Genomic DNA, 57135 nt, shown 5'->3' on the forward strand with positions numbered 1-57135 from the left:
TCGGTCTGCGCGGCTCCGGCCCGCCGTCCCGCGGCGCTCGCGGAGGCGGCCAGCCGTACCAGAGGGTCGCCGGCGAGGCCCAGCCAGAGCACGCGCTTGGAGAACGCGCCCGCGCCGGTGAAGGCCAGGCGTTTGGCGGGGTGGCGGGCGGCGGCGCGGGCCAGCCGTTCCTCCAGGTCGGGAAGGACATGTTCGGGTACCTCGCCGTAGAAGGCGAGCGTGAGGTGCCAGGTGGCCCTGTCGGGCCAGCGGACGCCCTCCACCAGCCCCGTGACGGGCGTCAGCGCGGCGGCCACCTCGTCGAGGATGTCGGGCGGGGGGACGATCGCGGCGAACAGTCTCACACGACCGATTGTCCCGCCCGCGGTCGCGGACCGGCGGGCGGGGGCTCAGGTCATGCCGGGCGGGTACCGCGGGCGGCGATCACGCGGTGGCCAGCGCCGGGCGGGTACCGCGGGCGGCGATCACGCGGTGGCGAGCGCCGGGCGGGTACGGCGCGCGGCGATCACGCGGTGGCCAGCGCCGGGCGGGTACGGCGGGCGCCGATCGCGCGGGTGAGCATGATGGCCAGACCGGTTCCCGCGAGCGTGAGCACGCCGCCGATCATGACGCCGACCCGCGGTCCGCCCAGGTCGGCGATCCAGCCGATCAGGGGCGCGCCGATCGGGGCGCCGCCGGTGAAGACCAGCACGTAGATGCCCATGACCCGGCCGCGCATGTCGGGCGAGGTCGACATCTGGACCAGCGAGTTGGCCGCGGTGTTGACGGTGATCAGCGCGATGCCCGTGGGGGCCAGCAGCAGGAGGTAGACCGGGTAGAACGGGGCCAGGCCCACCACCACCTGGAACAGCCCGAACCCGATGGCGCCCGCGATGAGCAGCTTGCGCGTCGGTCGGGCACGGCGGGCCGCCAGCAGGGCGCCGCCGAGCGCGCCGATGGCGAAGGCGCTGGAGGCCACGCCGAACGACGAGGCTCCCTGGCCGAAGACCTGGCGGGCCATGAGCGCGATCGACATCGAGAACGACTGGGTGAACATCGCCATGAACGCGATCACCAGGATCGGCAGCAGCAGCTCCGAGCGCTCGACGACGTAGCGCAGGCCCTCGCGCAGCTGGCCCTTCGCCCTCGGGACGAGCTCGGCTGGGTTCAGCTCCGCCTTGCGCATGAGCAGCAGGCTCGAGATGACGCCGCCGAAGGTCAGCGCGTTCAGCAGGAAGATCGGGCCTGTGCCGATGGCGTACATGAGCACGCCCGCGACCGCGGGGCCGACCACGCGCGCCAGGTTGAAGATCGAGGCGTTCAGCGCGATCGCGTTGGGCAGGTCGTCACGGCCGACCATCTCGACCACGAACGCCTGCCGGGTCGGCACCTCCACGCAGGAGATCACGCCGAGCAGGAAGGCCATCGTGTAGACGTGCCAGACCTGGGCCGAGCCGGTGACGGTGAGGACGCCCATCGTCAGCGCCAGCGTCGCCATCAGTGACTGGGCGACCAGCAGGACGGGGCGCTTGGGGTAGCGGTCGGCGAGGACGCCGCCGAACAGGCCGAACATGAGCTGCGGGAGGAACTGCAGCGCGGTCGTGGTGCCGAGGGCCGCCGCGCTGCCGTGAGTGAGGTCGAGCACCAGCCAGTCCTGGGCGGTGCGCTGCATCCAGGTGCCGACGTTGGAGACGACACCACCGGCCGCGAACAGCCGGTAGTTGTGAACCCTGAGAGACCGGAACATTCCGGTCCTGGGTTCGTCAGGCTCTATATCTTGCTGAGCTTCTCCAGAATCGGTGCCGCTTGGCGGAGCACCGCCCGCTCCTCGGGTGTCAGCTCCTTCAAGCGCTGCGTCAGCCACGCTTCCTTCAGCCGGCGCTCCTCCTTCAGCAGCGCCTTGGCGGAGTCGGTCACCGCCACGGTCACCTGCCGCCGGTCGGTCGGGTGCGGTGAGCGCGCGACCAATCCGCGCTCCTCGAGCATGGCGATCACCCGTGTCATCGAGGGCGGTTGCACCTTCTCGAGCTCGGCCAATTCGCCGGGGGTTATCCCTGAATGCCGTTCCACGGCGGCGAGCGTCGCGAACTGCGTGGGTGTCAGGGTGTGTGCCGCCGCCTGTCGTCGAAGTCTTCTGGTCAGCCGCGCCAGCGACACGCGCAGGGCTGATGCCAGGCCCGCGTCGCTGCGCAGGTCCGTCTTGCGAGGGGGATTCGTTAGCACGTCTCATTACCTTTGCTAACTATATGGACTGCCACGCTATTCCCTCCAGCTGTTTCCGTCTCACCCATCGATACAGTGGGCCGTGCACTTCTTATTCTGGGTCGCGGCGGCCGTGGTTTCGGCATGGGAGCCGGCCGTCCACGCCCTCTCGGCGGAGTCGGTTCCACCTCTGCTGCCGACCCTCTTCCTCGTGGCGCTCGCGTTGCTCGCCGTCCGCGCCGACGGTACGCGACATCGGACACTGGCACTGGCGGGTATCGCGGGCACGCTGTCCGTTCCCGCATTGTCGGTCCTCGCCTACGAGTACGGCAGGCCGATGCTCTTCGAAGGCGCCTCAGGGCCCGTCGCGACGGCGGCATGCGTGGTGCTCGTGGCGGCGGCCGACCTGGTGAAGCGGCGGCGGCCGGCGCCGCCGTACCTGCTGCCAACAACCGCGGTGGCCGTTCCCTTCCTCGTCGCCGAGGCCGACCTGCGGTTCGGCGGCCTGGCCTGGTTCTCGCTGCCGGACTGGCTCGCGATCGAGCTGCTGTTCGGATCAGGTGTGCTCAGCGCCCTGGTCCTTCTGGCCGTCGCGACGCGGCGGCTCTGGGTGCGCGCGGTCACCGTCGGCGCGCTGGCCGTCGGCGCCGTCGCCGGCGTCTCAGCGGCCCTCCTCCCGCTCTCGTACGGCTACGAGGCCCGCCAGGCGGCGATTGCCGAGAAGCGCGTCGTCGTCAAGGAGTCGGGCGAGGGCGTCATCCCTTCCGGCGAGATCTGGCAGTACCCCGCGGAGGGCGGCGGGGTGGTGATCGCTGACGTCCGTACCGAGAGCGAGCTGCCACCCCTGGAGCACATCGAGGCGGAGGGCCGGATGTCGCCCTTCTGGTACACCGGCGCCTATCTCGCCGCCGCGGCGATCGTGATGCTCGGCCGAGCTCGGCCGGCCCCAGGGGTGGAGGCGGCCGAGCCGGTCACTGACGTCACACGCCCAGCAGGCTCCTGATCGGGCCGAGCGCGAAGTACACCACGAACAGCCCCGCGACCACCCACAGCAGCGGGTGGACGTCGCGGCCCTTGCCCTTGACCGCCTGGATCAGCACGTAGCTGACGAAGCCCGCGCCGATGCCGTTGGAGATCGAATAGGTGAACGGCATGAGCACGATCGTCAGGAACGCCGGGATCGCGATGTCGAAGTCGTGCCAGTCGATCTCCCTGACCGCGGTCATCATCATGAAGCCGACCACGACGAGCGCGGGCGCGGCGGCCTCGTACGGCACGACGACGACCAGCGGCGCGACCAGGATCGACAGCAGGAACAGCACGCCGGTGACCACGCCGGCCAGGCCGGTCCTCGCGCCTTCCGCCACGCCCGAGGCCGACTCGATGTAGGTGGTGTTCGACGAGACCGAGCCCGCGCCGCCCGCGGCCGCGCCGATGGAGTCGACCAGCAGGATCTCGCGGGTACGCGGCAGCTGCCCGTCCTCGCCGACCAGCCCCGCCTGGCGGCCGACGCCCACGATGGTGCCCATCGTGTCGAAGAAGTCGGTGACGAGCAGGGTGAAGACGAACAGGATCGCCAGGATCACCGACACCCGGCTGAACGCGCCGAACGGGTCGAACTCGGTGAACAGCGTGAGCGGGTTGTGGAATCCGAAGACGTCCTTGGGCATGGTCGGCACGTTGAGCTGCCAGCCCGAGGGGTTCTCCTTAGAGGCGGCGCCGGTCTTGGTCAGCGCCTCGACGATCATCGCGAGCACGGTGGTGCCGACGATGCCGATGAGGATGGCGCCCTTCACCTTGCGCGCCACGAGCACCGCCGTGGCCAGCAGGCCGAGGATGAAGACGAACAGCGGCCACGAGGTCAGCGCGCCCGAGATGCCCATCTCCAGCGGAGGTCCGGCGGCGACGCGGCGCACGAAACCGGCGTCCACGAAGCCGATCAGCGCGATGAACAGGCCGATGCCGACGCTGATCGCGGTCTTCAACGGGACGGGGATGGCGTTGAACACGGCCACGCGGAACCCGGTCAGCACGAGGATGCCGATGATGACACCTTCGAGGAAGACCAGTCCCATCGCCTCTTCCCACGACATCTGGGAGGCGATGCCGTACGTCACGAAGGCGTTGAGACCGAGGCCCGCCGCCATCGCGAACGGCACCCTGCCGACCACGCCCATGAGGATCGACAGCAGGCCCGCGACGAACGCGGTGCCCGAGGCGACCAGCGGCACGTTGGCGACCAGGCCGTCGCCGATGAACTGGCCGTCGGCGTCCTTGACGGTCGCGATGATGATCGGGTTGAGGACGACGATGTAGGCCATCGTGAAGAACGTGGCCAAGCCGCCGCGCACCTCGCGGGACAGGGTCGAGCCCCGTTCGGTGATGGAGAAGAATCGGTCAAGCCCGGACGATGGAGGGGTAATGGTGTCTTTCACGCGCGAAGAGTGGCAGGGCTTGCCACCTGCGAAAAGACCTTGCGACCTTATCGAGACGGATTTGCTGCCATATCGCGCGAAATGGCACGTCGACTAGGCTGGCTGGCGTGAAGCAGGCATGGCGTCCGGATCCTGAGCCGCTCGAGACCAACGACCGGGCCGCGGTGCTCGGCGGAACCGCGCTCTGGGCGGTCGGGTTGGTCGTGCTGCTGATCGCGCGACCCGGGCCCGACCACGCGTGGTGGATCTGGACCTGCGCGACGGGGATCGTGTTCGGCGGCTTCGGCTACTGGTTCGTCGGCCGGAGGAGCCGCAAACGGCTTCCGGCCGACGAGGCTCCCGTCGAACCCCCGATCTAGCGCGTCACCAGGCGTAGTCCTCGGGCGCGGTCTTGTGGCCGGGGAAGATCTCGTCGAGGCGGGCCAGCGCCTTCTCGTCGAGCGTGATCTCCAGCGTGCGCATGGCGCCTTCGAGCTGCTCCATCGTGCGCGGGCCGATGATCGGTGAGACCACCGCGGGCCTGGTCAGCAGCCAGGCGAGACCGACGTGCGCGGGGTCCTCGCCGAGCTCGTCGCAGAACGCCTCGTACTGCTCGATCTTGTCGCGGTGCTTGTCCAGCTGCTTGACCATGTTCTCGGAGGCCGAGCGGCCCTTGTCGATCTTGCGCAGCACGCCGCCGAGCAGGCCGCCCGCCAGCGGGCTCCACGGGATGACGCCGAGACCGTAGTCCTCGCACGCGGGCAGCACCTCCAGCTCGACCGCGCGGGTGAGCAGGTTGTAGTGGCTCTGCTCGCTGACCAGCCCGAACGTGTTGCGCTTCGCGGCCGTCTCCTGCGCCTTGGCGATGTGCCATCCGGCGTAGTTCGACGAGCCGGCGTAAATGATCTTCCCTTGCGCCCGGAGGACCTCGATCGCCTCCCAGAACTCGTCGAACGGGGTCTCCCTGCCGATGTGGTGCGCCTGGAAGATGTCGATGTAGTCGGTCTGGAGACGCTTGAGCGACGCGTCACAGGCCCTGCGGATGTGCAGGGCGGACTGCATGCCCTCGTTCGGCCACTCGCCCATCTTGCCGTGGAACTTCGTGGCGATGACCGTACGCTCCCTGCGCCCGCCGCCCTGGGCGAACCACCGGCCGACGATGTTCTCGGTGACGCCTTCGCCGGTCTTCCAGCCGTACACGTCGGCGGTGTCGAAGAAGTTGAGACCGAGTTCGTGGGCCCTGTCCATGATCGCGAAGGAGTCTTCCTCCGTCGTCAGCGGGCCGAAGTTCATCGTGCCGAGACAGAGCGGGCTGACCTTGAGGCCACTGCGTCCAAGGTTCACGTATTCCATGACATCCACCCTAAGAACCTGGAGTCCACTCCAGGCCAGCCCTCCACCCGGTTCTCCGCGTTTTCAGGCCGGCCTCGGCTGGGCGCTCTCCGCGGGCTCGGGCCCTTCGTCGCCCCGCACCGCGACGACCCCGCGGCCGCGATCCCCGTCCTGCGCGACGCCCGCTGGCTGGCCCTCCTCATCGGTACGGCAGGCGCGATCGTCGTGGCCACCGCTCCCGCCATCGCCGTCGTCTGGCCTTCCTCTGCTCGTCGCTCATCGGCGCCGCCGTGGCGAGCCACGCGCTGCGCGGGGCGCTCGGACGGCCGGTCGGCAGGGGACGGCCGGGTTCCTGATGCTGCCCGCGCTCGCGGTGGCCCAGGCGGCGGTGCCGGAGATCGCCCGCGCCTGCGGGGGGCCGGGCAGACGGCGTGTCGCCCGCGTGGCACTGGTCCTCGCCTCCTGCGGGGCGTCGGCCGGCGCGCTCCTGGTGCCGGCCTGCGACGGTCCGCTGATCACCTTGTTCACCGGCGACGAGGCGGTACGCGGTCAGGTGTCCGCCGTACTGGTGATCACGCTCGCGTCGACGCTGGTGGAGGCGGCGTCCGCGGTGATGGGCTTCGCGCTGACCGCGATGAAGAGGTCCGGCCTGAGCCTGGGCTCGCTCGCGGTCGGCTGGAGCCTGCTGGCCGTCGCGGCAGGGCCCGTCGTGGAAGCGTGGGGCCTGGCGGGACTGTGGACGGCCATGCTGGCCAACAACGTCCTCCTGGCGACCCTGCAGGGGTGCGGATTCCTGTCGGTCACGGGTGATGGGCCTGCCGTCGAGTGACGCTCGCGCTCACTCGCCGGGGCCGTTCCTCCCCTCCGCCGGGCATTCTCCCGGCACTGCGCTCACGTGGTGATGGTCATCGCTGGGGCATGATGGGCGGATGGGGGAAGTCCTGGTTCGCACGTTTGCTGGGCTCGTGGTGGCGATCGTGCTGCCGGTGGCTCCTACCTTCGCCATCTCGGCGCACGCCGCCTCGACGCGGGCCGGTTCGGCCTCGGAGGGCGCTGTTCCCGCGCGGGGTGGGCCCTCGGCGGACCCCGCGGAGGCCGAACGGGAGAAGATCGAGTTCAAGATCTCCGACCCGAGGATCACCGAGTCGAGCGGGCTGGCGCTGTCGCCGACCCGGGACGGCATCGTCTACACCCACAACGACAGCGACGCCGGGCCGATCTTCTACGCGCTCGGCGCCGACGGGAAGACCAGGGCGACCTTCACCCTGCGCGGAGCGCAGGCGCGGGACTGGGAGGCGATGGCGGCCGTCAAGGATCCCGCGACGGGACGGGGGGTGCTGTGGTTCGCCGACATCGGCGACAACTTCGACGGCGCGTGGCCGGACATCTCGATCTACAAGGTGGCGGAGCCCTCCACGCTGCGGGACGCGACGCTGCCCGCGGTGCGTTACCGCTTCAAGTACGAGGACGGCGGGCACAACGCCGAAGGCATCATGGTCAACCCCAAGACCGGCCGGCTGTTCGTGGTGACCAAGCAGTTCGCGGGGGCGATCTACGAGGCGCCCAGGCGGTTGCGCACGGACAGGACCAACATCCTGCGCAGGGTGGGCTCCGCGCCGATCATGGCGACGGACGCCGCCTACGCGCCTGACGGGTCAAGCTTCGTCATCCGCACCTACTTCTCCGCGACGGTGTTCAGCGGGTTCGACGAGCAGCTGGCGAAGGTGTCGATGCCCGCGCTCGACCAGGCGGAGTCGATCGCGTACACCAGGGACGGCAAGGCGCTGCTGACGGGGAGCGAGGGGGCCGACAGCCCGGTCTACCGGGTGCCGCTGCCCGCCAAGGCGCTGCCCTCGTCGTCGGCCCGCCCCGATGAGGCGTCGGCGTCGGAGGAGGCATCCGCGCCCGACGAGGCATCCGCGTCCAAGGGGACGACGTCGTCCGGGCAGTCCTCCTCGGACAGGGAGGTCGCGGCGGACGCGGAGAAGGCGGACGCCGCCGGAGGGATCAGCGGGCGGGACGTCCTGTTGTGGCTGGCGGTGGCGGTGGGGGCGACCGGGGTGATCACGGTCATCGCGAGAAGAACGCGCTGAGTCCGGATGCTCAGATCCGTCTGAGTAGCAGCGCGCAAGCGATCATCAAGTGGTTCCGGCATTGTTCTCGGCATGCACGTGAACTGTCCTGATTGTGGGCTTCTCATTGCCCAGCCCGTGGCCGCTTGTCCTCGGTGCGCGTTGCCGCTGGCAGGGCCGGTGGCGGTGGAGCTCTGGCAGGTCGACGGGGCGCTGGCGGGGCTGAGGGCGCGCGAGACCGAGCTGAGGGGCCGGCGGGAGCACCTGCTCTCGCTCCTGCGCGCCGACCGGGCCCGGTTCGCGGGGCAGGCGATGCGGGAGGGCGTGGCCTCGACCCCTCATGGCGGCGCGGACGGGCGAGAGGCTCCTGAAGGGCCTGCGGGCGGTACTCCCATGCCCTCGGAGGCGGGGACCGCCCGGCTGCCGGGATCCACCGCGTTCCCGGGTCCTGAGGGGTCCGCCCCGCTCCCGGGTCCGGCGGGGGCCGGAGCGCTGTCGGGACCGGCGGGGGCCGCAGGGCACCGGGGGTTTCCAGGGGCCGCAGGACACCCAGGGTTTCCGGGGGCCGCGGGGGTCGCGGGAGCCGACGGGGCGGGCGGCCGGATGGGCGGTGGCACAGCCGGCGGGGCGAGCGGGGCCGGGCGAGGCGAGGTGTCGAGGAGGACGGCGCAGAACGTGCTGCTCGTCCTCGGCGGCCTGATGCTGGCCGTGGCCGCGATCGTGTTCACGGTCGTGAGCTGGGGGCACCTCGGGATCGGCGGCAGGGCCGCGATCCTGGCGGGCCTGACGGGGGTGACGCTGGCCGTACCGGCGCTGCTGCTCCGGCGGGGGCTCAACGCGACCGCGGAGACCATCGGCGTGCTCGGGCTGGCGTTGATGCTGCTCGACGGGTACGCGGCGCGCAGGGTCGGCCTGGCCGGCGCCCTGGACGGATGGGACTACACGGCGGCCACGCTCGTGGTGGTGGCCGCGGCCGCCGCCATCTACGGCAGGGTGTCGCCGCTGAAGGTGCCGATGCCGCTGGCGGTCGTGCTCGTGCAGGCGCCGCTGCCTTTGCTGTCAGTCGGGGAGGGGCACGGCTGGCCGAGCGCCGCGCTGGCCGCCACGGCGGCGGTGGACGCTGCCATCTGGACCCTCGCTTCGCGCGCCAGGGGAGTGCGCGTGACGGCGACGGTGTGTCTGGCGGCCACCTGGACGATCGCGTTGCTGTGGGCGGGACTCGCCTCGTTCACCTTCGACGGGGCGTGGCACGCGGGTGCACTGGTCGCGCTGGCCGTGGTCGGCGGGTACGTCGCGTTCAGGTCGGCGGACGAGACGGGCAGGAACGTCGCGGCCGCCGGGTCGGCGACAGCGCTGGTCGCCGCGGCGGGCGCGTTCGTGTTCGGGCTGCTGCCCGAGGACTGGCGGGTGGTGCCGTACACGGTGGCCGCGCTGGCGGTCACGGCCCTGGCCGGCCGGCTTCCGGTACGGCTGCGCACGCCGTACGCCTACGCGGGGGCGGGTCTCGCGCTGGCCAGCGGCGTCGCCGTGGTGCCGCAGGCGCTGATCGCCATGCTGGACGCGCCCGTGCTGGCCGAGGAGTTCTGGACCGACGGGACGCTCGTCATGCTGCGCGCGGCTCCCGTCGTTCTGGCCCTGCTGGCGACCCTGCCGCTGATCATGGGCAGGGCGCGGTGGGCGGTCGCGGTGTTCGCGGTGGCGGCGGCGCTGGTGGCGCCGGTGGCCTACGGGCTGCCGTACACCGTGACGGTCGGCGTCCTGCTGGCCGTGGCGTTGGGGTGCACGTTGGCCGTGGTGCGGTTCGGGGCCGCGCCCTGGGCGTGGCCGGCGGGCGTCTCGGGCGGATTCGCGGTGCTGTGGGCGCTGGATCAGCGGCCGGTGGCGTACGCGGTGCTGGGCGCGTTGCTGGTGGCGTGGGGCGCGCTGTACCGGAGGCCGGCGGCGCTGGTGGGGGCGTCCCTCGCGGGGGCGGGACTGGTGTGGGTGGCGCTGGACGGGCTCGGCGTGTTCGCCAGGGACGCGGCGGCGACCGGGATCGCGGCGGGCGCGGCGCTGGCGCTGCTCGGCTGGTACGGCACGCGCGCCCCCGGGATGGCGGGGAGCGCCTCCGGGATGGCGGGGAGCGCCTCCGGGATGGCGGGGAGCGCCTCCGGGACGGCGGGGAGCGCCTCCGGGACGGCAGGGAACGTCGCGGGGATGGCGGGGAGCGCCTCCGGGGCAGCAGGGAGCGGCTCCGGGGTCGGGGGAAGCGGCTTCGGCGGCTCGTGGGCGGCGGCGGCCGGGCGGGTGACGGCGACCGTGATGGCGGTCGTGGCGCTGCTGGTCGAAGGGGACGTGCTGGTGGGGACGCTGAGGGCGTACCTGGGAGCGTTCATGACGTGGAGCGGCGCGCCGGCGTTCACGGGGAGCAGGCCGCTGGCGCTGGTGGTGCTGGGTGTGGCGGGGGCGGCGCTCGCGTTGGCGACCAGACCGGCCTTCGCGGTGGCGGCGGGCGCGGTCGTGGTGGCGGCGGTGCCGGTGGCGGTGCGGCTGCCGTACCCGGTGGTACTGGTGATGCTGGTCGTGGCGGCGGCGCTCGCGGCGGGGACAGCGGCCGCAGGGCGCGGGGGCGCGGTGACCCGGTGGGCGAGCACGGGGGCGGCGCTGTGGCTGGGGTCGTTGGCGCTCGGCTGGGCCCTGGCGGTGGAGACGGCGACGTTGGCGGTGCTGCCCGCGCTGGCGGCCGTCGCGGCGCTCACGGGCCTCCTCTGGGCGGCGCGACCGGAGCCCGCGATCGGCGGGTCTCCTGGAGCGGAGGCGGGCGCGCACGCTCCGGGAGAGGAGCGGCTCGGGGGCCCGGGCGTCGGGAGTGGCACGGGCGCGGCGCGGTTTGGGGGCCCGGGCGTCGGGAGTGGCACGGGCGCGGCGCGGTTTGGGGGCCCGGGCGTCGGGAGTGGCGCGGGTGCGGCGCGGGAGGCGCGGTTCCGGTGGATGGCGCTGGCGGGCGTGCTGGTGGCGTGCGAGGTGGTCGCGGTGGCGGCGTCGTACGGCGTGCGGGCCGTGGAGGCGTACACGCTGCCATTCGCGGTGCTGCTGCTGGCCGCCGGATGGTGGCGGGCGCGGGGGAAGGAGCTGTCGTCGTGGCCGGTGTACGCCCCTGGCCTGGCGTTGGCGTTCGGGCCGAGCCTGGTGCAGGAGGCCACGCCGCTCAGGGCGCTGCTCCTCGGGGCGGCCGCGCTGGTCGTGACGCTGGCGGGCGCCAGGTGGAGGCTGCAGGCGCCGACCGTCATGGGCGGCGTCACGGTGGCGATCGTGGCGGTGCGGGAGCTGGCGCCGTGGATCGCCGACCTGTTCGGCGTGGTGCCGAGGTGGGTGCCGATGGCGCTCGGCGGCCTGCTGCTCGTGGTGGTGGGCGCGACCTACGAGGCGCGCAAGCGCGACATGCGCAGGCTCAGGGACGCTGTCGCAAGGTTGCGGTGAAGCCGTCGCCGCGCAGGGCCCGCTCGACGACCTCGATGGAGCGGGCCAGACGGACCAGGCGCGGACCTTCCTGGCGGTAGACGTCGAGCACCGCCTCGACGGCGTGGGGCGGGAGGTGACTCTTGAGTTCGAGGGCCGCACCCCGGTATCCCGCTCTGGCGGCCTCGATGGCCGATCTGACGTGGTGGTGCGCCATCCTGGCCAAGGCTATGGGGTGGCGCCGCAATACGTCGTAGGCCCGGTAGTCGGGGGGGACGGCGTCGAGCAACCAGGCCACGGCCGAGGTCTCCCAGTCCGGAACGCTGGGTGGACGGACCTCGGGCGGCCACTCCGGCGGGAGATACATGCGTTAATCGTACTCAGGTTCGATTCGTGTTGCATGCACTGCTGTCCCGACAGGGTCGGTGACGGTCACCGTCACCTCGTCGGTCGCCTTCGCGTACACCACGGGAACGAACGCCGAGGGTCTGAACGACGGGTTCCAGGCTGACGACCGGACCGGCGGCGACGGGCCCCGTCCGATCGTGCGGATCGGACGGGATCTCGCCGCTTCGCGGACCTGGAGCAGCCACTCCGGCGGGAGGCCGGTGGCCGAGCTTGTCCAGGGGACGGGACCGGTCGCCGACCTCGGGTGCGGTCACGGCCACGTGACGGCACGCCTGCACGCGTTGGGGCTGAGCGTTCTCGGGGTCGACCTGTCGCCGCGGATGGTCGCGCTGGCGCGGCGGGCGCATCCGGGCCTGCGCTTCGACCAGGGCTCGATGACGGCGCTAAACCTGCCGGAGGCCGCCCTCGGCGGCATCGTGGCCCTGCACTCGATCATCCACATCCCGCAGGAGCGACTGCCGGAGGTGTTCGCCGAGTTCTCTCGGGTGCTGGCTCCGGGTGGTCACGTGCTGCTGTCGTTCCAGGTCGGTGATGAGCGGGTGCGCAGGACGGAGGCGTTCGGTCACGCCATCTCGCTCGACCACTACCTGCGGTCACCGGACCGGGTCGCCGAGTTCCTGGGCGGGGCGGGGTTCGTCGAAGTGGCCCGGCTGGTGCGCGAGCGCGACGAGAAGAACGAGCGGATCCAGCCGGCCTACCTCGTGGCTCGCAAACCGGCCCAGTGATGCGCGATCTTATCGTCACACGTTCGATGGAGCGGGGATACATCCGGGCGCTAGCTTCCAGGCCATGCGCGTGTTGGTGACGGGTGCGTCCGGCTTCATCGGTTCCCACGCGGTCGCCGCGTTGCGGGAGGCGGGCCACGAATGCCTCCTTCTGGTGAGAAATCCGGAAAAGGCGAAGAAGGTGTTCAAGGTCCCCGGTGTCCTCTACGAGGCGGACATCAGGGACGCGGAAGCCGTACGCAATGCTCTGGAGCAGTGTGACGCCGTCCTGCACGCGGCCGCGGACATGGGCCTGACGGGACACGACGTCGACCTGCACGGCGCGAACGTCCGCGGCCTGAAGAACGTGCTCGCGCAGGCCGTGGACCTGGGCCTGGACCCGGTCGTGCACGTTTCCACCGTCGCGGTGTTCGTGCCGCCGACCGAGCCGGTCATCACCGTGGACAGCCCGCTGGCCAAGCCGCGCAACGCGTACGGCATGAGCAAGCTGTACGGCGAGCGCTACGCCAGAGACCTCGAAGGCGTGACGATCGTCTACCCCGGTGGCGTCGTCGGCCCGGGCCAGCCCACGCTCGACGCGCTCAACGAGGGCTTCAGGGCGGGGCTGCGGCAGGGCTGGCCGATCGTGCCGGGCGGGGTGAGCGTGCTCGACGTGCGCGATCTGGCCGTCGCTCTCGCCCGGTGTTTCACCCCCGGCAAGGGCGCCCGCCGCTATCTTCTAGGCGGGCACTTCCTGACCTGGGAGCAGGTGGCGGCGGTCTGCGAGGACGTCACGGGACGCAGGGTGCGGCGCTTCAGGGTGCCCGGCGCCCTCTTCCGGTCGCTGGGCTCCGCGCTCGACGTGCTGAAACGTGTCGTCCCCTTCGACTACCCGCTGACCCGCGACGCCGCCGACTTCATGCTGACGCTGGTCCCCACCGACGACGTCCCGACGCTGCGCGACCTGGGGATCGCACTGAGACCTGTGGAGGAAACCATCGAGGACACCGTGAGGTGGCTCATCGCCGAAGGACACTTGACCTTATGACAGAGCGGATCGGCGTCATCGGAGCGGGCATCGTCGGCTTGGCCGTCGCCCGGGAGCTCGCGCGCACCCGGGGCGCCGAGGTGACCGTCCTCGAAGGGGAGACCAGGGTCGGCGCCCACCAGACGGGGCACAACAGCGGGGTCGTGCACGCGGGCATCTACTACCCGCCCGGCTCGCTCAAGGCGACCCTGTGCAGGGAGGGCGTGGCTCTGCTGCGCGAGTACTGCGCCGAGCACGGCCTGCCGTACGAGGAGGTGGGCAAGCTGGTGGTCGCCTCCACCGCGGCCGAGCGGCCCGCGCTGCGGGCGCTCGCCGAGCGGGCGAGGGCCAACGGGGTGCCGGGAATCGCCGAGCTCGACGCGCTCGGCCTGCGGGAGGTCGAGCCGCACGCCGTCGGCGTGGCCGCCGTCCACTCGCCGCACACCGCGATCGCCGACTTCCCCGCCGTGGCGCGCAGGCTGGCGCGCGACGTGGCCGAGCTGGGCGGCTCGGTACGGCTGGCCCACCCGGTCAAGGCGATCCGCGAGGGCGCGAGCAAGGTGGAGGTGCTGGCGGGACGCAGGAGGTTCGCCTTCGACAGCCTCGTGGCCTGCGCGGGCCTCGGCACGGACGCCGTCGCCAGGATGGCGGGCGAGCGGGGCGAGGTGCGGATCGTGCCGTTCAAGGGCGAGTACTACGCGCTGGCCGGATCGGCGAAGGACCTCGTGCGCGGCCTGATCTACCCGGTTCCCGACCCGCGCTATCCCTTCCTCGGCGTTCACCTGACCAGGCGGATCGACGGCGAGGTGCTGGTCGGGCCCAACGCGGTGCTCGGCGACGTGCGAGCCCTGCTGACTTGGGAGGGCACCAGGAGGCTCGCCCGCAGGCACTGGCGCACCGGCCTCAGGGAGCTGTACGGCTCGGCGGTCAAGGGCGCGTTCGTCAGGGCCGCCAGGCGCTATGTCCCCTCGATCGGCTCCGCGGACCTCGAACCCACCGAGGGTGGCGTGCGGGCCCAGGCGGTGGCCCGCGACGGCGGCATGGTCGACGACTTCGTGATCGACCTTCATGGCCGTATCGCGCTGGTGCGCAACGCGCCCTCGCCCGCCGCCACTTCCAGCCTCGCGATAGCTAGGCATATCGCGGGGATTGTCCCAGCACTCGCCCATTAAGGGCATTCTTAGATGTGATGGCCACTATGGATGCTGTGGAAGCACGCCTGCTGATCGTCGAGGACGAGCCGAACATCCTCGAGCTACTCGCCGCGAGCCTGAGGTTCGCGGGTTTCGAGGTGTCCACCGCGAAGAGCGGGCTCGACGCGGTCACCGCCGTGCTGCGTCACCGCCCCGACCTCGTCGTGCTCGACGTGATGCTGCCGGACCTGGACGGTTTCGAGGTCGTGCGGCGGCTGCGCAGCAGCGGGCAGGGCACGCCGGTGGTGTTCCTCACCGCTCGTGACGAGACCGAGGACAAGATCCGCGGGCTGACGATCGGCGGCGACGACTACGTCACCAAGCCGTTCAGCCTGGAGGAGGTGGTGGCCAGGATCCGCGCGGTGCTCCGCCGTACCTCGGGAGATCCGCAGGCGCCGCCGCCCCGGCTGACCTTCGCCGACATCGAGCTGGACGAGGAGAGCCACGAGGTGTGGAGAGGCGGCAGGCCCGTGTCGCTGTCGCCGACGGAGTTCAAGCTCCTGCGCTACCTCATGGCGAACTCGGGCAGGGTGCTGTCGAAGCCGCAGATCCTCGACCATGTCTGGGACTACGACTTCAGGGGCGAGGTGGGCATCGTCGAGTCGTACGTGTCCGTGCTCCGGCGCAAGATCGACAACAAGGAGCCGCGGCTCATCCACACGCTGCGCGGCGTGGGCTACGTCCTGCGCAGCCCTCCCGAGCAATGACCCTCCGGATCAAGCTCATCGCCGCGACTCTCCTGTTGCTGGCGTTCGGGCTCACGTTCATCGGCGTGCTCAGCGTCTCGGTCCTGCACAACTACCTCATCGACCGGGTGGACACGCAGATCTCCGTGGTGGCGGCCAGGGCGCTCATCCGGGTCCAGCACAAGGGCGCTCCAGGGCTGAGGAACCTCGTCCTGGAGCCTGACGCGATCGTCAAGGCGGGCGGTCCGTGGGTCAGCGGACTCGACGCCGACCACCGGCCGCCACCCGTCGTGCCCGTGCCCCCGCCCGTCGTGCCCAGGACCGTCCCCGCGGCCTCGGGCGACGGGGAGTGGCGCGTGCAGCAGGTGCGCGGGCCGCAGAACGCCACCGTACTGATCGCCATGGACCTGGAGGAGGTCACGCAGATCACCCGCAGGCTGGCCCTCATCGAGCTGCTCGGCGGCGGCGGCATCATGCTGATCCTGACCGTCGTGGGCATCACGACTGTGCGCAAGAGCATGCGCCCGCTGGCCCAGATCGAGCGTACGGCGGAGGCCATCGCGGGCGGCGAGCTCGGCAGGAGGGTGCCGGACGGCGACCCCCGCACCGAGGTGGGGCGGCTGGCCCGCGCGCTCAACGGCATGCTCGCCCAGATCGAGGCGGCGTTCGCGGCGCGGACCGCGTCGGAGAACGCGGCCAGCAGGTCGGAGGAGCGGATGCGGCGCTTCGTCGCCGACGCCGCGCACGAGCTGCGCACGCCGCTGACCACGATCCGCGGCTTCGCCGAGTACGCCAGGCAGAACCCGGAGGCCGACCCCGCCGAGATGCTCGGCCGCGTCGAGCGGGCGGCGGGCAGGATGAGCCTGCTGGTCGACGACCTGCTGCTGCTGGCCAGGGTGGACCAGCAGCGTCCGCTGCAGATGCGGCCCGTCGACATGCTCGCGCTGGCCGCCGACGCCGTCCACGACGCCCGCATCCTGGCTCCCGAGCGCGGCATCTCGCTGGAGGTCGTCGGCGGCGCCGCCCTCATCGTCTCCGGCGACGAGGTACGGCTGCGCCAGGTCGTCGGCAACCTCATGTCGAACGCGCTCACGCACACGCCCCCGGACACCCCCGTCACGATCAGGGTCGGCGCGACCGGCGACACGGTGTTCCTCGAAGTGGTCGACAAGGGTCCGGGGCTCACCCCCGAACAGGCCGAAAGGGTCTTCGAGCGGTTCTACCGCGCGGACTCCGCCCGCGCCCGCAGGTCGGAGGACGACAGGGGCAGCGGCCTCGGCCTGGCGATCGTCGAGGCGCTCATGGAGGCGCACGGCGGAAGCGTGGTCGTGCGCAGCGTGCCGGGTGACGGCGCGACGTTCCGGGTCGAACTCCCACTCGCTCCTGAGTAACCCTTCAGCTTTTCCTCAGGCTGCTGAGGCACGCTGGCGGATGTGAACACACCTGAGGCGTTGATCCTGGTGGTGGACGACGAGCCGAGCATTCGCGACCTGCTCTCCGCCAGCCTGCGCTTCTCCGGCTTCGAGGTGCTGACCGCAGCCGACGGTCTGGAGGCCGTGGAGATCGCCGAGCGGGCCAGACCTGATCTCGTGGTGCTCGACGTGATGCTGCCGGACCTCGACGGGTTCGAGGTGGCCAAGCGGCTGGACGCGCCCGTGCTGTTCCTGACCGCGCGGGACGCGGTCGACGACAAGCTGACCGGGCTCGGGCTCGGCTCCGACTACGTGACCAAGCCGTTCAGCCTGGAGGAGGTGCTGGCCAGGGTGCAGGCGGTGCTCCGCCGTACCAGGGGGGAAGTGGGCGGCGCCCGCCTGCAGGTGGCCGATCTGGTGCTGGACGAGACGGAGCGCGAGGTGTGGCGCGGCGGGCGGCAGGTGCACCTGTCGCCGACGGAGTACAAGCTGCTGCACTACTTCATGGCCAACGCGGGCAGGGTGCTGTCCAAGGCGCAGATCCTCGACCACGTGTGGAACTACGACTTCGGCGGCGACGCGGGCGTGGTCGAGTCGTACGTGTCGTACCTGCGGCGCAAGGTCGACGACGTGGAGCCGCGGCTGATCCACACGCTGCGGAGCGTCGGGTATGTGCTCAGAGAGCCACCGCCCGACTCGTGAGGAAGACGTGCCACAAATATCCGTCGTGGCGGTCCTACACGGACGATTCCAATGACTAGCGTGGTTCCATGGACCTCCTCGAGGCCTTGCGTTCGCTGCGGCGCCTGCTCTCCACCGACCTGTTCCCTCTGGCCATCGGCGAGGTGGAGGCCGACAGGCGGGCGCTGCGCGAGCTGAAGGGACAACTGGACGACTACCTGCTGCCCAGGCTGCTGGCGATCGACGCGCCGCTGCTGGCGGTGGTGGGCGGATCCACGGGCGCCGGCAAGTCGACGCTGGTCAACTCGCTGGTGGGGGCCGACGTCTCCGAGCCTGGCGTGCTGCGGCCCACCACGCTGGCGCCGACGCTGGTGGCGGGCACCGCCGACACCCCGTGGTTCATGTCCATGGAGGTCCTGCCAGGGCTGCCGCGCGTGACCGGATCCTCGGGCGATCCAGGCACGCTGCGCGTCGTGACCGTGCCCTCGCTCCCGCAGGGCCTCGCGCTGCTGGACGCGCCCGACATCGACTCGGTGGTGACCGCGAACAGGGAGCTGGCGGCGCAGCTGCTCGCGGCGGCCGATCTGTGGCTGTTCGTCACGACCGCGGCCCGGTACGCCGACGAGGTCCCGTGGAGCTTCCTTCGCTCGGCGCGCGAACGGAGCACCGCCCTCGCGATCATCCTCGACAGGGTCCCGCCCGACGCGGTCGAGCCCGTCTCCGCCGACCTGACCCGCCTGCTGGAGGCCAACGGCCTCGCGGGCACGCCGCTGTTCACCGTCCAGGAGGCGGTGCTGCTGACCGAGAAGGGGCGCCTGCACCCCGCCGCCGTGCGGCCGATCAGCGAGTGGCTCGGCGGGCTCGCCGCCTCCTCGGCCGCGCGGGCGCGAGTGGTGCGGCAGACGCTCGCGGGCGCGCTGGACAGCCTCGCGGACCGGGTGCCCGCGCTGGCCTCGGCCGTCGCCGTGCAGCGCAAGGGCACCGAACGGCTGGCCGAGATCGTCTGCGCCGCCTACTCGGGCGGGATGGCCGACTTCGACGAGGGCATGAGGGACGGCTCGCTGCTGCGCGGCGAGGTGATGGCGCGATGGCAGGACTTCATCGGCACCGGCGACCTCATGCGCTCGCTCGAATCCCGCGTCGGATGGCTGCGCGACCGGCTGGCGGCGCTGTTCACCGGTGGGCAGGCGCCGCAGGTCAGGCTGCGGGTGGCGCTGGAGAGCGGGGTCGCCTCGCTGATCAGGGGCGCGGCGGACGGCGCGGCCGAGCGCGCGCTCGACGGGTGGACGGCGGCGCCAGGCGGCATGGACCTGCTGAACAAGGCGGGGGCGGTCACGGCCGCCAGGCTGGGGCGTGCCTCGTCGGGCCTCGACTACGACGACGTGGTGCGCGGATGGCAGAGCTACGTCCTCGACCTGGTCAGGGAGGAGGGCGCGGCCAGGCGCACCACCGCGCGGGTGGCCTCCTTCGGCGTCAACGGGGCGGGGCTGCTGCTCATGCTCGCCGTCTTCGCCTCCACGGGAGGGCTGACGGGCGTGGAGATCGGCATCGCGGGCGGCACGTCGGTGCTGTCCCAGAAGGTTCTGGAGGCCATCTTCGGCGACCAGGCGGTGCGCACGCTGACGGCCAAGGCCAGGGAGGATCTGCGGGCGAGGGTGAAGGCGCTGCTGGACGCGGAGGCGGCGAGGTTCACGTCGCTGCTGGAGGAGGTCGCGGTGCCGGAGGGCCTGGCGGCCGACCTGCTGGAGGCGGCGGAGGCGGTCCGCGAGCACAAGACGGAGCTCCCCTCGGGCGAGAGCGCCGGGCGCGAACCACTGGACATGGGGGAGGGCGCGCGGAAACCGCTGGATCCGGGTGAGAACGCCGAGCGGAAACCGCCGGGCAGGGGGGAGGGGGAGGAGTGAAGCTCTTGCGGCGCAAGGAGGGCCCCTCGCTGGACGACCGGTTGACCAGCCTGCTGGAGGCGGCCGAGCTGGCGGAGGGCAGGCTCCCCGCCGAGCCGGTCGCGGCGGCCCTGGAGGTGGCCGGGCGGGCCGGCGTACGGCGCAGCCTCTCGGTCGACCACACGGTGGTCGCCCTCGCGGGCGCGACGGGCAGCGGCAAGTCGTCGCTGTTCAACGTGATGGCCGGGGGCGAGCTTGCCAGGGTGGGCGTCACCAGGCCGACCACCTCGACCGCCCAGGCCGCGCTGTGGGACGGCGCGGGCGCGGGCCCGCTGCTCGACTGGCTGGAGGTGCCGCGCCGCCACGCGGTGACCGGCGATCCGCAGGGACTCGTCCTGCTCGACCTGCCCGACCACGACTCCATCGAGCTGAGTCACCGGCTGGAGGTGGACAGGCTCGTCGAGCTGGTCGACCTGCTGGTGTGGGTGGTGGACCCGCAGAAGTACGCCGACGCCGCCCTCCACGAGCGCTATCTGCGCCCGCTGGCCGCGCACGGCGAGGTGATGGTGGTCGTGCTCAACCAGATCGACACGCTGCCGCCGGGCGCGGCCGAACGCTGCCTGGCCGACCTGCGCCGCCTGCTCGACGAGGACGGCCTGCACGGCGTGCCCGTGCTGGGCGTCTCGGCCAGGACCGGTGCGGGCATGGGCGAGCTGCGTGCGCTGCTGGACGAGCGTGTCGCCGAACGCGCGTCGTGGGCGGCGCGCCTGTCGGCCGATGTGTCCACCGCCGCCGCGCGGCTGGCCGCCTGCGGGCAGGCGGGCGCGGCCGGCTCCGCCGTACCCGATGAGGGGCGGCTCACTGCGGCGCTGGCCGAGGCGGCGGGCGTCCCGCTGGTGGTGGAGGCGGTCGCCAGGGCCCACACGCACCGGGCGGTGGCCGCGACCGGCTGGCCGATGACCAGGTGGATGCGCAGGTTCAGGCCCGACCCGCTGCGCAGGCTCGGTCTCGGCAGCGGCGCGAGGGGCGAGCTGATCGGCAGGTCCTCGCTGCCCGAGGCGTCGGCCGTGCAGCGGGCGCGCATGGAGACGGCGATCAGAGACGTGGGCGAGGCGTCCGCGCGGGACCTGCCCGCGCCGTGGGCCGCCGCCGTACGGCACGCCGCCAGGTCCCGCGAAGGCGACCTGGCGGCGGCGCTCGACAAGGTGGTGGCCACGGCCACGATCGGCGTGGCCCGCAGGCCGCGCTGGTGGGGGGCCGTCGGAGGGCTGCAGTGGATGGTGTTCGCGGCGGCGGTGCTCGGCGCGGTCTGGCTCGGCGCGCTGTTCGCGCTGACCTACCTGAGGTTGCCCGAGCCCAGGCTGCCGACGGTCGGCGAGCTGCCGTGGCCGACGGTCCTGCTGATCGGCGGGGCGCTGGCGGGTCTGCTGATCGCGCTGCTGTCCAGGCTGGCCGCGGTGCTGGGCGGCCGGCGCAGGGCCAGGCGCGTGGCCAGGGCGCTGCGGTCCGGTGTGGCGCGCGTGGGAGACGAACTGGTGCTGGAGCCGGTGAAGGAGGAGCTCGACCGGTACACCCGCTTCACCGAGGCGCTCGGGGCCGCCAGGTCCTGAGGCCACGGTCCCAGAGCTCCGGCGACCGCCCGCGGTTCACGAGGTCGCGAAGCGAACCGGCATGCGTTTGACGCCGTTGATGAAGTCCGAGCGCATCCGCTGGACGGGGGCGGTGTGCTCGGCCGAGGGGAAGCGGCGCAGGAGCTCGCGGATCATGCACATGATCTGGAGCCTGGCCAGGTTCGCGCCCAGGCAGAAGTGGGGTCCTCCGCCCCCGAACGTCAGGTGATCGTTGGGGGTTCTGCGGATGTCGAAGGTGTGCGGGTCGGCGAACACCTCCTCGTCGCGGTTGGCCGAGGCGTAGAACGTCACCACCTTCTCGCCCGCGGCGATGGGCACGCCGCGTAGCGAGGTGTCGCGCGTGGCCGTCCGGCGGAAGTTGTGGATCGAGGAGCCCCAGCGCAGGAACTCCTCGGTAGCGCCCCGCCACAGCGCCTCGTCGTCGAGGTTCGCCCGCAGCTCGCGGTAGGCGCCTGGGTGGGCGATGAGCGCGCTCATGGCGTGCGCGATGAGGTTGCGGGTGGTCTCGTTGCCGGCGACGCAGAGGATCACGAAGAAGGAGTCGATCTCCTCCCTTGTCAGCCGGTCGCCGTCCACCTCCGCCTGCACGAGCGCGGTGAGGATGTCGTCGCGCGGACGGGCGCGGCGCTCGTCCACCAGCGCGTCGCAGTAGGCGAAGATCTCCGCGGAGGCGATCTCGCCGTCCTCGGGAGTGGTGCGGAAGTCGGGGTCCTGGAAGCCGACCATCCGGTTGGACCAGTCGAAGATCAGGTGGTGGTCGCTCTCGGGGACGCCGATGAGCTCGCAGATCATCTCCAGAGGCAGGTGCTGCGCCACCTCCTCCACGAACTCCACCTCGCCGTCCCGCTCGACGACCCTGTCGGCGATGCGCTCGGCGCGCCTGCGTACGGTGCCCGCGAGCTGGGCGATCATCTTGGGGGTGAAACCCGCGCTGACCAGGCGCCGGTAGCGCGACTGCTTGGGCGGGTCCATGTTCAGCAGCGTCAGTGCCGCGATGGCGATGAACTCGGGCGTCTGCGTGCGGATGAACGTCGTGCCCAGTTCGGTGGACCAGGTCTGCGCGTCGCGGCTGACGGCCCGCACGTCCTGATGCCTGGTGACGGCCCAGAAGCCGGTGTCGCCGGGGACGTCGTGCCAGTGGACGGGGGCGTTCGCGCGCAGGTAGGCGAACTGGTCGTGCGGTACTTCCTTCTCCCAGGTGTCCTCGAGCAGGTCGATGCGCATGGGGGCTCCCTTGTCGGCGCGATGGGGAGATCGGTGTCAGGGGTCGGGCAGGCCCAGGAGGTCGCGCAGGCTCTCGACGACGGCCCGCCGTTCCACGGCGGGCGGGTCGAGCCGGTGCTGGACCGCGCAGCCGATCAGCACCCCGAGCACGGCCACCGCCGTCCTCTCGGGCGTACGGCGGAGCGGCACCCCCGCGAAGGCCGCCCAGTCGGACAGCCCCTCCGCGAGCCTGGCCCTGATGTCGGCGTATCGCCTGGCCAGCGGTTCGCCGATGGCGGGATCGCGCGCGCCGTGCAGCCACAGCTCCATCTCCAGCAGGAGCCATGACGCACCGCGATCCTCGTCCTGTCGGGTCAGCACGTCGAACAGCGCGGACAGCCGGTCGTCGAACTCGGTGATCTCCTCGAATCCGGCGAGCAGCTCGGCCGCGGTCTGGTCCTTCCACACCTCCAGGAGGGCCAGCAGCAGGCCTTCCTTGCCGCCGAAGTGGTTGTAGAGCGCGCCCGTCGTACGGCCGGCGGCATCGGCCACGGCCTCGGCGGACACGGCGTGGAACCCCTTCTTCGCGAACAGTTCGGCGGCGGCGTCGATCAGCCTGGACCTGGTCTCGGCCCTGCGCTGGTCCTGCGTCGCCATCGCCGCCCATCCTGAAATATCGGGGTTCCGATATATATCGGTCCTTCGATATTCATCCGGCGGCGCGCATCCGTCAAGGGCTGGGTCGCGGCGCACGGCCCGTCGAAGGAGAGACCTCGACCTTCAGAGGCGTGCAGGGCGGCCGGCTCGGCATGCGCGGGGCACCTCGGCATGCGCGGGGCACCTCGGCATGCGCGGCGCACAAGGACTCGGGGCGACGATCGATGAGGAGGACCGGCGGCGGGGGCCGCCGGTCCTCTCGGTGCTAGCCGGCCGACGCGGTGGCGTAGTGGGCGAGCGTGGCGTCACGGCTCAGCGCCCGCAACCCCGCCTTCTCCAGCACGCGCGCCGATCCGGGGTTCGACAGCTCCACGCTGGCGCGCACGGTGCGCACGCCCGGCGCGGTGAGGGCGAACTCCACCATGGCGCGGGTGGCCTCGGTCGCGTAGCCGCGCCCCCGCCTGGAGGGCACGACGCCGTAGCCGATCTCGATGGAGCCGTCGCCGGGCGGCCAGAACAGGCCGATGGCGCCGACCACGAGGCCGCTCTCCCGCTCGACGATCTGGCGCTGGCCGTACTCGCCGGTGGCTTCGGGATGCTCGGCGACGAACCCGGCGATGACCCTGTCGCCCTCGGCGGGGAAGTCCTCGGCCCAGTGCGCGGACCAGAGGCCGTCGAGAACGGCGCTGATCTCGGCGGGCGGCCAGGGCCGCAGGAGGAGACGGTCGGTGATCAGGTCGAGGCCGGACAGATGAAAGGTGGACACGCGAAGACTCCTGGTCTTGGGTGGGGTCCGGGCCGCGCGTTCATCGTGCGGCGGCCCGGACGAGGGCATGACGAAGAGGCTCGTGCGCAGCCATATTCATCGACCTCCCTCGTCTCGCGCGTGCCGCAGCAGGCTAGCAGCCGGGTGGCACCTTCCGCGGTCGGAGTCCCGATCAACGACTACCCCGCCGCCCTGGCCAGTAGCGAGCGCGCCCATGAGGACCCGTCAGCCCCCGCCTCCGCCTCCGCCTCCGTCACCACCGCCTCCCCCTCCGCCTCCGCCGTCGCCCCAGCCCCAGCCCCCGCCTCCGTCACCCGTGCCGCCGCCGGTGTCGTAGGTGTGGTGGTAGCCGCCCCCGTACCGCTTGCGGCCGGTCTTGCGGCGGGTGCGCCGAATGGGCTGGGGGTGCGGGCGGGGCTGGTGGCCGAGCGCGGCCCTGACCCGGCGGTCGGGCAGTTCCTGCAGGCCGTGCAGTGCCACGCCGCGCCCGACGGCCTCGGGCGAAGGCCGGGCGGGACGCTCGCCCTGGGGATGGGCGAGCCGCGCCTCCCGCAGCAGCCGGGAGACCCGTCCCGCGGTCCAGTGACCGGCCATGCTGCCGGCGGCGGCCAGGCCGAACACCCCGGCCGCGGCGAACGTCAGTGTCGCGGCGGGGACCACGCGCAGACCCAGGAGGACGAGCGTGCCGACCAGGCCGAGCGCGGCGGCGCCGGCCGTGACGCCCAGCAGGCGGCGGGCCCGCTCCGTCGCCCGCTCGGTCACCCAGCCCTTGCCGATGATCCGCTCGACGTCGTCGTCCGTGAGGACCTGGTGCGCCAGATGGACCTCCAGCCCGTCACCGGAGCCGCGGGAGGCCTCGACCAGGACGGTCTCGATCGGTCCGCGCGCGTCCGGATCAGAGGAAGAGACCTGGATGCGGCGGGTGGCGGAGATCGTGACCGTGCCCCTCGCGGACAGTTCGGCCAGCGCGGCGTTGATGACGCGGATGCGGCCGCCCGCCAGATAGGCGAGCCGGTCCCTGTCGACGTCCTCGTGGGCGGGGTAGCGGGCCGGGCGCACCCTCAGGGCGCCGGCCAGGGAGACCGCCATGACGCAGCAGGCCAGGAGTAGTAAGACGAGATCGATGATCGCCTCCTGATGTCGCGGTTCGAGCTTCTCCCCCCATCCTGCCGCGATGTTGGGAGCATCGTTGAGCGGTCCTGCACGATCTTTCGCCTGCGCAGCATTGATCGTCAGGGCGGTGCGGGAGAGGCTGGGAAGGTGATTATCGATGTCTGGGCTCAGCCCACCATGGGCGGACGGCCCGGCAGGCTGCCCATGCCGGAGATCCGGCGGCTGTTCGAGAAGTCGGGGAGCGCCGACCTGATCGACACGCCCGTCACCCCCGGCGAGCTCGTCACGCTGATGGACGCGGCCGGCGTCGACATGCTCCTGCTGTCGGCGTGGCACCGGCCCGGCGGGTGGGTGATCAGCAATGACGACGTCGCCACCTTCACCGCGGCCTACCCCGACCGGTTCGCGGGGCTCGCGGCGGTGAACCTGGCCCATCCCGTCGCGGCCGTCGCGGAGCTGCACCGCGCGGTGGAGGAGCTGGGTTTCGTCGGGCTGCGGATGGTGCCGTGGCTGTGGGAGCTGCCGCCCGACCACCGGCTCTACTACCCGCTGTACACGACCTGCGTCGAGCTCGGCGTCCCCTTCTGCACCCAGGTCGGGCACACGGGCCCGCTGAAGCCGTCCGAGACGGGCCGGCCGGTGCCCTACCTGGACAGGATCGCGCTGGACCTGCCCGAGCTGGTGATCGTCGGCGGGCACATCGGGCACCCGTGGACCGACGAGATGATCGGCGTCGCGTGGAAGCACGACAACGTCTTCATCGACACCTCGGCCTACCTGCCCCGCTACTATCCGCCGCAGCTGGTGCACTTCATGAACACCTACGGCAGGGGCAAGGTGATGTTCGGGACGAACTGGCCGCAGCTCTCCCACGACCGCGCTCTCGCCCAGGTCGACGAGCTGGGTCTGACCCCCGATGCGCGAGAGGACTTCCTCGGGGGCGCGGCTCGCCGTGTGTTCAAGCTGGGGGCCGAGGGCTGGGATCCGGAGAAGGAGGGCTGAGGCGTCAGGTCCGGATCAGGCGGGCGACGCCGCCGTCGACGCGCAGCCGCGGCGGGCCGTCGAGGAGGCTGATCTGGTCCTCGTCCTCGTCACCGATCCGCCAGTCCTGCACGGGAACCAGGCCGGGGCCGATGAGCTCGAAGCCGTCGAACAGCCGCGCGACCTGGGAGTGATCGCGGAACCTGCCCTGCGCGGGCGAGTTCGCCGTGGCCATCTTCAGTTGGGCGAGCGCCTCGGGCGCGCTCTCGGCCATCGTGTGGGATATCACCAGGTGGCTGCCCGGCGCCATGCGCTCCCTGAAGGCGGCCACGATCCCCGCGGGGTCCTCCTCGTCCATGACGAAGTGCAGCACGCCGACCATCAGCACCCCGACGGGCTGGTCGAAGTCGATGAGGCCGGTGACATGCGGATCGCCGAGGATGTCTTTGGGGCGGCGCAGGTCGGCCTGGATGCCGGCGACGCCCGGCACGTCGGCCAGCAGTACCTGGGTGTGCAGCCGCACCACCGGATCGTAGTCCACGTAGATCACCCGGCACGCGGGGTTCACCTCGCGGGCCACCTCGTGGACGCTGGGCGAGGTCGGGATGCCGGTGCCCAGGTCGATGAACTGGCGCACCCCCTGCTCGGCCAGGTGGCGTACCGCCCTGGCCAGGAAGATCCTGTTGGCGCGAGCCACCAGCCGCGTGTCCGGCGCTACCGCGAGGAGCGCCTCGGCCACGGCGCGGTCGATCGCGAGGTGGTCCTTACCGCCGAGCAGGTAGTCGTAGACGCGCGCTGAACTCGGCACCGTGGGGTCGACGCCGGGAGGAACCCGCTCTAACTCAGCCACCGCGTCTCCTTCGTCTCAAACCTCCGGAGCGCCATGCTACTCGGCCATCCGCGAAAGATCGTTGAGATTTCTCTTGACATTCAAGTAGCTTGAGAGCCAAGATAAAAACGTCTTGGGAATCAAGAGAAACGGAACGAGGTCGGTCATGGAGAACACCACCGTCGTGCGCGTCGAGGCCTTCGACACCGCCACCAAGAAGCTCGGCCGCTGGACCGAGGCCAACAGGTTCGAGGTCCGCGCCAGGCGCGGCTACGCCGTCCTTGACCTCAGGGCCCTGCCCGAGGGCGACGTCGAGGTTCGCGTCGATGCCGAGCGGTCCACGCTCAGGCTGCTGCTGCCGGACAACGCGGTGGTCGACCAGTGGGACCTGCGCGTCACCGGTCGCGGCGGCGTCAAGGATCGGGAGCGACCCGCCACCACCGGCGGTTTCACCGTCAAACTGGTCGGCGAGATCAGGCACGGCGAGATCAGGGTCACCCGAGGCGGCGTCGCCACGCTGACGACGATGTTCTCCCGCGAGTTCGTCGAGGACGTCCGCCGCGCGCACCGCGAAGGCGGCGTCCCGACCGTGCACGACCCCCGCCCGGTCGGCTGAGCAGGAGTGCGGACGCCGGTCCGGCGGTCTGGGTCAGGTGGGCGGGCGTGGGTCCGGCGGGCTGGGCAGGAGTGCGGGCGTCGGACCGCGGGCTGGGCGGGTGGGCGGGTGTCAGTCCAGCGGGCGGCCGGCGGTGAGAGTGGCGAGGAGCGGGCGCAGGAGCGGGTGGAGATCGGCGCCGCGGCGGACGGCCGCGAAGACGCGGCGCTCGGGGCCGGGGATCCGGCAGACGATCACGCTGGACAGGTCGAGATCGCGCAACGCCATGCGGGGCACGAGCGCGACACCCGCACCCGCCCCCACCAGCGCGACGACGGCGCGGAAGTCGTCAGAGGAGTGCGCGAACCCCGGCGTGAAACCCTCCCGCTCGCAGGCGAACGTGATCACGTCGTGGACCGGATTGCCGGGATAGGGGCCGATCCACGGCTCGCTGGCCACCTCCGACAACGAGGAGGCGGGGGCGTGGTCCACGGGGAGCAGCAGGTCGAAAGGCTCGGCGTAGAGGGGCAGACGGGTCAGCCGCTGGTCGTCGGGCGCGCCGCGATACTCCACCGCGATCGTCAGGTCCGCCTCGTCGTCGAGCAGCAGGGTGAGGCCGCGGTCGCCCTCGGCGTCCAGGACACGGATCTTCAACGCGGGAGCGGTCACGCGCAGGGCGCTGATGGCGGGGGCCAGCACGACGCTGATCGCGGTGGCGAACGAGGCGACCGTCACCTCGCCCGCCGAACCCGTCGTGTACGCGGCGACCTCGGCCTGCGCGCGTTCGAGCTGGGCGAGGACCTCGTCGGCGTGAGCGAGCATGATGCGGCCCACGGCGGTGAGCCTGATGCCGCGGCCGTCGCGGGCGAACAGGCGGTGGCCCACCTCGTGTTCGAGCGCGCCGAGCTGCTGGGAGACGGCCGAGGGCGTGACGTGCAGCGCGGCGGCCGCCGCGGTCACCGTGCCGTGGTCCGCCACCGCTCGCAACGTCCGCAACCGGCGAGTGTCAATCACGAACCCATTGTGACGCCGTACGGCAGGCGACCAGGCCACCCGGCGGGGCCACCCCGGCGAGGCCGGCGTGACAGTGGCCTCGCCGGAGTCCCGCTGGAGCGGCGTGATGGACGGGCGGTCAGCGGTGACCGCGGTGGCCGCTGACCCGCTTGCCGTACCGGAGGATCAGCTGTCGCGGGCGGCGACGAACGCGGCGACCGCGCGGTCGACGTCTTCGGGCGAGTGAGCGGCCGACAGCTGCACCCGGATGCGGGCCTGGCCGTGCGGGACCACGGGGTAGGAGAAGCCGATCACGTAGATGCCCTGGTCGAGCAGGCGCTCGGCCATCGCGGCGGCCTCGGCGGCGTCTCCGATCATCACGGGTGCGATCGGGTGGTCGCCCGGCAGCACGTCGAACCCTGCCTCGGTCATCTGCGTCCGGAAACGCAGCGTGTTGTCGCGCAGCCGCTCGCGCGCCTCGCTGGAGCTCTCCAGCAGGTCGAGGATGCGCAGCGACGCCGACGCGATGACCGGCGCGAGCGAGTTGGAGAACAGGTAGGGGCGCGAGCGCTGCCGCAGCAGCTCGCAGATCTCCTTGCGGGCCGACACGTAGCCGCCGCTCGCCCCGCCCAGTGCCTTGCCGAGAGTGCCGGTGATGATGTCGACCCTGTCGGTGACCCCGTGCAGCTCGGGGGTGCCGCGCCCGGTCGGGCCGACGAAGCCGACCGCGTGGGAGTCGTCCACCATGACCATCGCGCCGTACTGGTCGGCCAGGTCGCAGATCTCCCGCAGCGGCGCGAGGTAGCCGTCCATGGAGAAGACGCCGTCGGTCACGATCAGCTTGCGCCGCGCGTCGGACGCCTCCTTGAGCCTGGCCTCGAGCTCGGCCATGTCACGGTTGGCGTACCGGTAGCGGCGGGCCTTGGACAGCCTGATGCCGTCGATGATGCTGGCGTGGTTGAGCGCGTCGGAGATCACGGCGTCCTGCGCGTCGAGCAGCGTCTCGAACACGCCGCCGTTGGCGTCGAAGCAGGAGCTGTAGAGGACGGTGTCCTCCATGCCGAGGAAGTCGGAAAGGCGTGATTCGAGCTCCTTGTGGACCTCCTGCGTGCCGCAGATGAAGCGTACGGAGGCCATGCCGAAGCCCCACGTGTCGAGCGCCTCCTTGGCGGTCTCGATCACTTCGGCGTTGTCGGCGAGGCCGAGGTAGTTGTTGGCGCAGAAGTTCAGCACCTCGCGGCCCGCGACGCCGACCGTGGCGTTCTGCGGGGTGGTGATGACGCGTTCGGGCTTGAGCAGCCCCGCTGAGGCGATCTCGTCCAGTGTGGCCCGCAGGTCATCCCGCGTCTTTCCGAACATCACACGCTCCAATCCATCGTGATCTGGTGAGGGGGACGCCTTCGGGGGTCACGCGCGGGGTGAGGCGTCGCTCCAGTGGAGGATGACCTTGCCGGTCCTGCCGCTGGCCGCGGTGTCGAAGGCGGCGTCGAAGTCGCGGTAGGAGAACCTGTCGGTGATCACGGGGGAGAGGTCGAGCCCCTTCTCCAGCAGGACCGACATGTTGTACCAGGTCTCGTACATCTCGCGGCCGTAGATGCCCTTGATGGTGATCATCGAGGTGACGACCGTGGCCCAGTCGATCGCGAACTCCTCGGCGGGCAGGCCGAGCATGGCGATCCTGCCGCCGTGGGTCATGTTCGCGATCATGTCGCGCATCGCCTGCGGGTGGCCGGACATCTCCAGGCCCACGTCGAAGCCCTCGCGCATGCCGAGCCGCTTCACGCCGTCGGCGATGGAGTCCTGGGTGATGTTCAGCGCGAGGCTGACGCCCAGCTTCCCGGCCAGTTCGAGCCGTTCGGGGCTGACGTCGGTGATCACGACGTTGCGGGCGCCCACGTGGGTGGCGACGGCGGCGGCCATCAGCCCGATCGGGCCGGCGCCTGTCACCAGCACGTCCTCGCCGACCAGGGGGAAGGAGAGCGCGGTGTGGACGGCGTTGCCGAACGGGTCGAAGATCGCCGCGACGTCGGGGTCGACGGGGACGCGGTGGACCCAGACGTTGGACGCCGGCAGCGTCACGTACTCGGCGAACGCGCCGTCACGGTTGACGCCGAGCCCGATGGTGTTGATGCACAGGTGGCGGCGGCCTGCCATGCAGTTGCGGCACTTGCCGCACACGATGTGGCCCTCGCCGCTGACCAGGTCGCCGACCTTGATGTCCTCGATGCCCGGCGCGACCTCGACGACCTCGCCGGAGAACTCGTGCCCGACGACCAGGGGCAGCTTCAGCGTGCTCTTCGCCCAGTCGTCATATTTGCGGATGTGGAGGTCCGTGCCGCAGATCCCGGTGCGCAGCACCTTGATCTTGACCTCGCCGGGCCCGACGACGGGCTCTGGCACGTCCATCAGCCACAGGCCAGGCTCGGCCTTCTGCTTGACCAGTGCTTTCATGACGGTCGTTTCCCCCTCCTGACAACCTTACGCACTGTGCCGGTGATCACCCCCCGTGTCCATCGAGGTTTTCTTAACGGCTCTGTCAGCATCGCTACATGATTTATCGAAAGAACCTTGTCAAAGTAGAATGACCGTCATGAGACAGGTCAGCGGTGACGCGTCCCTCCTGCGGAAGCTCAACTCCGCCGCGATCCTGCGCGCCATGCGCGGGGCGGGAGACGCCACGCTGACCGAACTGGCCAGGGCGGCGAGGGTGTCGAGGCCGACGGCGGAGGTCATCGTCGAGGACCTGCTGGGCGAGGGCTGGGCCGAGGAGTGCGAGGAGGAGCAGGGCGACAGGCAGCGCGGCCGTCCCGCCCGCCGCTACAGGTTCCGCGCCTCCGCGGGCCACGTGGTCGGCGTGGGCATCGGCTCGTCCAGCGTTCGCACGATGGCCGCCGATCTCGGCGGCACCATCCTGGCCTCCTGCAGGGAACCGCTGCCGCGTGACACCTCGGCGGCCGAACGGCTGGCCATGGTGCGCGACCTGGTCACCAGGGCCGCCGCGGAGGCGGGGTGCGAGGTGTCCGAGTTGGTGGCGGTGGGCGTCGGAACCACCGGCGTGGTCGACGGCGAGGGCAGGGTCGTCAAGAGCGTCGTACTGCCCGGGTGGACGGGGGTGGAGCTGCGGGCCGAGCTGGAGAAGCGCGTCCCCTCGCCGATCCTCGTCGAGAACGACATGCGGCTGGCGGTGCTGGCCGAGCACTGGCGTGGCGCCGCCCAGGGCATGAGCGACGTGGTCTACCTGTTCACCGGCGACAGGCTCGGGCTGGGCTTCCTCATCGGCGGCGTGCCGTACAGGGGGGCGCACGCGGCCTCGGGCGAGATCGGCGTGCAGGCGGGTGACCACTGGTCGGCGTTCAGGCACGTGCTCGACTACGCCATGGCCGTGGAGCCGGGTGAGCTGAGGTCCACGCGGGAGAGCGCGGAGTTCGCCATCGCCAGGGCGCGGGCGGGCGACGCGCAGGCCGCGGAGGCGGTGTCGAGGTTCGCCCGCCACCTGGCGGGCGGTCTGGTCAGCATCGTCAACCCGCTCGACCCGGAGATGGTGGTGATCGGCGGCAGCCTGTCGACCGCCGGTGACCTGCTGGTCGAGCCGATCCAGAGCTACCTGGACGAGGTCTGCCTGTACCCGCCCAGGGTCGTGGCATCGGAGCTGAGCAGCGAGTCGATCACGCTCGGCGCGGTGCGGATGGCGCTCAACCACGCCGACACAGTGCTGTTTTCATAGACGCTCTGTATAAATCAGTCACGAAACTGTCACGAAGCGATAGATGCTGCGCATCTTCTGCTGCTTTGTGCTCGATTAACCCTAGTTGTTTGCATAAACGCGGGCTAGCCTCCAGTCACTCGTTGAGACCCCACCCGTTCTGACTTGGAGGTGAGACGTGGTCGCGTCCACGGCAACCCCCGTAGTGGAAGTCCATACGGACGTCCGCCCTCAGCGGCGGACCATCCGCGATCGGTTGAGACGCGACTGGACGCTGCTGGCGCTGTGCGTGCCCGGAGTCCTGTACTTCGTCGTCTTCTTCTACGTCCCGCTGCTGGGCAACGTGATCGCGTTCAAGGACTACGCGCCGTTCCTCGGCATCTCGGGCAGCCCATGGGTGGGCTGGGAGAACTTCACGATGCTCCTGGCGGAGCCGGAGTTCTGGTCCGCGGTCAGCAACACGCTCCAGATCACCGCGCTGCAGCTCCTGCTCTACTTCCCCGCGCCGATCGCGCTCGCCCTGCTGCTGAACTCGCTGGTCGGCCACCGGATCAAGCGTTTCATCCAGTCGGTCGTCTACCTGCCCCACTTCCTGTCGTGGGTCGTCGTGGTCGCGATGTTCCAGCAGGTCATCGGCGGCGCGGGCACCGTGAGCGGCTTCCTGAACTCCCACGGCGTCACCATCGGCAACCTGATGTCCAACCCCGACACCTTCAAGCTGCTCGTCACGGCGCAGGTGATCTGGAAGGACTGCGGCTGGGGCACGATCATCTTCCTGGCGGCGATCACCGCGATCGACATGAACCAGTACGAGGCCGCCGCCATCGACGGCGCCGACTGGAAGCGCCGCCTGTGGCACGTGACGCTGCCCGGCATCCGCTCGGTCATCCTCATGATGCTGATCCTGCGCCTCGGCGACATCCTCTCCGTCGGATTCGAGCAGATGGTCCTGCAGCGGGACGCGGTCGGCGCGGGCGCGTCCGAGGTCATCGACACCTACGTCTATTACCACGGCATCCGCGACGGCGACTGGGGCATGAGCACCGCGGCCGGCCTGATGAAGGGCCTCATCGGCGCGGCGTTGATCTACGCGGCCAACAAACTCGCACACCGCTTCGGAGAGCAGGGGATCTACCGATGAGGCCGCCATGGATGGAACGCCCGACGATCGCGGGGCGCGCGCTGAAGTTCGTCGTCCTCACCGCCATCGTGCTGGCCGTGCTGTACCCGTTCGGGCTCGCGCTCGGCACCAGCCTGATGGGGCGCGCGGAGAGCATCGCCAACGGCGGCAGCTACGTGCTGTTCCCCTCCAAGCCGACCTTCGAGGCCTACAGCCTGATCCTGTCAGGCGGCGCGGTCACCAGATCCGTGCTGATCAGCATCGGCATCACGCTCGCCGGCACCGCGCTCAGCCTGCTGTGCACGGTCTTCCTCGGATACGCGCTCTCCCGCAGAGGCATGCTCGGCGGCAAGCCGATCCTGCTGATGGTGCTGGCCACGTTCCTGTTCACCCCCGGCATGATCCCGAGCTACCTGATGGTCAAGGAGCTCGGCATGATCGACACCTACCAGTCGCTGATCGTGCCCGTGCTGGTCAACGCGTTCAACGTGGTCGTGGTCAGGGCCTTCTTCCAGAACCTGCCCGAGGAGCTGTTCGAGGCGGCGCGCATGGACGGCTGCACCGAGTGGCGCATGCTGTGGCGGATCGCGATCCCGCTGTCCAAGGCCGTGATCGCCGTGGTGGGCCTGTTCTACGCGGTCTCCTACTGGAACACCTTCTTCAACGCGATCCTCTACATCAACGACCAGTCCATGCACCCGATCCAGGTCGTGCTGCGGCAGTTCATCTTCCGCGGCACCTCCGCCACGGGCTCCGACGTCGCGATCGTGCGGGACCTGCCCGCCTCCTCCGTGCAGATGGCCGTGCTGGTCATCGCGCTGGTGCCGATCCTGGCCGTCTACCCCTTCCTCCAGAAGTACTTCACCAAGGGCGTCCTCACGGGCGCCATCAAGGGCTGAACCGCACCCTTTCCAGGAGAAACCATGTCCTCAACCATGTCCCGCCGCGGCTTCCTCGGACTCGCACTCGCCGGCGTCACCGTCGCAGGGCTCGCCGCCTGCGGGGGCGAGGGTGGCGGCGCGGCCGGCGTCAAGAAGGGCGGGGCCGAGCTGTCGAAGAAGCTCGCGCTCCCCACCTTCACCGCCGCGAAGATCCCCACGCCCGACCTGCCCATCGACGCGGGCCAGGACCCCGCCTACCTGAAGTACCCCACCGAGCTGGTCAAGTCCGTCACCGCCCCTCCCGGCGACGGCAAGAAGATCACCTCGCTCACCCAGACCTGGGACGTGGCCCCGCCCGCCCCCGGCCAGAGCGCCTACCTGCAGGAGCTCAACAAGGCGCTGGGCTCCGAGTGGGCCATGAACATCGTGGTCGGCGACGGCTACCCCGACAAGTTCAACGCGATCATCGCCAGCGACGACCTGCCCGACCTCGTCTGGTTCCCGCCGAACCAGGGCCTGCAGCGGGTGCCCGAACTGCTGGCGGCCAAGTTCCACGACCTGACGTCCTACCTGAGCGGCGACGCGATCAAGAAGTACCCGAACCTGGCCAACCTCGGTGACGTGGCGTGGAAGTCGGCCGTCACCGACGGCAAGCTGTACGGCGTCGCGGTGTCCTACAGCAAGTTCGGCCAGGTCTTCCTCGTCAACACCGACTACTGGCAGCCGGTCGGCGGCGCCACCTTCACCAGCGCCGACGACTTCTTCGACAAGACCAAGCAGCTGCTCGACGTCAAGAAGAACAAGTACCCGCTCGAGCCCTCCTACGTGAACCACGTCCACATGTTCAGCCACTGGTACGGCGCGCCGAACACGTGGAAGCTCGAAGGCGGCAAGCTGACCCACCAGTACGAGACGCAGGAGTACCTCGCCGCGCTGGAGTTCGCGGTCAAGTGCTTCAAGGCCAACCTGTTCTGGCCCGACCCCGCCCTGGCCACCATCAAGGACAAGGTGGCCAACGGCCAGATCGGCGCCTACGTCGAGTCCTTCCCCGGCTTCCTCAACGACGCCAAGACCCAGAAGTACAACCTCGGCGCCATCGTGCCCTTCGCCGCGACCCCGTCGTCCAAGCCCGTCTACAACGCGGGCCTCGGCTCGGTCGGGTTCACCGCGATCAGCAACAAGGTCGACAAGGCGCGCATCGAGACGCTGCTGGGCGTGCTCAACTACCTGGCCGCGCCGTTCGGCACCGAGGAGTACCAGCTGGTCAACTTCGGCGTCGAGGGCACGCACTTCACCAAGAAGGACGGCGACCTCGCCTTCACCGACAAGGGCACGGCCGAGGTGCCCACGACCGTGCAGCCGCTGCAGTTCGTGATCGGCTCGCCCTCCGCGCTGTTCCTGCCGGGGCAGCCCGAGCGCACCAAGCTCATCCACGACTTCGAGACCAAGGTCGCGCCGCTGCTCCAGCCGCGGGTCACCACCGGTCACTTCTCCGACACCTACACGCAGAAGAACGGCGAGCTGAGCACGATGGCGTCGGACGCGATCGTGGACTTCGTCACGGGCCGCAAGCCGCTGTCGGGCTGGCAGGACTTCGTCAAGAAGTGGATGGACAAGGGCGGCGCCGCGATGAAGGCCGAGTACGAGGCCTCCATCGCCAAGGGCTGAGTCCCGCCGTACGTCAAGGAAAGGACAGAAGTGGAAGACCTGCGCATCGGAGTCATCGGCCTCGGGCTGCGAACCAGCCTGGCCCTGTCGGCGCACCGGCCCGGCAAGGGGTCGGTCGTGGCCGCGCTGTGCGACTCCGACCCGGCAGTGCTCAAGCGCCAGGCGGGGCGCTTCGAGGCGGAGATCCTCACCGAGGACTACCGCGAGCTGCTGGACAGGAAGGACCTCGACGCCGTCATCGTGATGACGCCCGACGACACCCACGAGCGCATCGCGGTGGCGGCCCTGGAGGCGGGCAAGGCCGTCTACCTGGAAAAGCCGCTGCACATCACGGTCGAGGGCTGCGACAACATCCTGCGCACCGCGAAGCGGACGGGGACCAGGCTCTACGTGGGGCACAACATGCGCCACATGGGCGTGGTCCGCCTGATGCGCGACATCATCCAGAAGGGCGTCATCGGCGAGCCGAAGACCATCTGGGTGCGTCACTTCGTGTCCTACGGCGGCGACTACTACTTCAAGGACTGGCACGCCGACCGCACCCGCACGACGGGCCTGCTGCTGCAGAAGGCCGCGCACGACCTGGACGTCATCCACTGGCTCGCCGGCGGCTACACCACCAGGGTCAACGCGCTCGGCGACCTGATGCTCTACGGCGACCTGCCGCGGCGCGAGCCCGGCACCCCTCGGCCCGACAACTGGCTGAAGGAGTTCGAGTGGCCGCCCACCGAGCGGAAGAACCTTCACCACGTCGTCGACGTGGAGGACGTGTCGGTCATGAACATGCGGCTCGACAACGGGATCATCGCCGCCTACCAGCAGTGCCACTTCAGCCCCGACTACGTGCGCAACTACACGGTCATCGGGACCGAGGGCAGGCTGGAGAACTTCGGCGACGGCCCCGGCGACACCGTGAAGGTGTGGAACACCGGGCCCTCGTCCTACCGCGACGACTGCGACATCGCCTACCAGGTGCCTGACGCCAAGGGCTCGCACGGCGGCGCGGACACCGGGATCATCGGCGAGTTCAACAGGTTCGTGCGGGAGGGCGGCGTCACCGACACCTCGCCGGTGGCGGCCCGCATGAGCGTGGCCGCGGGCTACATGGCCACGATGTCGCTGCGTGACGGCGGCATGCCGTACGACGTGCCGCCGCTCGACCCCGAGCTGATCGCCTACTTCGACCGCGGTCAGGTCTGATCTTGACCCGTTACCACCTGCGTTACCAGGTCCTGCCGGGCGCCGACCCGCGTCCGCTGGCCGACTTCTGCGTCGAGCACGGCGTGGAGGAGGTCGTGCTGATGTTCGGCGCGGAGGAGCTCCACCCCGGGCACCTTCTCGGCGCCGAGGAGGACCTGTGGTTCGAGCTGGTGCGCTCGGCCAGGAACGTCCTGGCCGAGCGCGGCCTGAGCGTCAGCCTGAACCCGTGGGTGACCACCGGCCACGCCGACAGGGGCAGGGTCCAGGACGCGGGCTTCGCCCCGATGGTCTCCCCGCTCGGCGAGGTGTCCACCACGACCGCCTCGTTCGCCTGCCCGGCGTGGCGGTCGTGGCTCGCGGCGCACTACGGCCGCTTCGCCGAGCTCGGCTTCCGCGTGCTCTGGCTGGAGGACGACCTGCGCTTCCACAACCACTCGCCGCTGACCTGGGGTGGCGGGTTCGAGCCCGAGATGCTGGACCGGTTCGAGCTGCTGGCGGGCGAGAAGCCCACCAGGCAGGAGCTGGTGGCCGCCGTCACGGGGCCGCCGCACCCGTGGCGCGAGCTGCTCCAGCGGACCTGGCGCGAGGCGCAGCTCGAAGCCGTCGACGCCGTACGGCAGGCGGTCGGCGGCCGTGCCGAGCTGGGCGTCATGAGCTCCGGACTCGGCGTCGCCTCCGTCGAGGGCCGCGACTGGGCCGCGCTGTTCGAGCGGGCGCGGGTGCACAGGCCGCACTTCGCCCCCTACAGCGACACCGTCGGCAGGACGCTGGCCTACTCCATCGCCATGCTGGAGCTCCAGCGCCCGCTGCGCCCTCCGGGCGTCGAGGTCGCGCCCGAGGTGGAGAACTGGAAGCACACCGAGTGGTCGAAGGCCGACACCCAGACCTGGTCGGAGATGGTCGCGGCACACCTGTCGGGAGCCGACGCGCTGCTGCTCGACGTCTTCCCCTTCGTCACCGGAGACCCGCGGCGCTACCCTCGCGTCGGCCGGATGCTGGACGCCTCCAGGCCCGCGCTCGACGCCACCCTCACCCCTTCCCCTGTCACGGCCGGCGTCGGCGTCCCGTGGTGGCCCTCAGCCGCGGCCTCGCTTCCCGGCGACGGCACGATGGAGGGCCTGACCGCCGATCCGCTGCGCGCCGCCGACTTCCTCCTGCCGTACGGCGTGCCGATCCGGGCCGGCGTCGCGCCCGTGACCGCGCTGTTCGGCGAGCTGGCCTGGGCGGTTCCCGACCCGCTGGAACTGCTGCGCGGCGGGCTGCTGCTGGACGGCAGGGCCGCTTCGATCCTGGCCGAGCGCGGATTCGGCGACCTGCTCGGCGTCACGGTCGCGGAGATCGTGGCTCGGGAGCGGCCTTCGCGCACGCCGTACAGCATCGAGCGGATCGTGGACGGCGGCGCGCTGCTGAGCGTGAACGTGCAGGACGCGGTGGCCCGGCTGCGTCCTGCGCGGGCCGCCGAGGTCTGGACGGAGATCCTCAGCCCTCGCTTCGAACCGTGGGGCGCGGGGCGGGTCAGCTTCGTCAACGCGCTCGGCGGGCGGGTCCACACGATCGCCGCGTGCGCGCCCGAACGGCTCGGCCGCTGCGACGACGGCCGCCGCCTCGCCCAGGAGGCGATCGGTTTCCTGGGCGGCGACTTCCCGATGGTGACGGGCGGCCCGCACCTGCTGCCCCACCTGGCCAAGGTCGGCGACCGGTGGCGTCTTGCGATCGCCAACGGCTCGGCCGACCCCGCCCGCCCGGTCGCAGGCGTGCCCTCATCGGCGACCGCGACCCTGCTGCGCCCCTTGGCGCCTCCCGTGCCCGTCGACCCTTCGACGGCGACCGTTCCCCATCGCGGCTACCTCCTGCTCGAATGGGACGCCGCCTGACCGGAAACCGGCCGTGGCAGCCGGGCCGCGCCTGGTCCACCGCCGGGTGCGGTACGGGTGAGACCTGACCCGGTCGCCTTCGTGGCGGCCGGGTTCGCTCGTACAGGGAACCCGGGACGCGCCGCGGACAGTCCTATGCGTGGACATGTCCTTTCGTGCCCGGATACGTGATGGTGACGCCGACGCGTTCGCGCAGCTCTTCGACGAGTACGGCCGCGCCGTCTTCCATCATGCCTACCGCGTGCTCGGCGACTGGGCCGCCGCCGAGGACGCGCTGTCACTGACGTTCCTGGAGGCGTGGCGGCTCAGGCGGAAGATCGACGCCGACGGAGGGTCGCTGCGCCCGTGGTTACTCGGCGTCGCCACCAACGTCGTGCGCAACATGCGGCGAGCCGTACGCAGGCATCAGGACGCGATGGCGCGGATGCCGAGGGCCGAGGCGGTGGCCGACTTCGCCGACGAGGTCGCGGGACGCATCGACGACGCCGAGCGGCTGGCCGCGATCAGGCAGGCCTACGGCGCGCTGCGCCGTCACGAGCAGGAGGTCGTCGCGTTGTGCGTCTGGTCGGGCCTGAACTACACGGAGGCGGCCGAGGCGCTCGGCGTGCCCGTGGGCACGGTGAAATCCCGGTTGTCCAGGGCGCGGAAGAAGCTGGAACCGGTCTCCCCGCCGCGACAGGTAATGGGTGACCGAAGCCCGATGAAGGAGATCCGATGAACGAGGAGCTGGCGAGGCTGCTGCCGCCACCTGCGGAGCGCGATCTTCCTGAGGGCCGTTACCGGCAACTCAAGGAGTTCGTCATGACCGAGATACAGCCCAGGCACCGTCGGCTGCTGCCGCGCCCTGCGATACTGCTGCCCGCCCTGGGGCTGGCCGTGGCGATGGCGGTGGGAGCGCCGCTCGTCTTCGGCGGCGGTGCCCCCGCCTACGCGATCGCCAAGAACCCCGACGGGACCATCCACATCACGATCAACGAGGCGAGGAACCCCGAGGCGCTGCAGGCGGACCTGCGCGCGATGGGGCTGAACGCCGTCGTCGACTACGTCCCCGAGGGCCAGCGGTGCGACCCGCAGCCGCGCAGCGAGAGCTGGGTGCCCAACGGGACGGCCATCAGCAAGACGTTCGCCCATCCGGGCATGTCCGTTTCGCCGGAATCGGAATCCAGGTTCGGCTTCACCGTCGACCCTTCGTGGGTGAAGGAGGGGCAGACCGCGGTGCTGGAGCTCAGAGTCCGCGACGACTCCGACATCACGGTCGCGGGTCTCTGGACCCGCGTCTCCAACGGACCCGTCGCCGAGTGCACCCTGGTCGACGACCCGAACGGCTCCGTCGGAGGCCTCGAAGGACCGGACTACGTCCTGCTGGAAGGAAAGGACTAGGGCCGGCGAAGGGGCCGCGGGAGTGCTTCCCACGGCCCCTCCTCCCTGGTCATGCCTCCTGGTGGTTCTTCTCCAGATCGGGGAAGGGGGTGGGCTCGGAGACGGGCCGGGGCAGCTCGCGCGGCCCCGACGTGGTCTCCGCCTCGCGGGCGTCGGCCACGGCCTCCGCGGCCGCCTCGGCCGCGCGGGCGATCTCCTCCTGCGCCTCGGAGGACTCGGGCGAGGTGGTGCGCGTGGCCGCGGACGGCGGCAGCGCCTCGGTGAACGCCTTGGAGACGCCCTGCAGGGCCGAGGTCACCTCGCTGGGAATGACCCAGAACGTGTTGCCCTGACCCTGGGCGAGCTGCGGCAGCACCTGGAGGTACTGGTAGGCGAGCAGCTTGGGGTCGGGGTCGTTCCGGTGGACGGCCTGGAACACCTGGTCGATGGCGCGCGACTGGCCCTCGGCCTTGAGGATGGCGGAGGTGCGCTCGCCCTCGGCGCGCAGGATCGCGCCCTGCTTGTCGCCTTCGGCGGTCAGGATCTGCGACTGGCGCTGGCCCTCGGCGCTCAGGATGGCGGCGCGCTTGTCCCGCTCGGCGCGCATCTGCTTCTCCATCGCGTCCTTGATCGTCTTGGGCGGGTCGATGGCCTTGATCTCGACACGGTTGACGCGCAGCCCCCACTTGCCCGTCGCCTCGTCGAGGACGCCGCGCAGCTGGCTGTTGATGGTGTCGCGGGAGGTGAGCGTCTTCTCCAGGTCCATGGAACCGACGACGTTGCGCAGCGTGGTGACCGTGAGCTGCTCGACCGCCTGGATGTAGTTGGCGATCTCGTAGGCGGCCGCGCGCGGGTCGGTGACCTGGAAGTAGAGGACGGTGTCGATCTCGACGACCAGGTTGTCCTCGGTGATGACGGGCTGTGGCCTGAAGGAGACCACCTGCTCACGCAGGTCGATCATGGGGTAGACGCGGTCGATGTAGGGGATCACGAAGTTCAGGCCCGGCTTCAGCGTGCGGTGGTAGCGGCCCAGGCGCTCCACGTTGCGTGCGCGTGCCTGGGGCACGATCCGTACGGCACGCAGCACGGTGAACACCGCGAACAGCGCGACGAGCAGTCCCGCTATGAGTAGCGCCATATTACGATCACTCCCGAGGGTAGACGAGGGCGGTGGCCCCCTCGATCTCGATGACGTCCACGGTCGCTCCGGCAGGGATCACCACGGTTTCGTCGTACGCCCGTGCCGTCCACTCCTCGCCGCCGATGCGGACCAGGCCGGAGCGCCCTGTGACCTCGCTGACGACGTAGGCGGACTTGCCCACGAGCGCCTCGACGCCGAAACGCTGGTGGGGAGGCTGGCGGATGCTTCGCATGGCGATCGGCCTGACGACGAGCAGACCGGCGGCGGAGGCGGCGGTGAAGACAAGGAACTGCAGGGGGATCGGCAGGCCGGCCGCCGCCACCAGTGAGGTGAGCAGCGCGGAGGCGGCCAGCAGGCCGAGGGCGGCGGTGAGGGAGAAGATCTCGGCAACGCCGAGTACGACGGCGAGGATTATCCAGATGACCCAATCATCCATACTCCGGCCCTCCTGTAAGGAAAACGGGCCCGCGTCCCAAAGGAGTTCCCTCTCTACGGTAATCCTCCGATTACCGGCATGGCAGTCTTCAGCGGTACCGATTGATGGCGTGTCCGGATGTCAGGGAAGGGCGTCGGGCTCGGGCGCGTGCTCGACCCAGCCGGCGGAGGCCGGGCATCGTGGAGCGCGCTGCCCATGATCCACCGATCCCATGGCAACTGCCAGTAGCCCCACCCGTTGTGCCACTCCAGCTCGCGGGTGGTCCCGATGACGGTGACAGGGTCGCCCCGCAGCGACGTGTCGTAGAACCAGGCCGCCTGGTCGGGCCGGGCGTTGACGCAGCCGTGGCTGACGTTCAGCCGCCCCTGCGCCCAGACGTTGTTCTTGGCGTGGACGTACTCGCCGCTGTTGGAGATCCGCACCGCGTGGTCGATCAGCACGTCGTAGAAGCCTGGATCGCCCTTCTTCCTGCCCGGTGAGACCATCCTGACCGGGTTGCCCTTGTCCATGGTCAGGTGGACGCCGCTGGTCGTGGTGTACTCGCGGGTGGTGGCCTTGCCCGCGCTGATCGCCATCCGCTGCACGACCCTGCCGTCGCGCCGCACGACCATCTGGTGCCTGACGGTGTCGACGGTACTCACCTGCTCGCGCCCGATGGCGAAGGTGAGCGCGTGGTCGGCGGTGCCGTACACGCCGGGGGCGGATCTGACCCCGGCGAGGTGGGCGGTGAACGCGACCTGCTGCCTGGCCGGCCAGTAGTGCCTGGTCCGGTAGACGGCCTGGGTGTCGCTGAGCCACCGCCACGCTCCCTCGACCTGCTTGGTGGAGCGCACCTCCAGCGCGCGCTCGACGGCGGCCTTGTTCCTGACGGGGGTGTCGAAGGTGACGACGATGGGCGTGCCGACGCCGACGGTCTCGCCCGGCATCGGCGACACCGAGAGCACCCTGAACGTGCGCTCGGCCGGACGGGTGCGGAAGCGCCCCATGACCAGCGTGCCGGGACCGCCTGGCCCTGCCGCGGTGGCCGTCACGACGTGCTCGACACCTGGCGGGAGCGTCCAGGTCGAGCGCCACACCGTTCCCGTCGGGTCCAGCGTGCCGGGGACGGCCGTGCCGCCCGCGTGGACCGAGACGTCGCCGAGCCTGCCGCCGCGGACCTTGACGACCAGGCCCTTGTCGGGCCTGGCGTCGACGTCGTCGAAGGCGGGTGAGACGGCGATCACCGGTGCGGGGGGCTTCGGCCGGGTCGCCGTCACCGCGGTGCAGCCGCTGATCGGCAGCGCCAGGCCGCCGATCAGCAGGAGGGCGTGCCGCATCTCACTCCTTCACTCCGGGGCAAACCCCAGGAGTTTAGCGAGGAGTGAGCGGTCAGGCACGCGGGGTGACGATTCCCGACACCTCTCCCAAACTGATGTCGCCGGCCGTGGCGCGGATCGTGACGGTGTCGCCGTCCTCCAGGAACGTTCTGGCCTGCCCGTCGCCCAGCTTGAGTGGCTCCGTCCCGTTCCACGTGAGTTCGATGAACGAACCCCGTGTGTCGGGGCTCTCCCCGGAGATCGTGCCGCTGGCGAACAGGTCGCCCGTCCTGAGCGTCGCGCCGTTCACGGTCATGTGCGCCAGCATCTGGTCGGGCGTCCAGTACATGTTCCTGTACGGCGGACGCGAGACGATCTCGCCGTTCAGCTCGACCTCCAGCGCGATGTCCAGCCCCCAGTCACCCTCACGCGCCAGATACGGGAGCGGCGCGGGCTCCTGCGCCCGGCCTTCGATCCTGGGCAGCGCCTCCAGCGGGGTCACCCACGGCGAGATCGAGGTCGCGAACGACTTGCCGAGGAAGGGCCCGAGGGGCACGTACTCCCACGCCTGGATGTCGCGCGCGCTCCAGTCGTTGACCAGCGTCACCCCGAAGACGCGCTCCTCGAAGGAGCCCCCGTCGGGCGAGCCCACGACGAAGCCCAGCTCGGCCTCGATGTCCAGCTTCGCGGTCGGTCCGAACCTGCCGGCCCCGAGTTGCCCGTTCGGGCGGGCGACGGGGGTGCCCGACACGACGATGGTGCCCGCCCTCCCGTGGTAGCCGACGGGCAGGTGCCGCCAGTTCGGCTTCAACGGCTCGTCGTCGGGGCGGAACATCCTGCCGAGGTTCGAGGCGTGCTCGATCGAGCAGTAGAAGTCGACGTAGTCGGCGACCTCGAACGGCAGGTGCAGCGTCACCTGGTCGAGCGGGACCAGGTGGGGCTGGACGAGCGACCTGTCGGTCGACAGCTTGTTGACGATCAGCGCGCGCGTGTCACGCCATGCCCGGTGGCCGCGGGCCATGAAGGCGTTCAGCGAGCCGGTGGTGAACACCTCGTCGTGCAGGGCGGCGGCCAGGTCGAGGACGGCGTCGCCGTACCGCACGCCGACGCGGGGCGTCTGGCCGGCCCGCGAGAAGACCCCGTAGGGCAGGTTGTCGAGTCCCCAGCTCATCAGGCGTCCAATCCGAGGGTCTTCAGGTCGTCGACGGGTGCGGCCGTGCTGCATGAGCCGTAGCTGACCAGGAGTCTCCTGGCGGTCTGCGCCGTCTCGTCGGGTACGTCGTGCGCCTGCCGGACCAGCTCGCCGACGTCGGTGGAGGCGAGCACCCTCATGGGATCGCGCTTCTCGACGGCCGCGCACACGGCGAGGACGAGGTTGAGGAAGCCGTGCCTGTCGACGCCGAGCGAGGGGTCGAAGTGGCGCACGGCGTGGTGAAGCCCCGCGGTGGCCTTGAACGGCTGGTCGTGCTCGGCGCAGTACGTGATGAACTCGGCCAGCTCGGCGACCGAGGGAAAGGCGTCGGCGGTCATGCCGCCGCAGCGCACCTTGAGCCCCACCCCGTGCGGCACGTGCACGATCTTCCTGGGGTGGACCTCGACGAACAGCCTGACGTTCTCCGGCACCGGCCGCACCTCGCGGCTCTCGACGAAGTCCACCGGCAGGTCGGAGAAGTCGGGAAGGGTCTCGGTGTCGACGATCAGCCCGATCAGCCGCGGCTGCTGCGCCTGCCGGCGCAGGCCGTCGAGGCGGCTGGTCGGGCACAGGAAGCGGTGCGTCAGTACGGGGCTGCCCGCCTCCAGGTCGCGCTGGTGGCGGGCCACCGCCTCGTCCATGTGCAGGGAGGTCGGAGGGAACAGCCCGGCGTCGTCGACCAGCGCGGAGAAGAGCGTCGTCTTCAGCGGCGGGGTGCCGCACTCGAAGGCGCTCATCGGGCCCAGGTCCATGCGTAGCCGGGGTCCTCGCAGGACAGCGCGCCGTCGCCGAGGTCGAGCGGGCGGAAGGTGTCGACCATGACGGCCATCTCGCTGGTGTGGGTGGCCCCAGCGGCGATCACCGCCTCGACCGCGCCCGGCTGCGGGCCGTGGGTGAAGCCCGCGGGATGCAGGGAGATCGAGCCGACGTCGATCCCTGAGCCGGCCCTCGCGGAGTAGTCGCCGCCCACGTAGAACATGAACTCGTCGGAGTCGACGTTGTGGTGGTTGTAGGGGATCGGGACCGCTTCGGGGTGGAAGTCGAGCGGGCGGGGCATGAACGAGCAGACCACGAAGCCGGGCCCCTCGAAGGTCTGGTGGACCGGCGGTGGCGCGTGGGTCTTCTTCACCACGGGCTCGAAGTCCTCGATGTTGAAGGCGTAGGGATAGAGGTAGCCGTCCCATCCGACGACGTCGAAGGGGTGGTTGCGGTAGGTCAGCCTGGTGAGCCCGCCGCGCGTGCGCACCAGGACGGGGACCTCCTCGCCCTCCTCGATCAGCGGCTCCTGCGGCGTCCTGAGGTCGCGCTCGCAGTAGGGGGCGTGCTCAAGGAACTGGCCGTACTGCGACAGGTAGCGCTTCGGCGGCCTGATGTGCCCGGACGCCTCGATGACCAGCGCGTTCACCTGGCCCGACGGCACCCAGCGGTGGATCGTGCCGGTGGGGATCACCACGTAGTCGCCCTCGCCCGCCTCGATGGCGCCGTAGGTCGACTCGAAGCGGACGTCGCCCCGCTGGATGTAGACGCACTCGTCGCCCTTGGAGTTGCGGTAGAGCTCGCTGGGCCGGTCGGTGGTGACGTACGACAATCGGACGTCGTTGTTGGCCGACAGCAGGATCCGCCCGCTGACCAGGTCACCCGCGCTGGTCAGATCCTGGGTGCGGAAGTGGCGGGGCGAGAGCGGAAGGTTGGGCGACGCGATCGACGGCAGCGGCGGCTCCACCGCCTCGGCCTTGATGATCGCGGTCGGCAGGTAACGGTGGTACAGCAGTGACGAGTCGGAGGAGAAGCCCTCCTCGCCCATCAACTCCTCCGCGTACAGCCCGCCGTCAGGGCGCTTGAACTGCACGTGGCGCTTGCGCGGGACCTCGCCCACCTGGCGGTAGTACGGCATCGCAACTCCGTCCGTTAATCGGACAATAGTGTCCTCTATCCGTATTTACGGTCCTTTATCAGCGACGGGATGTCAACCGAGCGCGACAGTAAGCTCCTGGGCGGCCTCGACCACCCGGGGGCCGACCTCCTCGTCCAGCGGCCCGAACGTCACGACGCCCACCGACGCCTCCAGCCACGGCAGTCCCGTGACAGGTGCGGCGACGCCGCGCGCGCCCTCCTGCAACTGCCCCTCCGTGACGAGATAACCGGAATCACCCGCGCGCATCGCCAGAATCGCCTGCCCCGCGGCGCCCTTGCTGAGTGGATGCCGCGCGCCCTCCCTGTAGGCGACGTGCATGTTCGTCCACGAGGGCTCCACCACGGCCACGGCCAGACCGTCGTCGCCCTCGGCCACCGTGAGATGCGCCGTCGCGCCGACCTGCTCGGCCAGCCGGCGCAGCGTCGGCAGCGCCGCCGCCCTCAGCAGTGGCTGCACGGCCTGGGCCAGCACCAGCACGCCGTACCCGAGGTGGGCCTTGCCCTCGCGGTCACGCCGGACGAACCCCTCGTTCTGCAACGAGGTCAGCAACCGGTAGACCACAGGGCGGCTCAGCGAGAGCTGCGTGGCCAGCTCGGTCGGCGTGCGCCCGCCGTGGCCGTCGGCGAGCAGCCTGAGCAGATGGAGCCCACGCTCAAGCGTCTGGGCGGATTCAGCCATGCCCTGATTATGTCCGTGTGCGCGGAGTGTGACGCTGAGCTGCGGAAGGGTAGGTAATCCGTCATGCAGTTGAAATGGCTCGCTCTCGCGGCCGTCACGGCCGTGCTCGCGGCCATTCCACTGCTTCCGTCCATGGGCACGCAGCCCGTCTCCATGGTCCGCGACACTCCCGTGATCCAGAACCACAGCCACCCGAACCTGCTCGTCGAGAACGTCTTCCACCTCACCGAGGGGGTCGACGTCGACGAGCGGCTGCTGACGACCGCCAACGTCTACTACTTCGAACGCGCCGCCGTCGCCCCCGGCGTCGGCGTCTCCGAGCTCGGCTTCCTGTACGGCAAGCCGACGCGGCCCGGCACCTACAACGCCATGATCTCGATGTGCAAGGGCGGGACCTGCACACGCGAGCCGATCACGATCATCGTGCACAAGAGGGCGTCGTGGTCGCCCAGCCAGCTCACCTTCCCCGGCCGTGTCGGCGTGATGATCGACGGCGAGATCGAGATCGAGGGCGCCCCCCGAGGCGTGCTGCCCACCTTCACCGTGATCGACCCGCGCCAGCTCCCCCCTGGCATCACGATCGGCCCCGACGGGCATGTGGGCGGCGTGCCGACCCGGCCCGGCGTGTTCGCCGTCCCGGTGCGGATCTGCGTGGCGAGCGACTGCTCCGGCGTGGTCGTCCGCCTCATGATCGCCTAGCGGGCCTGCTGGTTGTCACGCTGGTAACAAGACCGGAAGCGGAATGTGCAGGCGTTTGGCAAGAATCGCACGCCTTTCTGCCGTAATTTGCTAGGTCCCTGTCAGCGGCGAGGGGACTTTCGGCATGGACGTTCTGATCGGCCGGATCGCGCGATGGACGCGGGAGATCCCCGACGCGCCCGCCTACACCTTCGTCGACTACCTGGGCGACGGGCAGGAGCACACGCTGACCTGGCGGCAGGTCGATCTCAAGGCCAGGGCGCTGGCCGTGAGACTGCGCGAGGTCTGCGCCCCCGGCGACAGAGCCGCCATCCTCGCGCCGCAGAGCCTGGAGTACGTGGTGGCGATGCTCGGCGCCATGTACGCCCGAGTGGTGGCCGTGCCGCTGTTCTCGCCCGAACTGCCGGGCCACGCCGAACGGCTCGCCCTCGCCTATGCCGACGCCGATCCCGTGGTCGTGCTGACGACCAGCGCCGCCATGTCCGGACTCCCGCCCGCCAAGGCCGTCATCGCCGTCGACACCGTCTCCGACCTGCTCGCCGACGAGTGGGAGGACGAGCCGATCGGCCCCGACGACCTCGCCTACCTGCAGTACACCTCGGGTTCGACCAGGGCGCCCGCCGGGGTGGAGATCTCGCACGGTAACGTCAGCGCCAACGCCGCCCAGCTCTGGGAGGCCTTCGACGCCAGGCCCCGCACCTCGGTCGCCGCCCTGTGGCTGCCGCTCTTCCACGACATGGGGCTGATCGCGATCATCGCGTGCCCGATCGTCGGCGGGAACCGGGCGGTGTTCATGGACCCCGTGGCCTTCGTCATGAAGCCCACGCGGTGGATGCGGCTGCTGTCAGGGCACGACGACGTCTACACCGGCGGCCCGAACTTCGCCTTCGAGTACACGGCCGCACGAGCCACCGACCCCGCCGACCTCGAAGGGCTCGACCTGTCAGGGGTGCGGGTCATGCTCAACGGGGCCGAGCCCGTCCGGCCCTCGACCATCTCCAGGTTCGCCTCCGTCTTCGGCCCCTACGGCCTTCGTCCCGAAGCGCACACGCCCGGCTACGGCCTGGCCGAGGCGACGGTCTTCGTCGCCGCGGGCTCGATCCACGAGCCGCCTCTGGTCACCGGCTTCGACAGGAACGCCCTGGAGGAAGGGCAGGCCGTGCCGTACGGCGGGCAGGGGTTCGCCAGCACGCTCGTCTCCTGCGGCAGGCCGACCGGGCAGCAGGTTCGCATCGACTCCGCCGGCGACGGGCAGGTGGGGGAGATCCAGGTACGCGGGCCGAACGTGGCCCGCGCCTACTGGCGCGACCCCACGCGCACCGCGGAGGTCTTCGCCGACGGATGGCTGCGCACAGGCGACCTCGGCGTGATCCACGAGGGAGAGCTCTACATCACCGGGCGGATCAAGGATCTGGTGATCGTCGACGGGCGCAACCACTACCCGCAGGACATCGAGGCGACCGCGCAGGAGGCCTCCGACGGGGTGCGCAGGGGACACGTGGCCGCGTTCGCCGTGCCGGGGGCAGAGACGGAACGGCTCGTCGTCGTGGCCGAGCGGTCACGACTGGAGCGCGACCAGGAGAGCGTGATCAGCGCGGTCCGCGCCGCGATCTCGCGCGACCACGAGGTGGCGGCGGAGGTCGTGCTGGTGGCGGCGGGCGCCGTGCCGCGCACCTCCAGCGGGAAGATCGCCCGGCGGGCCTGCCGGCAGGCCTATCTGGAGGGCGTGCTTGTTTGAGTCGCTGGGCCGGTTCGTCCACCGCGGCCGCTGGACGCTCCTCGTCCTGAGCGTGGCCGCCGCGGTACTCGTCGCGCCCTTCGGCCTGGAGGTGTTCGGGCGGATGGCGGACGGAGGATTCGAGGACCCCGCGGCCGAGTCGACCACGTCGGCGACCTGGAACGACGACTGGTACAGCGGCGACTCGCCCGACGTGGTGGTGCTCTACACACATCCCACGGTGTCGGCCCGCGACAGGAGGTACAAGAAGGCCGTCCACGACTCGCTGCGCCGCCTGCCGGCCATCCACGTGCGGCGGATGACGACGTACTGGACCACCCACTCGGCCAAGATGATCTCGCGCGACTCGCGCTCGACCTACGCGCTGATCACCCTCAAGGGCGACAAGCAGCGGGCCTACGCCGCCATCGAGCGGCGGCTGCGAACCGTCGAAGGTCTCACCGTCAAGATCGGCGGAGCCGTGCCGCTGCTCGACGACCTCAACACGCAGACGGGCGCCGACCTGGCCAGGGCCGAGGCGATCTCCATGCCGGTCCTGCTGGTGCTGCTCGTGCTGGTCTTCGGCAGCCTGGTCGCCGCCGGACTGCCGCTCCTGGTCGGGCTGCTGTCGGTGCTCGGCGCGCTGGTCCTGCTGCGGCTGCTGACCGAGGTCACCGAGGTGTCGGTGTTCTCGCTGAACGTCGTCACCATGCTCGGACTCGGCCTTGCGATCGACTACTCCCTGTTCGTCCTCAGCGCGTTCCGCGAGGAGATCAGACGAGGGGCGTCCACCGAGGCGGCCGTCGTGGCGACCATGGCCACGGCCGGCAGGACGGTGGCCTTCTCGGGGCTGACGGTGGCGACCGCGCTGCTCGGACTGCTGCTGTTCCCGCAGATGTTCCTGCGCTCGATCGGGCTCGGCGCCGCCGCCGTCGTGCTCGTCGCGATGGCGGCCGCGCTCGTGGTGCTGCCCGCCGTCCTCGGGATCCTCGGCCCGCGGGTGGACGCGCTGCGCCTGACCCCCTCCTTCGGCGGGCCGAGGAACGGCGGGGCGTGGCACGCCGTCGCCTCCAGCGTGATGCGCACACCGCTGCTCTACCTCGTCGGGGTCACCGCGGTTCTGATCTCGCTCGCGCTGCCGTTCGTCGACGTGCAGTTCGGCAACGTCGACCACAGGGTGCTGCCCGCGCGGGTCGAGAGCCGCCAGGTCGCGGAGGCGATCGACACCTCCTTCGCCAAGAACTCCATGGCCGCGATCGACGTGCACGTGCTGGTCGAACGCGACTTCCAAGAGAACGACCCGCTCCTGCCCGGACCGCTCGGCCAGGGCCACACAGTGGTCAGCCCCGTCACCCCTGTCCTGCCCACGGACGTCAAACCCTTCACCGACCGCCTGCGCCGCCTTCCCGGAGTCACGGGCGTCGACGTCACCGGCTTCTCCCAGACCAACGGCGCCGTACGGCTGGCCGTCCGCTACGAGGGCGACCCGATGTCGCCCTCGGCGCGTTCGCTGGTCACGCTCATCAGAGCGATGGCGCCCGAGCCCAACGTCAGGTCGGTGGTCGTCGGCGGGCCCACCGCCGCGCAGATGGACCTGATCGCCAGCCTCACCGCGACCCTGCCGTGGATGGTGCTCGTCGTGTGCGGGGCGACCTTCGTCCTGCTGTTCGCGGCGTTCGGATCGCTGCTGCTGCCGCTCAAGGCGCTGCTGATGAACGTCCTGTCGATCGGCGCCTCCTTCGGCGTGATCGTGTGGGCGTTCCAGTACGGGAACCTGGCCACCTTCCTCGGGTTCACGCCCACCGGCACCATCGAGGCGACGGTCACGGTGCTGATCCTCGCGGTGGTGTTCGGGCTGTCGATGGACTACGAGCTGTTCCTGCTGTCCCGGGTACGGGCCGAGTGGCTGCGGACGGGCGACAACACTGCCGCCGTGGCGGCCGGGCTGCAGAAGACCGGTGGGATCATCACCAGCGCCGCGCTGCTGCTGCTGGTGGTCATCGGGGCGTTCTCGACGGCGGGGATCACGATCGTGAAGCTTCTCGGGGTCGGGATGTTCGTGGCGATCGTGGTCGACGCCACGCTGGTACGCGCCCTGCTGGTGCCCGCGACGATGCGGCTGATGGGGTCGGCGAACTGGTGGCTGCCCGGCCCCTTACGCGGCCTTCACCGCCGGATCGAGCTACGCGAGCACGCCGCCGGCGATCCCGCCAAGGCCCCTCCCACCCGGTCCGCGTCTCCGGCCCTGTCCGCGTCTCCCACCCGGTCCGCGTCTCCGGCCCTGTCCGCGTCTCCCACCCGGTCCGCGTCTCCGGCCCTGTCCGCGTCTTCCGCCCGGTCTGTGTCCCGCGTCCCGTCCGAGCCTGTGCCCGCGCCCCACCCCGTGACAGCCCCGGCCCCTGCGCCCGCGCCGCCTCCCGTGACGGCGCCGCGTTCCACGGCCGCCCTCCCGATGCCGCCCGCGCCCGCATCCCTGCCCGCGCCCGCTCCGCTTGCCGCGCCCGCCCCTTCTCCTGCGTCCAACCCTCTTTCTGCGCCCGCCCCCGCTCCGCTTGTCGAGCCTGCCTCCTCTCCTGCGCCCGCCTCCCTGCCCGTGCCCACGCCCGCTCCGCTTGCCGCGCCCGCCCCTCCTCCTGCGTCCGCCCCCTTCGCCGCGCCTGCCGCTCTTCCCGTGTCCGAACCCGCGCCCGCCGTCGTGTCCAGGGAGCGGGTGGAGGCGGCGGCGAGCACCCGGCGGGTCGTCAGGCCCAACCTCGACGGACCAGGCTGGCAGTGGGCCGACGAGGACGAGCGCCGTCCCGCGCCCGCCGTCCGTCTCCCGGCCGGTCCCGCGCCCGTCCGCCCGCTCGACACCGACCCGGGCCCCGTGCTCGACCGCGGCCCGCTCTTCGGGGCGGACACCGACCCCGTCCGACCGGCCTTCGCCACCCCTCACCCGGCGCCCGCCGAGCCGGTCAACGGGAGGGCCGAGCCGGTCAACGGGAGGAGCGTGCGACGCAGGCGGGGGCTCAACCCGTATCCCGGCACCACCGCTCCTCGCAGGCCCCGCAGGGAACCGTCCCGGGAGCAGTCGTCCCGGGAACAGCTGGCCAGCGAACAGCTGGCCCGGGAACAACCGGCCCGGGAGCAGTCGTCCTGGGAGCAGTCGGTCCGGGAACAGGGGTCCCAGGGACAGCCGGCCCGGGAGCAGCCGGCCCGGGGACAGGAGGCGCGGGAACAGGGCGGGGCCGCCCCCGAGCCCCGGCTGACCTGGGTGAAGGTCAGGCCACGGACCAGGGTCGTCAGGGCCGACCCCGACGGCCCCGGGTGGAGCTGGCAGGAGGTGGACGGATGACCCAGCTCGCCCTCCACGGGGCCAGGAGCGCCAGGACGTGGCCGCTCTTCGTGGTGGTGGCGCTCGCCGGGTTCGTGACGACGCTGGACAACACGGTCGTCACCGTCGCGCTCCCCACCATCAGGGCGGATCTCGGCGCCGGGCTCGCGGCTCTGGAGTGGGTGGCGACCGGCTACATCATGACCTTCGCGGGCCTCATGCTCGCCGGCGGTCGCCTCGCCGACGTGTACGGGCGCAGGAGGGTCCTCGTGGCGGGCCTGGTGACGTTCACGGGAGCGTCGCTGGGCGCCGGGCTGGCGACCACGGTCCAGCTGCTGGTCGCCGCGAGGCTCGTCCAAGGGGTGGGCGCGGCGCTGATCCTGCCCGCGACGCTCGCCGTCCTCGCGGGGAAGGACGAGCGGCAGCGGTCGGCGGGTGTGGCCGTGTGGATGGCGTCGGGTGCCGGAGCGCTGGCGCTCGGGCCGGTGGTCGGCGGGTACCTGAGCCAGCACGCGCACTGGACGTGGGTGTTCCTGATCAACGTGCCCGTCGGGGCGGCGGTGATCGCGCTGGCCCTCGCCGTCGTCCCCGAGGGCAGGGAGAGGGGCGCGGCGCGCTGATCCACGGCTCCGAGTACGGCTGGACGTCGCCGGTGATCGTCGCGGCGGGGGTGGCGTGCGCGGTGGGGGCGGTGGCGTTCGTCGTGGTCGAGCGGCGGGCGGCCGAGCCCATGGTGGACCTGGCGCTGTTCACGGCCCGGTCCTTCACCGGCGGTGTGGTCGCCCAGGTGTTGTGGGGCCTCGGCGTGAACGGCGTCTTCTTCTACACGGCGATCTTCCTGCAGGGGGTGCTGGGCTTCTCGCCGACCGCCTCGGGTGTGGCGTTCGTGCCGCTCGCCGTCCTGGTCGTGGCGGTGACGCCGCTGGTGCCGCTGGTGGAGCGGCGGATGGGAGCGGGCAGGACCGCCGCGGCGGGGCTGGTGCTCGTGGCGGCGGGGATGGGGTCGGTCGCCTTCCTCGGGCCCGGCGACGGGTGGGGCGAGTTGCTGCCCGCCGTGTGCGCGATCGGGGTCGGGTCCGCGCTGACGATGCCGCTCGGCTCGGCGGTCCTGGGAGCGGTCCCCGAGACGCGGGCGGGGGTCGCGGGCGGCGTCTTCACCGTGGGCAGGGAGATCTCAGGGCTGTTCGGGATCGCGGCGATCGGGGTGATCGTGCAGAGCGCGGGGACGTTCGCCTCGGGCTACTCGGCGGGGTTGCTGGTGGCGGCGGCGCTGGTCCTGGTGGGGGCAGCCGTGAGCGTGGCGGCGCTGCGGTGAAGGTCGCGATCCTGGTGGGGGCGGCTGTGAGCGTGGCGGCGCTGTGGTGAAGGTCGCGGTCCTGGTGGGGGTGGCTGTGCGTGTGGCGGCGCTGCGGTGAAGGTCGCGATCCTGGCGTTCGGCTCGCGGGGCGACACCCAGCCGTGCGTCGCGCTGGGCCGCGGGGTGCGAGCGCGCGGCCACGACGTCACGGTCGTCGCCGCTCCGCGCTACGCGCCGCTGATGGACGGGCTCGCCCTCGCGCCGCTCAGCGTGGACCCCGTCGCCGTGCTCGACTCGGACGAGGGCCAGGCGTGGCTGCGCAGCGGCCCCCTCGGGTTCGTCTCCGGATTCAGGCGGGTCGTCGAACCGCTCGCCGAGAAGCTGGTGGTCGAGGTCGACGCGGCCGCCCGCGACGCCGACCTGGTCCTCGCCCCTGCGCTCGGCGGCATGGGCGCGCACCTCTCGGAGCGGTACGGCATGCCGTACCTGCTGATGCACTTCCAGCCCAGCCATCCCACGGCCGCCTTCCCCAATCCGCTCGTGCCCGCGCGCACTCTCGGCGGATGGGGCAACAGGGTCAGTTACGCGGTGATCGAGAGGCTGAGCTCGCTCGTCCTGGGCCGGATGGTCGACAGGCTGCGGCGCTCGGTTTTCGGGCTCGGCCCCGCACGCCGGGGGCGCGAGGCGCCCGTGCTGTGCGCGGTGAGCCCGCTGGTCGTGCCCAGGCCGCGGGACTGGCCCGCGAGGGTCCACCTCACCGGCTACTGGCGGCTGCCGCCTGGGCCGCTGCCGGATGAGATCACGGCCTTCGTCGAGGAGGGGCCGCGGCCGGTGTTCGTCGGGTTCGGCAGCATGCGCCCGCCCGAGGGGCTGGCCACGCGGGTCCTCCAGGCGCTCAGGCTGGCGGGGGTGCGGGCCGTGGTCCAGGGGCTGGACGTGGAGCGTTCGGCGAACGTCCTGCCGGTCGAGGAGGTCGATCATGGCGCGCTCTTCCCGCTCGTGTCCGCCGTCGTCCATCATGGCGGGGCGGGCACCACGGCGACCGGCCTCACGGCGGGTGTGCCGAACATCGTCTGCCCGTTCTTCGCCGACCAGCACTTCTGGGGTGCGCGCGTCGCCGCGCTCGGGGCGGGCCCCGCGCCGCTGCCGGTCAGACGCCTCACCGCCGAGGCGCTGGCGGCGAGGGTGCTGCGTGCCGTACCGAATCCTCGACTGGCCGCTCGACTGCGGGTGGAAGACGGAGTGCGACAAGCAGTGGATCTCTTACAACTGTCCGGATAGTGTGCTACTTGCCCACCTTTGATCCCCCCGCGAAGTAGGCGACATGCGTTTCCGGAAGATCTTCGTCATCGGCCTGGCGCTTTCGCTGCTGGGCATCGGCGTCCCTGCCTGGTCGGACAACGACCCCAGGAGCTGCAACGACCTGATGTCGAGCGACACCCCCGCGTACGTCGTCTGCAGGTGGATGGCGACGCCGGAGGAGGCCGCCGACATCGCCAGGTTCTGGCTGGACAACGACGGCGAGAACATGCGGAACACCGTGCCCGTCGACAGCCCGACGATCGACTGCACCGAGGAGGGCAACAGCTGCCCCGAAGTGCCCGACGACAGCACCTCCGGCGATGTGGGCGACCCCGACCCCGCAGGGGAGAACGACGGCGGCGGCACGCCCGAGTGCGAAGGCGGGGCGAAGGACTGCTACGTCGACCCCTCCGAGCTGTCGGCGGCCGCGGTGAAGACCGCCGCCGAGACCGCCGAAGGACAGGCGGTCAAGGCCGCGACCGCGGCGGGGCTGCGGGTCTGGATCGACACCGACCTGGCCGACGACTGGAAGGCGGGCAAGCTCGCGGAGGCCGTGAAGCGGGTGGGTGCGCTGGCGCTGCAGCAGGGCGTCACGGGCATCAGGTTCAGCTCCCAGCTCGGCTACAACCAGACGTTCACCTCCGCCGAGGAGATCGACAGGTTCGTGACCGAGGCGGCGGCAGCCCTGCGTGACGCGGTCCCGGGCAGGAAGCTGGCCCTGCACACGGTCGTGCCGGTGCTGGGCTGCGGGGCGAACGAGGCGTGCAAGACCGAGATCGGCAAGAAGTACCCGCTGCTCGACCCCGAGCGCGTCGGCGCGTGGCTGTCCAAGGGCCTGGTCGACCAGCTCTCCCTCGACAACGGCCACCTGGCCACCGAGTACGCCGCCTGGAAGATCGACGCCGCCGCCGCCCAGCGCAACCAGTGGATCCAGGTCAGGGCCCGCGCGTGGGACGCCTACGCCACGATCGGCGCCGAGGACGCGGTCTTCACCGCGCCCGGTTCCTCGAAGCTGACCGCCGACCAGGCGCTGAAGACGATCACCGAGCGGGTGGCGACGCCGCTGCAGTCCGACGCGGCCGAGACCGTGACGCTGTGGACGCGCTGGCAGGACGCCAAGGGCGCGGTCAACAGGGTGCTCGGCGAGAAGCTGGCAGGCAACGCCACCTGGGAGCAGCTCGCCAGGCTCAGCGAGGTCAAGCCGCGCCTGGCCACGCTCTACAACCCCGCGACGCCCGAGGTGGACGTGGCGACCGACCTGAAGAAGTACGCCGAGGTGTTCGGCCAGGTCTACCTGGCCGCCGCCTAATTTTGGAGTCCACTCCAAATTTGGCATAGACTCCATCGTGTGAGCCTGCGCGAACGCAAGAAGCTGGAGACCAAGCGCCACATCGCCGAGGTGGCGCTCCGGCTCTTCGTCGAGCGCGGATTCGACCAGGTCACGATCGCCGAAGTGGCCGCGGCGGCCGACGTGTCGGTCAACACCGTCTACAACTACTTCAAGGTCAAAGAGGATCTGGTCATCCCGCCCGTCTCCAAGGACAGGCTCGCCGCCATCGTGCGCGGGCGGCCGGCGGGATCGTCGGCGGCCGGCGCCATCCTCGCCACGCTGCGCGACGAGCTGCGCCGCCGCGACAGGAGCATCGGGCTGACCGAGGGGTTCGGCCGCTTCGTGGAGATGGCGCGTGCCGCGCCGACCCTGAGCGCGAGGCTGGCGGGCCTGGCCGAGCAGATGGTCGACGAGCTGGCCCGCGTCCTGGCGGAGGAGGGCGGCGCCGAGCCTGGCGACCCGACGCCGTCGCTGGTCGCCGAGCAGCTCGGCTGGGTTCACGCCCACGTCCTGCGCGAGATCGGCAGGCGCACCGCCGAGGGGCAGGACCCCTCCGCCATCGCCACGGCGACGCTGGAGCGGCTCGACACCATCGAGAGCCTGCTCGGCGCCCGGGTACTCACCTACGCGACGAGAGATTCGGCATGGACACCTACCGAGTGATCATCAGGGCCAGGTTCGACGGCCTCACCGACGTGCAGCACGAGATGCTGCGCTCCCGGGTCGACGCCTGCGAGATCGGCTTCAGCGAGCGCGGCTCGCTCGCCTACGACGAGTCGGTGAGCTGGTTCACCTTCCGCTTCCAGACCGAGGCGG

At 71.0% G+C, this 57135-nt stretch carries 53 protein-coding genes (2 of these 53 cut by a window edge); 32 read left to right on the forward strand and 21 right to left on the reverse strand.

Translation table 11 applies throughout. The annotated features are described in order from the left end of the window. From thpR to AC3EO4_RS21820, 3 genes are all read right to left on the reverse strand, one after another. A protein-coding gene (gene thpR / locus AC3EO4_RS21810) for an RNA 2',3'-cyclic phosphodiesterase (RefSeq protein ID WP_379581257.1) crosses the window boundary here: on the reverse strand, positions 1–344 show its 5' portion. The gene continues 202 nt to the left of window position 1, outside the view; the window shows 344 of its 546 coding nt (coding positions 1–344); the start codon lies at positions 342–344; the stop codon falls past the left edge of the window. 161 nt (positions 345–505) lie between these two features. Then, on the reverse strand, positions 506–1726 hold the full coding sequence (locus AC3EO4_RS21815; RefSeq protein WP_379581258.1) for an MFS transporter: 1221 nt from the start codon (positions 1724–1726) through the stop codon (positions 506–508). Positions 1727–1749: 23 nt separating this feature from the next. After that, complete coding sequence (locus AC3EO4_RS21820) at positions 1750–2142, reverse strand: MarR family winged helix-turn-helix transcriptional regulator (RefSeq protein WP_379581477.1); 393 nt, start codon at positions 2140–2142, stop codon at positions 1750–1752. Positions 2143–2284: 142 nt separating this feature from the next. Here AC3EO4_RS21820 and AC3EO4_RS21825 point away from each other — a divergent pair, with 142 nt between their 5' ends. After that, on the forward strand, positions 2285–3184 hold the full coding sequence (locus tag AC3EO4_RS21825) for a hypothetical protein (RefSeq protein WP_431897388.1): 900 nt from the start codon (positions 2285–2287) through the stop codon (positions 3182–3184). Here AC3EO4_RS21825 and AC3EO4_RS21830 read toward each other — a convergent pair. Then, the gene (locus AC3EO4_RS21830; protein ID WP_379581260.1) at positions 3162–4616 is read right to left on the reverse strand and encodes an NCS2 family permease; all 1455 of its coding nucleotides are present in this window, start codon (positions 4614–4616) and stop codon (positions 3162–3164) included. The two genes, AC3EO4_RS21825 and AC3EO4_RS21830, sit on opposite strands and share 23 nt — an antisense overlap. Positions 4617–4723: 107 nt before the next feature. Here AC3EO4_RS21830 and AC3EO4_RS21835 point away from each other — a divergent pair, with 107 nt between their 5' ends. Beyond that, a complete protein-coding gene (locus AC3EO4_RS21835; protein WP_379581261.1) occupies positions 4724–4975 on the forward strand; it encodes a DUF2530 domain-containing protein in 252 nt (83 codons plus the stop codon). A 4-nt stretch (positions 4976–4979) separates the two neighbouring features. Here the strand turns inward: AC3EO4_RS21835 and AC3EO4_RS21840 are convergent, their stop codons facing one another. Then, positions 4980–5948, reverse strand: coding sequence for an aldo/keto reductase (locus AC3EO4_RS21840; RefSeq protein ID WP_379581262.1), 969 nt, complete (start codon positions 5946–5948; stop codon positions 4980–4982). Positions 5949–6282: 334 nt separating this feature from the next. Here AC3EO4_RS21840 and AC3EO4_RS21845 point away from each other — a divergent pair, with 334 nt between their 5' ends. From AC3EO4_RS21845 to AC3EO4_RS21855, 3 genes are all read left to right on the forward strand, one after another. After that, positions 6283–6756, forward strand: coding sequence for a hypothetical protein (locus AC3EO4_RS21845; protein ID WP_431897389.1), 474 nt, complete (start codon positions 6283–6285; stop codon positions 6754–6756). Positions 6757–6856: 100 nt separating this feature from the next. Beyond that, positions 6857–8020, forward strand: a complete 1164-nt coding sequence (locus AC3EO4_RS21850; protein WP_431897391.1) for a hypothetical protein — start codon at positions 6857–6859, stop codon at positions 8018–8020. Between the two features lie 159 nt (positions 8021–8179). Continuing rightward, the gene (locus AC3EO4_RS21855; protein ID WP_431897393.1) at positions 8180–11458 is read left to right on the forward strand and encodes an SCO7613 C-terminal domain-containing membrane protein; all 3279 of its coding nucleotides are present in this window, start codon (positions 8180–8182) and stop codon (positions 11456–11458) included. Here AC3EO4_RS21855 and AC3EO4_RS21860 read toward each other — a convergent pair. Continuing rightward, positions 11430–11804: a hypothetical protein gene (locus AC3EO4_RS21860; RefSeq protein ID WP_379581266.1), complete on the reverse strand. Its 375-nt coding sequence runs from the start codon at positions 11802–11804 to the stop codon at positions 11430–11432. The genes AC3EO4_RS21855 and AC3EO4_RS21860 overlap by 29 nt on opposite strands. Before the next feature lie 58 nt (positions 11805–11862). Between AC3EO4_RS21860 and AC3EO4_RS21865 the strand changes: the two genes are divergently transcribed. From AC3EO4_RS21865 to AC3EO4_RS21900, 8 genes are all read left to right on the forward strand, one after another. After that, the gene (locus tag AC3EO4_RS21865) at positions 11863–12570 is read left to right on the forward strand and encodes a class I SAM-dependent DNA methyltransferase (RefSeq protein WP_431897395.1); all 708 of its coding nucleotides are present in this window, start codon (positions 11863–11865) and stop codon (positions 12568–12570) included. Positions 12571–12634: 64 nt separating this feature from the next. Next, the gene (locus AC3EO4_RS21870; RefSeq protein ID WP_431897396.1) at positions 12635–13597 is read left to right on the forward strand and encodes an NAD-dependent epimerase/dehydratase family protein; all 963 of its coding nucleotides are present in this window, start codon (positions 12635–12637) and stop codon (positions 13595–13597) included. Then, entirely contained in the window at positions 13594–14748 is a 1155-nt protein-coding gene (lhgO, locus tag AC3EO4_RS21875; protein WP_431897398.1) for an L-2-hydroxyglutarate oxidase, read from the forward strand. Before AC3EO4_RS21870 ends, lhgO begins: the two co-directional genes overlap by 4 nt. A 26-nt stretch (positions 14749–14774) precedes the next feature. Next, a complete protein-coding gene (locus AC3EO4_RS21880; RefSeq protein ID WP_379581270.1) occupies positions 14775–15476 on the forward strand; it encodes a response regulator transcription factor in 702 nt (233 codons plus the stop codon). Further along, positions 15473–16846: a sensor histidine kinase gene (locus tag AC3EO4_RS21885; RefSeq protein ID WP_379581271.1), complete on the forward strand. Its 1374-nt coding sequence runs from the start codon at positions 15473–15475 to the stop codon at positions 16844–16846. The genes AC3EO4_RS21880 and AC3EO4_RS21885 overlap by 4 nt, the downstream gene beginning before the upstream one ends. Before the next feature lie 33 nt (positions 16847–16879). Then, a complete protein-coding gene (locus AC3EO4_RS21890; RefSeq protein WP_379581478.1) occupies positions 16880–17569 on the forward strand; it encodes a response regulator transcription factor in 690 nt (229 codons plus the stop codon). A gap of 68 nt (positions 17570–17637) precedes the next feature. Next, the gene (locus tag AC3EO4_RS21895) at positions 17638–19452 is read left to right on the forward strand and encodes a GTPase family protein (protein WP_431897401.1); all 1815 of its coding nucleotides are present in this window, start codon (positions 17638–17640) and stop codon (positions 19450–19452) included. Next, on the forward strand, positions 19449–21041 hold the full coding sequence (locus AC3EO4_RS21900) for a YfjP family GTPase (RefSeq protein WP_431897403.1): 1593 nt from the start codon (positions 19449–19451) through the stop codon (positions 21039–21041). The genes AC3EO4_RS21895 and AC3EO4_RS21900 overlap by 4 nt, the downstream gene beginning before the upstream one ends. A gap of 36 nt (positions 21042–21077) precedes the next feature. Here AC3EO4_RS21900 and AC3EO4_RS21905 read toward each other — a convergent pair whose 3' ends face one another. From AC3EO4_RS21905 to AC3EO4_RS21920, 4 genes are all read right to left on the reverse strand, one after another. Beyond that, a complete protein-coding gene (locus AC3EO4_RS21905) occupies positions 21078–22286 on the reverse strand; it encodes a cytochrome P450 (RefSeq protein ID WP_431897404.1) in 1209 nt (402 codons plus the stop codon). Positions 22287–22322: 36 nt separating this feature from the next. Next, a complete protein-coding gene (locus tag AC3EO4_RS21910; protein WP_431897405.1) occupies positions 22323–22922 on the reverse strand; it encodes a TetR/AcrR family transcriptional regulator in 600 nt (199 codons plus the stop codon). A gap of 265 nt (positions 22923–23187) precedes the next feature. Next, positions 23188–23688 carry a GNAT family N-acetyltransferase gene (locus tag AC3EO4_RS21915; protein ID WP_431897407.1) on the reverse strand — a complete coding sequence of 167 codons (501 nt, stop codon included), beginning with the start codon at positions 23686–23688 and terminating at the stop codon, positions 23188–23190. A gap of 225 nt (positions 23689–23913) precedes the next feature. After that, complete coding sequence (locus tag AC3EO4_RS21920; RefSeq protein ID WP_431897676.1) at positions 23914–24972, reverse strand: TIGR04222 domain-containing membrane protein; 1059 nt, start codon at positions 24970–24972, stop codon at positions 23914–23916. Here AC3EO4_RS21920 and AC3EO4_RS21925 point away from each other — a divergent pair. After that, a complete protein-coding gene (locus AC3EO4_RS21925; RefSeq protein WP_431897409.1) occupies positions 24949–25803 on the forward strand; it encodes an amidohydrolase family protein in 855 nt (284 codons plus the stop codon). The two genes, AC3EO4_RS21920 and AC3EO4_RS21925, sit on opposite strands and share 24 nt — an antisense overlap. A 4-nt stretch (positions 25804–25807) precedes the next feature. On the opposite strand, the gene AC3EO4_RS21930 is transcribed toward AC3EO4_RS21925, so the two are convergent. Then, complete coding sequence (locus AC3EO4_RS21930; protein ID WP_431897411.1) at positions 25808–26632, reverse strand: SAM-dependent methyltransferase; 825 nt, start codon at positions 26630–26632, stop codon at positions 25808–25810. A gap of 145 nt (positions 26633–26777) precedes the next feature. On the opposite strand from AC3EO4_RS21930, the gene AC3EO4_RS21935 reads away from it, so the two are divergent. Then, entirely contained in the window at positions 26778–27227 is a 450-nt protein-coding gene (locus tag AC3EO4_RS21935; protein WP_431897413.1) for a hypothetical protein, read from the forward strand. A gap of 111 nt (positions 27228–27338) precedes the next feature. Here the strand turns inward: AC3EO4_RS21935 and AC3EO4_RS21940 are convergent, their stop codons facing one another. From AC3EO4_RS21940 to tdh, 3 genes are all read right to left on the reverse strand, one after another. Further along, on the reverse strand, positions 27339–28220 hold the full coding sequence (locus tag AC3EO4_RS21940) for a LysR family transcriptional regulator (protein WP_431897415.1): 882 nt from the start codon (positions 28218–28220) through the stop codon (positions 27339–27341). A gap of 165 nt (positions 28221–28385) precedes the next feature. Beyond that, on the reverse strand, positions 28386–29558 hold the full coding sequence (locus tag AC3EO4_RS21945) for a glycine C-acetyltransferase (protein WP_379581282.1): 1173 nt from the start codon (positions 29556–29558) through the stop codon (positions 28386–28388). A gap of 48 nt (positions 29559–29606) precedes the next feature. Then, a complete protein-coding gene (gene tdh / locus AC3EO4_RS21950) occupies positions 29607–30650 on the reverse strand; it encodes an L-threonine 3-dehydrogenase (protein ID WP_379581283.1) in 1044 nt (347 codons plus the stop codon). A 139-nt stretch (positions 30651–30789) separates the two neighbouring features. On the opposite strand from tdh, the gene AC3EO4_RS21955 reads away from it, so the two are divergent. The 8 genes from AC3EO4_RS21955 (at position 30790) to AC3EO4_RS21990 (ending at position 40025) form a co-directional block, all read left to right on the forward strand. Further along, a complete protein-coding gene (locus AC3EO4_RS21955) occupies positions 30790–31923 on the forward strand; it encodes an ROK family transcriptional regulator (RefSeq protein WP_431897418.1) in 1134 nt (377 codons plus the stop codon). 235 nt (positions 31924–32158) lie between these two features. After that, positions 32159–33043 (forward strand): ABC transporter permease, encoded by an 885-nt coding sequence (locus tag AC3EO4_RS21960; protein ID WP_431897420.1) that lies wholly within the window; start codon positions 32159–32161, stop codon positions 33041–33043. Then, positions 33040–33921: a carbohydrate ABC transporter permease gene (locus AC3EO4_RS21965; protein WP_379581286.1), complete on the forward strand. Its 882-nt coding sequence runs from the start codon at positions 33040–33042 to the stop codon at positions 33919–33921. The genes AC3EO4_RS21960 and AC3EO4_RS21965 overlap by 4 nt, the downstream gene beginning before the upstream one ends. Positions 33922–33945: 24 nt before the next feature. After that, complete coding sequence (locus AC3EO4_RS21970) at positions 33946–35571, forward strand: type 2 periplasmic-binding domain-containing protein (RefSeq protein WP_431897422.1); 1626 nt, start codon at positions 33946–33948, stop codon at positions 35569–35571. A gap of 30 nt (positions 35572–35601) precedes the next feature. Then, entirely contained in the window at positions 35602–36771 is a 1170-nt protein-coding gene (locus AC3EO4_RS21975) for a Gfo/Idh/MocA family protein (protein WP_379581288.1), read from the forward strand. A gap of 2 nt (positions 36772–36773) precedes the next feature. Next, positions 36774–38645 (forward strand): hypothetical protein, encoded by a 1872-nt coding sequence (locus tag AC3EO4_RS21980; protein ID WP_431897424.1) that lies wholly within the window; start codon positions 36774–36776, stop codon positions 38643–38645. Positions 38646–38790: 145 nt separating this feature from the next. Next, a complete protein-coding gene (locus tag AC3EO4_RS21985; protein ID WP_431897427.1) occupies positions 38791–39363 on the forward strand; it encodes an RNA polymerase sigma factor in 573 nt (190 codons plus the stop codon). Then, the gene (locus AC3EO4_RS21990; RefSeq protein ID WP_431897429.1) at positions 39360–40025 is read left to right on the forward strand and encodes a hypothetical protein; all 666 of its coding nucleotides are present in this window, start codon (positions 39360–39362) and stop codon (positions 40023–40025) included. The genes AC3EO4_RS21985 and AC3EO4_RS21990 overlap by 4 nt, the downstream gene beginning before the upstream one ends. Positions 40026–40074: 49 nt before the next feature. On the opposite strand, the gene AC3EO4_RS21995 is transcribed toward AC3EO4_RS21990, so the two are convergent. From AC3EO4_RS21995 to AC3EO4_RS22025, 7 genes are all read right to left on the reverse strand, one after another. Further along, on the reverse strand, positions 40075–41142 hold the full coding sequence (locus AC3EO4_RS21995) for an SPFH domain-containing protein (protein ID WP_431897431.1): 1068 nt from the start codon (positions 41140–41142) through the stop codon (positions 40075–40077). 7 nt (positions 41143–41149) lie between these two features. Beyond that, positions 41150–41581, reverse strand: a complete 432-nt coding sequence (locus tag AC3EO4_RS22000; protein WP_379581293.1) for an NfeD family protein — start codon at positions 41579–41581, stop codon at positions 41150–41152. A gap of 53 nt (positions 41582–41634) precedes the next feature. Beyond that, entirely contained in the window at positions 41635–42897 is a 1263-nt protein-coding gene (locus tag AC3EO4_RS22005; RefSeq protein ID WP_431897432.1) for a L,D-transpeptidase, read from the reverse strand. Between the two features lie 52 nt (positions 42898–42949). Then, the gene (fahA, locus tag AC3EO4_RS22010; protein ID WP_431897434.1) at positions 42950–44047 is read right to left on the reverse strand and encodes a fumarylacetoacetase; all 1098 of its coding nucleotides are present in this window, start codon (positions 44045–44047) and stop codon (positions 42950–42952) included. Further along, positions 44047–44805 (reverse strand): hypothetical protein, encoded by a 759-nt coding sequence (locus tag AC3EO4_RS22015; protein WP_379581296.1) that lies wholly within the window; start codon positions 44803–44805, stop codon positions 44047–44049. Before AC3EO4_RS22015 ends, fahA begins: the two co-directional genes overlap by 1 nt. Next, complete coding sequence (locus tag AC3EO4_RS22020) at positions 44802–45962, reverse strand: homogentisate 1,2-dioxygenase (protein ID WP_431897435.1); 1161 nt, start codon at positions 45960–45962, stop codon at positions 44802–44804. Before AC3EO4_RS22020 ends, AC3EO4_RS22015 begins: the two co-directional genes overlap by 4 nt. A 72-nt stretch (positions 45963–46034) precedes the next feature. After that, a complete protein-coding gene (locus AC3EO4_RS22025) occupies positions 46035–46661 on the reverse strand; it encodes an IclR family transcriptional regulator (protein WP_379581298.1) in 627 nt (208 codons plus the stop codon). A gap of 63 nt (positions 46662–46724) precedes the next feature. Here AC3EO4_RS22025 and AC3EO4_RS22030 point away from each other — a divergent pair, with 63 nt between their 5' ends. From AC3EO4_RS22030 to AC3EO4_RS22070, 9 genes are all read left to right on the forward strand, one after another. Then, positions 46725–47360 (forward strand): hypothetical protein, encoded by a 636-nt coding sequence (locus AC3EO4_RS22030; protein ID WP_431897437.1) that lies wholly within the window; start codon positions 46725–46727, stop codon positions 47358–47360. A 124-nt stretch (positions 47361–47484) separates the two neighbouring features. After that, positions 47485–49098 carry a fatty acyl-AMP ligase gene (locus tag AC3EO4_RS22035; RefSeq protein WP_431897438.1) on the forward strand — a complete coding sequence of 538 codons (1614 nt, stop codon included), beginning with the start codon at positions 47485–47487 and terminating at the stop codon, positions 49096–49098. Then, entirely contained in the window at positions 49091–52411 is a 3321-nt protein-coding gene (locus AC3EO4_RS22040) for an MMPL family transporter (RefSeq protein ID WP_431897440.1), read from the forward strand. The genes AC3EO4_RS22035 and AC3EO4_RS22040 overlap by 8 nt, the downstream gene beginning before the upstream one ends. Further along, positions 52408–53010, forward strand: a complete 603-nt coding sequence (locus AC3EO4_RS22045) for an MFS transporter (protein ID WP_431897441.1) — start codon at positions 52408–52410, stop codon at positions 53008–53010. Before AC3EO4_RS22040 ends, AC3EO4_RS22045 begins: the two co-directional genes overlap by 4 nt. A 32-nt stretch (positions 53011–53042) precedes the next feature. After that, entirely contained in the window at positions 53043–53705 is a 663-nt protein-coding gene (locus AC3EO4_RS22050) for an MFS transporter (RefSeq protein WP_431897442.1), read from the forward strand. 96 nt (positions 53706–53801) lie between these two features. Next, positions 53802–54968, forward strand: a complete 1167-nt coding sequence (locus AC3EO4_RS22055) for a glycosyltransferase (protein WP_431897444.1) — start codon at positions 53802–53804, stop codon at positions 54966–54968. A gap of 43 nt (positions 54969–55011) precedes the next feature. Beyond that, complete coding sequence (locus tag AC3EO4_RS22060) at positions 55012–56298, forward strand: hypothetical protein (protein WP_379581304.1); 1287 nt, start codon at positions 55012–55014, stop codon at positions 56296–56298. A gap of 39 nt (positions 56299–56337) precedes the next feature. Further along, positions 56338–56982: a TetR/AcrR family transcriptional regulator gene (locus AC3EO4_RS22065; RefSeq protein WP_431897445.1), complete on the forward strand. Its 645-nt coding sequence runs from the start codon at positions 56338–56340 to the stop codon at positions 56980–56982. Next, positions 56964–57135, forward strand: the 5' portion of a protein-coding gene (locus AC3EO4_RS22070; RefSeq protein WP_431897447.1) for a DUF6204 family protein. It continues 122 nt past the right edge of the window; the window shows 172 of its 294 coding nt (coding positions 1–172); the start codon lies at positions 56964–56966; the stop codon falls past the right edge of the window. The genes AC3EO4_RS22065 and AC3EO4_RS22070 overlap by 19 nt, the downstream gene beginning before the upstream one ends.

This window comes from Nonomuraea sp. bgisy101 (assembly GCF_057708945.1).

Coding starts and splice junctions, on each gene's coding strand:
- tdh (WP_379581283.1), bottom strand. CDS start 30,650: ATGAAAGCACTGGTCAAGCAGAAGGCCGAGCCTGGCCTGTGGCTGATG.
- AC3EO4_RS22060 (WP_379581304.1), top strand. CDS start 55,012: ATGCGTTTCCGGAAGATCTTCGTCATCGGCCTGGCGCTTTCGCTGCTG.
- AC3EO4_RS22025 (WP_379581298.1), bottom strand. CDS start 46,661: ATGGCTGAATCCGCCCAGACGCTTGAGCGTGGGCTCCATCTGCTCAGG.
- AC3EO4_RS21965 (WP_379581286.1), top strand. CDS start 33,040: ATGAGGCCGCCATGGATGGAACGCCCGACGATCGCGGGGCGCGCGCTG.
- AC3EO4_RS21955 (WP_431897418.1), top strand. CDS start 30,790: ATGAGACAGGTCAGCGGTGACGCGTCCCTCCTGCGGAAGCTCAACTCC.
- AC3EO4_RS21815 (WP_379581258.1), bottom strand. CDS start 1,726: ATGTTCCGGTCTCTCAGGGTTCACAACTACCGGCTGTTCGCGGCCGGT.
- AC3EO4_RS21845 (WP_431897389.1), top strand. CDS start 6,283: ATGCTGCCCGCGCTCGCGGTGGCCCAGGCGGCGGTGCCGGAGATCGCC.
- AC3EO4_RS22000 (WP_379581293.1), bottom strand. CDS start 41,581: ATGGATGATTGGGTCATCTGGATAATCCTCGCCGTCGTACTCGGCGTT.
- AC3EO4_RS21970 (WP_431897422.1), top strand. CDS start 33,946: ATGTCCTCAACCATGTCCCGCCGCGGCTTCCTCGGACTCGCACTCGCC.
- AC3EO4_RS21985 (WP_431897427.1), top strand. CDS start 38,791: ATGTCCTTTCGTGCCCGGATACGTGATGGTGACGCCGACGCGTTCGCG.
- AC3EO4_RS22020 (WP_431897435.1), bottom strand. CDS start 45,962: ATGCCGTACTACCGCCAGGTGGGCGAGGTCCCGCGCAAGCGCCACGTG.
- AC3EO4_RS21995 (WP_431897431.1), bottom strand. CDS start 41,142: ATGGCGCTACTCATAGCGGGACTGCTCGTCGCGCTGTTCGCGGTGTTC.
- AC3EO4_RS21910 (WP_431897405.1), bottom strand. CDS start 22,922: ATGGCGACGCAGGACCAGCGCAGGGCCGAGACCAGGTCCAGGCTGATC.
- lhgO (WP_431897398.1), top strand. CDS start 13,594: ATGACAGAGCGGATCGGCGTCATCGGAGCGGGCATCGTCGGCTTGGCC.
- AC3EO4_RS22015 (WP_379581296.1), bottom strand. CDS start 44,805: ATGAGCGCCTTCGAGTGCGGCACCCCGCCGCTGAAGACGACGCTCTTC.
- AC3EO4_RS21885 (WP_379581271.1), top strand. CDS start 15,473: ATGACCCTCCGGATCAAGCTCATCGCCGCGACTCTCCTGTTGCTGGCG.
- AC3EO4_RS21860 (WP_379581266.1), bottom strand. CDS start 11,804: ATGTATCTCCCGCCGGAGTGGCCGCCCGAGGTCCGTCCACCCAGCGTT.
- AC3EO4_RS21945 (WP_379581282.1), bottom strand. CDS start 29,558: ATGTTCGGAAAGACGCGGGATGACCTGCGGGCCACACTGGACGAGATC.
- AC3EO4_RS21850 (WP_431897391.1), top strand. CDS start 6,857: ATGGGGGAAGTCCTGGTTCGCACGTTTGCTGGGCTCGTGGTGGCGATC.
- AC3EO4_RS21870 (WP_431897396.1), top strand. CDS start 12,635: ATGCGCGTGTTGGTGACGGGTGCGTCCGGCTTCATCGGTTCCCACGCG.
- AC3EO4_RS21935 (WP_431897413.1), top strand. CDS start 26,778: ATGGAGAACACCACCGTCGTGCGCGTCGAGGCCTTCGACACCGCCACC.
- AC3EO4_RS21840 (WP_379581262.1), bottom strand. CDS start 5,948: ATGGAATACGTGAACCTTGGACGCAGTGGCCTCAAGGTCAGCCCGCTC.
- fahA (WP_431897434.1), bottom strand. CDS start 44,047: ATGAGCTGGGGACTCGACAACCTGCCCTACGGGGTCTTCTCGCGGGCC.
- AC3EO4_RS22005 (WP_431897432.1), bottom strand. CDS start 42,897: ATGCGGCACGCCCTCCTGCTGATCGGCGGCCTGGCGCTGCCGATCAGC.
- AC3EO4_RS21905 (WP_431897404.1), bottom strand. CDS start 22,286: ATGCGCATCGACCTGCTCGAGGACACCTGGGAGAAGGAAGTACCGCAC.
- AC3EO4_RS21880 (WP_379581270.1), top strand. CDS start 14,775: ATGGATGCTGTGGAAGCACGCCTGCTGATCGTCGAGGACGAGCCGAAC.
- AC3EO4_RS22035 (WP_431897438.1), top strand. CDS start 47,485: ATGGACGTTCTGATCGGCCGGATCGCGCGATGGACGCGGGAGATCCCC.
- AC3EO4_RS22045 (WP_431897441.1), top strand. CDS start 52,408: ATGACCCAGCTCGCCCTCCACGGGGCCAGGAGCGCCAGGACGTGGCCG.
- AC3EO4_RS22030 (WP_431897437.1), top strand. CDS start 46,725: ATGCAGTTGAAATGGCTCGCTCTCGCGGCCGTCACGGCCGTGCTCGCG.
- AC3EO4_RS21895 (WP_431897401.1), top strand. CDS start 17,638: ATGGACCTCCTCGAGGCCTTGCGTTCGCTGCGGCGCCTGCTCTCCACC.
- AC3EO4_RS21990 (WP_431897429.1), top strand. CDS start 39,360: ATGAACGAGGAGCTGGCGAGGCTGCTGCCGCCACCTGCGGAGCGCGAT.